Source organism: Flectobacillus major DSM 103 (assembly GCF_000427405.1).
GTDB lineage: Bacteria > Bacteroidota > Bacteroidia > Cytophagales > Spirosomataceae > Flectobacillus > Flectobacillus major.
Window position 1 is genome coordinate 57,672 of the sequence record NZ_ATXY01000004.1, and the last position, 57,671, is coordinate 115,342.

33 protein-coding genes (2 of these 33 cut by a window edge) are annotated in these 57,671 nt (G+C 38.5%); 11 read left to right on the forward strand and 22 right to left on the reverse strand.

All coding sequences use genetic code 11. The features are described from left to right. The 5 genes from FLEMA_RS0100960 to FLEMA_RS0100980 all read right to left on the reverse strand — a co-directional run. On the reverse strand, positions 1 to 1,123 hold the 5' end (the start) of the coding sequence (locus FLEMA_RS0100960; RefSeq protein ID WP_052353896.1) for a glycoside hydrolase family 127 protein. Its footprint begins 1,286 nt before the window's first position; the window shows 1,123 of its 2,409 coding nt (coding positions 1–1,123); it begins with the start codon at positions 1,121 to 1,123; its stop codon lies beyond the left edge, outside the window. A 63-nt stretch (positions 1,124 to 1,186) separates the two neighbouring features. After that, positions 1,187 to 2,608 (reverse strand): APC family permease, encoded by a 1,422-nt coding sequence (locus tag FLEMA_RS0100965; protein WP_044170382.1) that lies wholly within the window; start codon positions 2,606 to 2,608, stop codon positions 1,187 to 1,189. 410 nt (positions 2,609 to 3,018) lie between these two features. Further along, on the reverse strand, positions 3,019 to 4,020 hold the full coding sequence (locus FLEMA_RS0100970) for a 4-hydroxyproline epimerase (protein ID WP_026993839.1): 1,002 nt from the start codon (positions 4,018 to 4,020) through the stop codon (positions 3,019 to 3,021). A gap of 279 nt (positions 4,021 to 4,299) precedes the next feature. Then, entirely contained in the window at positions 4,300 to 5,766 is a 1,467-nt protein-coding gene (locus tag FLEMA_RS0100975) for an aldehyde dehydrogenase (NADP(+)) (protein ID WP_044170384.1), read from the reverse strand. A 52-nt stretch (positions 5,767 to 5,818) separates the two neighbouring features. Then, entirely contained in the window at positions 5,819 to 6,733 is a 915-nt protein-coding gene (locus FLEMA_RS0100980; protein ID WP_026993841.1) for a dihydrodipicolinate synthase family protein, read from the reverse strand. Positions 6,734 to 7,276: 543 nt separating this feature from the next. Between FLEMA_RS0100980 and FLEMA_RS0100985 the strand changes: the two genes are divergently transcribed. Beyond that, positions 7,277 to 8,170 carry an AraC family transcriptional regulator gene (locus FLEMA_RS0100985; protein ID WP_026993842.1) on the forward strand — a complete coding sequence of 298 codons (894 nt, stop codon included), beginning with the start codon at positions 7,277 to 7,279 and terminating at the stop codon, positions 8,168 to 8,170. Positions 8,171 to 8,524: 354 nt separating this feature from the next. Here the strand turns inward: FLEMA_RS0100985 and FLEMA_RS0100990 are convergent, their stop codons facing one another. The 4 genes from FLEMA_RS0100990 to FLEMA_RS0101005 form a co-directional block, all read right to left on the reverse strand. Next, positions 8,525 to 10,885 carry a glycoside hydrolase family 127 protein gene (locus FLEMA_RS0100990; protein ID WP_026993843.1) on the reverse strand — a complete coding sequence of 787 codons (2,361 nt, stop codon included), beginning with the start codon at positions 10,883 to 10,885 and terminating at the stop codon, positions 8,525 to 8,527. Positions 10,886 to 11,038: 153 nt separating this feature from the next. Continuing rightward, on the reverse strand, positions 11,039 to 12,289 hold the full coding sequence (locus FLEMA_RS0100995) for an NAD(P)/FAD-dependent oxidoreductase (RefSeq protein WP_026993844.1): 1,251 nt from the start codon (positions 12,287 to 12,289) through the stop codon (positions 11,039 to 11,041). Positions 12,290 to 12,295: 6 nt separating this feature from the next. Continuing rightward, positions 12,296 to 14,020 (reverse strand): DUF885 family protein, encoded by a 1,725-nt coding sequence (locus FLEMA_RS0101000; RefSeq protein WP_026993845.1) that lies wholly within the window; start codon positions 14,018 to 14,020, stop codon positions 12,296 to 12,298. Between the two features lie 418 nt (positions 14,021 to 14,438). Then, a complete protein-coding gene (locus tag FLEMA_RS0101005) occupies positions 14,439 to 16,082 on the reverse strand; it encodes a carboxylesterase/lipase family protein (protein ID WP_026993846.1) in 1,644 nt (547 codons plus the stop codon). Positions 16,083 to 16,192: 110 nt separating this feature from the next. Here FLEMA_RS0101005 and FLEMA_RS0101010 point away from each other — a divergent pair, with 110 nt between their 5' ends. Then, on the forward strand, positions 16,193 to 16,924 hold the full coding sequence (locus tag FLEMA_RS0101010) for an NUDIX hydrolase (RefSeq protein ID WP_044170386.1): 732 nt from the start codon (positions 16,193 to 16,195) through the stop codon (positions 16,922 to 16,924). A gap of 3 nt (positions 16,925 to 16,927) precedes the next feature. Here the strand turns inward: FLEMA_RS0101010 and FLEMA_RS67100 are convergent, their stop codons facing one another. Together FLEMA_RS67100 and FLEMA_RS0101020 are read right to left on the reverse strand one after the other, a co-directional pair. Next, complete coding sequence (locus FLEMA_RS67100) at positions 16,928 to 17,542, reverse strand: recombinase family protein (RefSeq protein WP_044170388.1); 615 nt, start codon at positions 17,540 to 17,542, stop codon at positions 16,928 to 16,930. Positions 17,543 to 17,723: 181 nt separating this feature from the next. Next, entirely contained in the window at positions 17,724 to 19,256 is a 1,533-nt protein-coding gene (locus tag FLEMA_RS0101020; protein WP_026993848.1) for a SulP family inorganic anion transporter, read from the reverse strand. A gap of 798 nt (positions 19,257 to 20,054) precedes the next feature. Here FLEMA_RS0101020 and FLEMA_RS0101025 point away from each other — a divergent pair. Further along, positions 20,055 to 22,730, forward strand: a complete 2,676-nt coding sequence (locus FLEMA_RS0101025) for a CHAT domain-containing protein (protein WP_026993849.1) — start codon at positions 20,055 to 20,057, stop codon at positions 22,728 to 22,730. On the opposite strand, the gene FLEMA_RS0101030 is transcribed toward FLEMA_RS0101025, so the two are convergent. From FLEMA_RS0101030 to FLEMA_RS0101040, 3 genes are read right to left on the reverse strand one after another with little or no spacing between them, the layout of a single operon-like run. Next, positions 22,681 to 23,364 carry an anti-sigma factor gene (locus FLEMA_RS0101030; protein ID WP_026993850.1) on the reverse strand — a complete coding sequence of 228 codons (684 nt, stop codon included), beginning with the start codon at positions 23,362 to 23,364 and terminating at the stop codon, positions 22,681 to 22,683. The genes FLEMA_RS0101025 and FLEMA_RS0101030 overlap by 50 nt on opposite strands. Positions 23,365 to 23,414: 50 nt before the next feature. Beyond that, a complete protein-coding gene (locus FLEMA_RS0101035) occupies positions 23,415 to 23,990 on the reverse strand; it encodes an RNA polymerase sigma factor (protein ID WP_026993851.1) in 576 nt (191 codons plus the stop codon). 56 nt (positions 23,991 to 24,046) lie between these two features. Beyond that, complete coding sequence (locus tag FLEMA_RS0101040; protein ID WP_026993852.1) at positions 24,047 to 24,400, reverse strand: LytR/AlgR family response regulator transcription factor; 354 nt, start codon at positions 24,398 to 24,400, stop codon at positions 24,047 to 24,049. Positions 24,401 to 26,025: 1,625 nt separating this feature from the next. On the opposite strand from FLEMA_RS0101040, the gene FLEMA_RS0101045 reads away from it, so the two are divergent. From FLEMA_RS0101045 to FLEMA_RS0101075, 7 genes are all read left to right on the forward strand, one after another. Further along, complete coding sequence (locus FLEMA_RS0101045) at positions 26,026 to 26,622, forward strand: RNA polymerase sigma factor (protein WP_026993853.1); 597 nt, start codon at positions 26,026 to 26,028, stop codon at positions 26,620 to 26,622. 147 nt (positions 26,623 to 26,769) lie between these two features. Further along, on the forward strand, positions 26,770 to 27,804 hold the full coding sequence (locus FLEMA_RS75835; RefSeq protein WP_052353897.1) for a FecR family protein: 1,035 nt from the start codon (positions 26,770 to 26,772) through the stop codon (positions 27,802 to 27,804). 52 nt (positions 27,805 to 27,856) lie between these two features. After that, positions 27,857 to 31,324: a SusC/RagA family TonB-linked outer membrane protein gene (locus tag FLEMA_RS0101055; protein ID WP_052353898.1), complete on the forward strand. Its 3,468-nt coding sequence runs from the start codon at positions 27,857 to 27,859 to the stop codon at positions 31,322 to 31,324. A gap of 26 nt (positions 31,325 to 31,350) precedes the next feature. After that, positions 31,351 to 32,799 (forward strand): RagB/SusD family nutrient uptake outer membrane protein, encoded by a 1,449-nt coding sequence (locus tag FLEMA_RS0101060; protein WP_026993855.1) that lies wholly within the window; start codon positions 31,351 to 31,353, stop codon positions 32,797 to 32,799. 121 nt (positions 32,800 to 32,920) lie between these two features. After that, positions 32,921 to 33,349 (forward strand): hypothetical protein, encoded by a 429-nt coding sequence (locus tag FLEMA_RS0101065; protein ID WP_026993856.1) that lies wholly within the window; start codon positions 32,921 to 32,923, stop codon positions 33,347 to 33,349. A 10-nt stretch (positions 33,350 to 33,359) separates the two neighbouring features. Beyond that, entirely contained in the window at positions 33,360 to 36,896 is a 3,537-nt protein-coding gene (locus tag FLEMA_RS0101070; RefSeq protein WP_044170390.1) for a CRTAC1 family protein, read from the forward strand. A 236-nt stretch (positions 36,897 to 37,132) separates the two neighbouring features. Continuing rightward, complete coding sequence (locus tag FLEMA_RS0101075; RefSeq protein ID WP_026993858.1) at positions 37,133 to 37,777, forward strand: NAD(P)-dependent oxidoreductase; 645 nt, start codon at positions 37,133 to 37,135, stop codon at positions 37,775 to 37,777. A 58-nt stretch (positions 37,778 to 37,835) separates the two neighbouring features. Here FLEMA_RS0101075 and FLEMA_RS0101080 read toward each other — a convergent pair whose 3' ends face one another. The 8 genes from FLEMA_RS0101080 to FLEMA_RS67115 all read right to left on the reverse strand — a co-directional run bounded on the left by FLEMA_RS0101080 (position 37,836) and on the right by FLEMA_RS67115 (position 57,261). After that, positions 37,836 to 38,471, reverse strand: a complete 636-nt coding sequence (locus FLEMA_RS0101080) for a nitroreductase family protein (protein WP_026993859.1) — start codon at positions 38,469 to 38,471, stop codon at positions 37,836 to 37,838. Positions 38,472 to 38,844: 373 nt separating this feature from the next. Continuing rightward, positions 38,845 to 40,395 carry a glycoside hydrolase gene (locus tag FLEMA_RS67110; protein WP_044170392.1) on the reverse strand — a complete coding sequence of 517 codons (1,551 nt, stop codon included), beginning with the start codon at positions 40,393 to 40,395 and terminating at the stop codon, positions 38,845 to 38,847. A 127-nt stretch (positions 40,396 to 40,522) separates the two neighbouring features. Continuing rightward, a complete protein-coding gene (locus FLEMA_RS0101090) occupies positions 40,523 to 42,205 on the reverse strand; it encodes a RagB/SusD family nutrient uptake outer membrane protein (protein WP_044170394.1) in 1,683 nt (560 codons plus the stop codon). A 17-nt stretch (positions 42,206 to 42,222) separates the two neighbouring features. Next, positions 42,223 to 45,366, reverse strand: a complete 3,144-nt coding sequence (locus tag FLEMA_RS0101095; RefSeq protein ID WP_026993861.1) for a SusC/RagA family TonB-linked outer membrane protein — start codon at positions 45,364 to 45,366, stop codon at positions 42,223 to 42,225. 181 nt (positions 45,367 to 45,547) lie between these two features. Beyond that, entirely contained in the window at positions 45,548 to 49,717 is a 4,170-nt protein-coding gene (locus tag FLEMA_RS0101100; protein ID WP_044170396.1) for a hybrid sensor histidine kinase/response regulator transcription factor, read from the reverse strand. 270 nt (positions 49,718 to 49,987) lie between these two features. Beyond that, positions 49,988 to 51,937, reverse strand: a complete 1,950-nt coding sequence (locus FLEMA_RS0101105) for a RagB/SusD family nutrient uptake outer membrane protein (protein ID WP_044170398.1) — start codon at positions 51,935 to 51,937, stop codon at positions 49,988 to 49,990. An 18-nt stretch (positions 51,938 to 51,955) separates the two neighbouring features. Continuing rightward, positions 51,956 to 55,081 carry a SusC/RagA family TonB-linked outer membrane protein gene (locus FLEMA_RS0101110; protein ID WP_218918512.1) on the reverse strand — a complete coding sequence of 1,042 codons (3,126 nt, stop codon included), beginning with the start codon at positions 55,079 to 55,081 and terminating at the stop codon, positions 51,956 to 51,958. 719 nt (positions 55,082 to 55,800) lie between these two features. Next, the gene (locus FLEMA_RS67115) at positions 55,801 to 57,261 is read right to left on the reverse strand and encodes an RICIN domain-containing protein (RefSeq protein WP_052353899.1); all 1,461 of its coding nucleotides are present in this window, start codon (positions 57,259 to 57,261) and stop codon (positions 55,801 to 55,803) included. Positions 57,262 to 57,656: 395 nt separating this feature from the next. Here FLEMA_RS67115 and FLEMA_RS0101120 point away from each other — a divergent pair, with 395 nt between their 5' ends. Beyond that, positions 57,657 to 57,671 carry the 5' end (the start) of a hypothetical protein gene (locus tag FLEMA_RS0101120; RefSeq protein ID WP_026993865.1) on the forward strand. 531 nt of this gene lie beyond the right edge of the window, so 15 of the gene's 546 nt are visible here — the first part of the coding sequence; its start codon is at positions 57,657 to 57,659; its stop codon lies beyond the right edge, outside the window.

The following is a 57,671-nucleotide window of genomic DNA, read 5'->3' on the forward strand; positions in this document are numbered from 1 at the left end:
AAAGTAACCCATTGTAAAGAGTTCTTTCCAAAACATCAATATATTTGGCATCGCCATGTAACAAAAACATTCTATTGTTCCAGTATACATTGGCAATAGCAGCACACGTTTCGGCATAAGCACTCATATTGGGCAAATCAAAATTATCCCCAAAAGCCTCGCCATTGCCAGTAGCCCCAATACCACCTGTGATATAGATTTTTTTGTCGACGACATCGTGCCAAATGTCATCAATAGCTGCTAAATATTGCTTATCGCCCGTCAACGCCGCTACATCGGCCATACTGGTGTACATGTAAGTCGCACGTACGGCATGGCCAACGGCGGTGTGTTGGTCAACAACCTTCTTGTGCGACTGACTGTACTCTTGGTTCATGTGCCCCTCTAGCCCACGTAAATCCAAGAAGAATTTAGCCAAATCGAGATACGCTTTTTTGCCTGTAACCCGATAAAGTTTGGTTAAGCCTGTTTCTACAATCTGATGTCCTGGAAAACGCTCTTCTTTGCCCCAGCCAAATGTTTTTACCAATAAATCAGCATTTTTAGTAGCAATATTCAAAAAATTCTTTTTACCTGTAGCCTGATAGTGGGCTACAGCAGCCTCAAACAAATGCCCCGAATTATAAAGCTCATGGCTCAAATCTTCTTCTTTTTCCCAGCGTTTTGTACCAATCCATTCGTGTGGCTTTTTTAACTTCATAGTTCTGAAAGTGTACAAATAACCGTCGGGTTCTTGTGCCGAGCCAATGGCTGTGATCAGGGTATCTAGGTATTTCTCAAGAGCAGGGTCTTTCTTGGTTTGTAAGCTATACGATGCCCCTTCTATAACTTTGTATAAATCGGTATCATCAAAGGTAAAAGACGTACTTTTATCGGCAGGCAATAGTCCTGCTGCCTTTTTAAAATTATCAATACGTCCTGTAATCTTACACTGATTCAGGGTGTAAGGGATTGTTACATTGGCATTTATCTGCATTTTGGGGGTCCAAAAATTATCATGAAAATGCACCTGTGTAAAAGCTACAGGCTGAATCGGGTAGTCTTTGTGCTGCCCTATTGCTACAAAAGCAAGTTGGGAAAAGCCATATACTAACGCAATTTTTTTACCTATCGAAAATAGCATATTTTAAAGAAGTTAAAAGGTAAATAAAAGTATGTTGTGGAGCCTTGAAGCTTTTTTTATTCACTAAAAATCTTGTTTTTTTCTAAGTAATAAATAATATACAGGAATTCCCAATAGTACAATTCCTAGGCCAGGCCATGTAAATGAGGGTTTGTAAATTAGCAATAAAATACAAATACTAGAAGCTGCCAAGATATATAACAATGGCAAAAATGGATAGGCAAAAGCCTTGTAAGGACGTGGCAAATGTGGTTTGGTGATACGCAAACGAATAATACCCACAATGGTAAGTATATAAAAAATTAATACCACAAATATCACATAATCAAGTAGTTGTCCGTATTTTCCACTTAGGCATAATACCGAAGCCCAAACGCATTGAATCCAAAGGGCTTTTTCTGGAACGGCATTTTTGTTGAGTTGTGCTACACTTTTGAAAAACAAACCATCCTTGGCCATTGTATAATACACCCTTGCCCCCGAAAGAATCAAGCCATTGTTACAGCCAAAGGTAGAAATCATCAGAAATAAGGCTACAATGTTAGTGCCTATATCTCCAAAAATATGCTGTGAAGCTAATACGCCTACACGGTCGTTTTCGGCAAAAGCTATTGCTGATAAATCCAATACCGATAGGTACATAATATTGGTAAAGAGGTAAATACTCGTAACAATCAAAGTGCCTAAAAATAAACTAAGACCGATATTGCGTTGAGGGTTTTGGATTTCGCCTGCAATAAAAGTAACGTTATTCCAAGAATCGCTACTAAACAAACTGCCTACCATACTAGCGGCTATTGCCCCAAAAATGGCCATGCCTGTATAAGGTACAATACCCGTAGGTGTAAGTTGTTGAATACTAAAGCCCGTAAGCCAGTTTTGTTGCCAAATTTGGTGTTTTGCTCCCATTATAAAACCAAAAATAACCAAGCCAAACAAGGCCAAAAGTTTGGTTACTGTAAAAATGGATTGTACAAACTTACCATGTTGAACGCCACGTGTATTTATATACGTTAGTAGAACAACTAGGCCTATCGACGTGATTTGAGCAGCCGATATTTGAAAGAAGGAGGTACTAAGAAGGATATTTTTTTCACTTAGTACAGGAAATAAATAGGCCGAAAATTTGCTAAAAGCTACACCCACGGCTGCAATTGAACCTGTTTGGATTACACCAAAGAAACTCCACCCATACAAAAAACCTACCAACGGATTGAACGCTTCTTTGAGATAAATATACTGCCCACCCGCTTTGGGAAACATGCCACTTAATTCACCATAGCTAAGGGCTGCGGCTACAGTTAGTAACCCCGTAATCAGCCATATAACTAATAAACCACCAGCCGAGCCTACATTTCGGACGATGTCGGCACTTACTAAAAAGATACCTGAGCCAATCATCGAGCCTGCTACAATCATAGTAGCATCAAATAGCTTGAACGACCTTTTGAAGGTATTTTGTGAATCAATATCTGTTTCTGACATAAGTGGGCTAGTTTGAGGGTTTGAATGTCTAGATAATCAAGAAGTAAATAGGCTATTAAAAGCAATACGTTGTTAATTTCCGACGCTAATTTTTTACCTAATGCCTTTATTTGCCTAAATACTCCTGCATTGTTTTTTATTAATAGTGCAAAAAATACGATGGTGGTTAGTTAAATACAGATACTAAAGTTGTTTTAAATGCTTCGGCTTCGAGTATATACTATTGTTTAGTAATTAAATGATAATCAGTGTTTTAATATCAAAGTCTTTTATATTTTTAATTTTATGCACTAATGTATATTGAATAAATAAAAAGGCGGTAGGTTGCCAGCAAATTAATCAAGCCAAAAATTAACCAAAATGGCCCTACTCACCTTTTCTATTAGTCAAAAAGAATGTTGTTTTTTTACTTATAATACCTGAAAGCCATAAGCATAGGGGTCGTCGTTGGGGTCGATATTGATGGTATTATAGCCATAAATTCTAGCCCACCCCTCAATACTCGGTCGAATAGCTGGCGTATCGCCCACTTTAGTTTCCTCTTCGATACGTCCTATAAATTTAGAGCCAATAATACTTTCATGGATAAACTCATCACCTTTCTTGAGTTTACCTTTGGCATACCATTGTGCCATTCTGGCCGAAGTACCTGTACCACAAGGCGAGCGGTCGATAGCCTTGTCGCCATAAAATACAGCATTGCGGGCTGTAGAAGTAGAGTCTAGGACATCGCCTGTCCACAAAATATGCGAACAGCCTTTGATAGTATCGTTTTCGGGATGAACAAAACTATATTGTTCGTTGATTCTGTTTCTTAATACTCTACTCCAACTAATTAGCTGGTCGGCGTTATAATGCTGTAACCCTTTGAAGTTTTCTTGTACATCAACAATAGCATAAAAATTACCTCCATACGAAACGTCTACCGTAAGCATACCCAAGTCAGGGCATTCAACGCTAAGGTTTTCGGCAGCCAAAAAAGAGGCTACATTGGTCAGCTTAACACTTTTCACCTTGGTTTGTTCTTGCACGTAATCAATTAATACCAAACCCGCAGGAGCTTCCATTCTGATTTTGCCAGCTGTTTTAGGAACAATCAAGCCTTCCTCTACTGCAATTGTAATTGTACCAATAGTACCGTGTCCGCACATAGGAAGGCAACCACTTGTTTCAATAAACAAAACTGCTACGTCGTTTTCGGGATTGTGTGGTGGGTACAAAATACTACCGCTCATCATATCATGACCACGAGGCTCAAACATCAACCCTTTTCTTATCCAATCGTAATTTTGTAAGAAATATTGACGTTTTTCGCTCATGGTATTACCTATTAAGTTAGGGCCACCACCCGCCACCAATCTGACAGGATTTCCGCAAGTATGGGCATCTATACAAAAAAAAGTCTTTTTCAAATGGATAGTATTTATGTGCCATGGCACGTGATTAACTATAACAAACTAGGGTGAATTAGTGATTAACAACTAGGGCTGTACAAAAGTTTTTATCTTGTTCAAAAGAGTTATTATTCATTGTTTTTTAACGTGTAGTGGTAACTCTTACGGTTGCCATTTTGAATGTGGTAACCGTAAGAGTTACCACTACAACAATTTTATTTTAATGATAATACGCAACTAATTAACAACTCACAATTCTTTTGCACACTCCTCATCAATTCACCCTAATACAGGGTTTTACTGTTGGAATACATTATCTACAATACGCCAAATTTTGAGCGGATTATCATTTTTTAGTTCATCTGGTAGCATCCAGTCTCTAAAACCTTGTAGACAAATCGGTTTTACCCAACGTTTAATAGCACTTGTACCTACAGAAGTATATTTGGCATCGAAAGTAGAAGGATATGCTCCTCCATGAACCATACTTGCGGTTACCTCGACACCTGTAGGAGGAGCATTCAATATGACACGTCCAGCCAATGAGGTTTGTAAGGCTACTATTTCTTGATAATTTTTAATATCATCGTCGGTTGCCATTAAAGTTGCTGTGAGTTGTCCTTTTAGATTTTTTAGGGTATTCGCCAAATCGTTTTTATCTTCACAAACAACAATCAAAGCATAAGGGCCAAAAGCCTCTTCGTGTAAAGTTGGGTTTGCAATAAAAGCTTTTGAACTCACCTTGGCAATAGTAGGGAAAGGCGTTTGTTCGTCGTCCGATGTACGAGTATTGGTAACAACCCCCACACCAGCCTGCTGTACCATTGTTTCTACTGCTGTATTATAGGCTTTTGCAATACCCAAATGCAACATTTTGTGCAATGGAGCTTGGCTGATTTCGGTCTGTAAATAAGCCATAAAAGAGCTAAGCCCTTCGCTTTCAATAGCAAATAACAACCCTGGTTTTGTACAAAACTGTCCCATACCCAAGGTAATAGAACCTGCAAAGGTTTTGGCCAAACTGGCAGCGTTAAGAGTCAAAGTTTCGGGAAATAGTACCACAGGATTAATGCTACTCATTTCGGCATATATAGGAATCGGTATTTCACGTTGTTGTGCATAGCTTTGTAAAGCCTTGCCACCCGCTTGCGAACCTGTAAAACCTACAGCTGTAGTATTGGGATGCAGGATTAATGCACGCCCCACTTCAGCACCTGCACCCAAAAGATGTTGTACCGTTTGAGGATGTAATCCACAACGCTTTATGGCTTTTTGAATAGCCGAAAATACCAATTCAGAAGTACGAGCATGAGCCGAATGGCCTTTGATAACCACCGACGACCCCGAAGCCAAAGCACTGGCGGTATCGCCACCAGCAGTTGAAAAAGCAAATGGAAAATTACTAGCTCCAAATACTACTACTGGCCCAATCGGAACAAGCATTTTGCGTGTATCGGGTTTTGGGGGAACACGTTCGGCATTGGGCGAATCAATAGTAGCTTCTACCCAAGAGCCTTCAGCTACTAGCTGAGCAAACATTTTTAGTTGGCCAGTTGTACGTCCTATCTCACCATTGAGGCGAGGAAAAGGCAAATTAGTTTCTTGATGAGCAGTAGCTACTAAAGCGTCACGCAAGGATTCTATTTCCTCGGCAATGGCTACCAAAAATTCAGCTCGCTTTTTACCCGAAACCTTTTGATATATCTCAAAAGCCTCTTGTGCTAGCGTCATTGCCTCCGATACTATTGATTGATATGATGACATGTAATTATCTATAAATTAATGAGTTGTTGAGAAATAGCCTCCCAATAACACCTTATATTTCGATTGAATGATAATCTGGCAAAGTTGGACGAACAGCAATTGCTCCATCAATAAGGGTCAATAATCTTTCTCTTTCTTCACCAACCAAAGTAAGTCTTGGGGCACGTACTGCCTCGCTACCAATACCAGCACGAGCTTCGGCAAGTTTAATATATTGTACTAATTTTGGATGAATATCTAACTCTAATAAAGGCATAAACCAACGGTATATTTTGATGGCTTCTTCATAACGCCCAGCCTTTACAAGTTTATAAATTGCTACTGTTTCGGCTGGAAAAGCACAAACCAAACCCGCAACCCAACCGTCGGCACCCATTACCAACTGCTCCATCGCAATAGTATCTACTCCACAAAGAATCTTGAACCTATCACCAAATAGATTTCTCATGCGTGTAACGTTGGTCAAATCACGAGTGGATTCTTTTACAGCTTGAATGTTTTCGCAAGCTGCCAATTCTTTGAACATATCTAGGGTAACCTCGATTTTATAATCAACAGGGTTGTTATAAATCATGATAGGCAAAGAAGTAGAATTGGCTACCGCCTTAAAATACTCAACGGTTTCACGGTGGTCAGATTTATAACGCATTGGCGGTAGCATCATCAAGCCCTTTGCTCCCCATTCTTCGGCCAAACGAGCTAATTCGATAGCATCGCGAGTAGCACCTTCTGCAATATTCAAGATTACAGGAACTCGGCCTGCTACTTTCTCTACGGTGAATTTTACTAAATCGCCTTTTTCTTCTAAACTTAGAACACTCGACTCACCTAAAGTACCACCAAGGATGATTCCATCTACACCTGCAGCTATTTGAAATTGTAAATTTTTGTCGAATAAGTCATAATCGAGTTGGTCGTCTTCACCAAACTTTGTCGTAACCGCGGGAAATACCCCTTTCCAATTGATTGCCATATTTTATTATTGTTTTTTTTCAAAATTACCTAAAACAAATGCCTATAAAATCTTAATTTTTAATCAATTATAGTCTAATATTAACCTATTTAAAAAATATTTAGGGGAATTTAGTGCCAAAACAAGCAAGTAAAAACACATATTGAGCATCTTAATCGTATATTCTATAGACTTACCAATATTATATTATCGTTATTTGACTGAAGTATAGCTTGATATTAGCAATATGCACAAGTACTAATCATAATTTGCTATACAATGTGCAGATATTAACCACTTTTTAAATTATCCTCTTATAAAGTTGTTTATATTATACTAACCCTATATTTTCATGTCATTAAAACACAGGCAAAAGCAAATAAGTAAGTGAGCGATTGATGGCGTTGATGTGTTCAAATACAGGTGCTTGGGTTTTGATGTTATTACTACTAAGTTGTCATTATTTACTACCGTTTTTGGTGGTCAGAAAGTAAGTAATTGTTTGATTAATAGCAACTTATTTTCTGGTTTTTAATCATCCAATTTGCTCTTTTACTTATGAAAGTATTACCATTTACCATTCCAGTACCTCATGATAAGACTATCATTGTTCAAAAAGATGTATTGCCGTATTTTTACCCGCATTTACACAGACATGAGGAAATACAACTAACATGGATTCAGCAAGGTGAAGGTACGCTGATTGCTGACAACAATATGCACGCTTTCAAATCCAATGAAATATTTTGGTTAGGAGCTAATCAGCCTCATATTTTTAAAAGTGACCCTGTTTATTTTTTGCCCAAAAGCAAGAAAAAAATTACAGCAACGGTTCTGTTTTTTAATCCCAATGGCCCATTAAGTTCGTTGTTGAATTTACCCGAAATCAATAATATCAAACGGTTTTTACAACAAAATGCCAATGGCTTTAAGATACCGTCTGACAAGGTGATGGAAATTGCTAACAAAATGATACTCATCAAAAAAAGTACTTCTATCGAGCAAATGATACATTTTATGGATTTGCTCAAGCTGGTAAGTAGCCTTTCTGGCCTTGAACCTCTTTCGGCGGGTTCTCGTCCAAAGCTCTACAGCGAAAACGAAGGACTTAGAATGAGTAATATTTATAATTTTATTATTCAAGAATACGAAAAGCCTATTACCTTGGAAGATGCCGCCAATAAGGCTCATATGACTCCTCATGCTTTTTGTCGGTATTTCAAAAAACATACACGACATACTTTTTTGTCATTTTTGAATGAGGTAAGAATCAATGAAGCTTGTAAAAAACTGACCAATGAGTCGCACGTGGGAATTGCCAATGTGGCTTACAGTTGTGGTTTTAATAGTATTACTAACTTCAATAGGATTTTTAAACGGGTAAAAGGAAAATCACCAAGCGAATATGTAGAAAGTTATTTTAGAAGTACCGAAGAATATCATTTTTCGTAGAAAGCTAAATGACTTTTGGTATTCATATCTTGCCGAATATCAGAAGTATATTCTCAAAGCCAACAACATCTGTTATCCCAAATTTAGTAACGAGTGTTTATTTTTGAATATGATTTTCACCAGTAAAGACGCAATGCTTTGGGGCTAAAGATGTGTCATGATATTTAATATAACAAAGGCGTTCGAACAACTAATTTCGAACGCCTTTGTTATGAATACTCACTCATTTTTTGTCATTTGAGCAATTGATAAGCTTCACCAATGTTCACTTGACGACCTTATCAACCACAACGAACACAAATAGGGGTCTCTTTTAATATTACCTAAAATTCGGGATGATTCATGTTTGTTGGTTTATTTTTTGATAATTCTTGCTCCAAAAACACGTCCAGCGGTTTTGCCTGTATGAGCCTTGATAGTTACATTGAGTTTCTCTTTGTCGGTTTGTAAATCGGAGGGTATACTATATTCAATATCAAAAAATTTCCCTGTTGTACCGCCCAGTAATTCTTGGGTAGCAATAGTTTTTCCGTCAACAATAATATCGAACCAACGCCCTTTGTCATCGCCTAAGTAGCTTAATAATAATGTATTATTGGTATTTTTGGCAATTTTCATATCAAAAGAAAAAGAACCCCCTTTACGTACTTCTCGGCCTGTTCTACCTAGGGCATCGCTTACATACGATTCGCCGTCTACAGTTAAATTGTGGTCGCGTTCGGGTTGCATTTCGCCAATTCTAAAATTATCTACAGTCATAGCTTCTATTTCCTGCTGGCGTTTTTTGTCGGCTTCATACTCAGCCTTGCGTTTTTCCCATTCGTCTTTGGTAAAGTAGTCCCAGTAAACGCTATAATGTTGTTGATTTGACTGATAGAAAGGAATCAAGGTAACATCGAAAGGTGTTCCTACCTTTTGCATCTGGAAAGTTAGTGGTTGATTAACTACAGGTTTTAGCCAATTACCAGCCTTTTTGTCGTCGGTCAACAATACAGGAATACCATAAACAGGGTCGGGATTTTGTGTGCCAAGCTGACCCGCCAATACCAATGGGCCATACAAAAGAGCAATACGATTGGCGTTGTCGGGCATACTTTCGGTGTATACCGACATCGGCATATCGATTTGTACTTTATCGTTATTTTGCCAAGTTCTATCAATTACCCAATAGCCTGCTTCGTCGGTTTGGGCAGCTATTTTTTGGCCATTTACGGTTATTTCAAAGCCATTGGTAGCCCACCAAGGTTTTCTGATACGCAAAGCCAAACGTTGAGCCTTGTGAGTTTGGAAAGTAAATTGGGTATTTCCTTGTGTTGGGTACTGGGTTGTTTGGGTAAAAGTAATCCCTTTTTCTTGCCAAGTCAGTTTTGAAGGAATAAATAAATTAACATAAAGGCTACCATCTGCCCCTTCAAAGTAAATGCTTTCGGTATATTTTGCATGGTTTTCCATACCACTACCAACACAGCAAGTAAAGGTATTGAAAGGGTCGCTAAACTCTTTTTTGGTACCCATTCTTAAAGGGACAAAATAGCACATCATGCCATCGGCGGGGTTTTGCGACGCTAAAATATGGTTGTACAAAGCCCTTTCGTAATAGTCGCCAAGTTCTTTGCTAGGTTGCCAGCAAAACAAGTGACGAGTTAATTTGAGCATATTGTAGGTATTACAAGTTTCGCAAGTATTGTCGCTGAGGTGGTCGTTTAGTTTATGAGGCTCGGTACAGTATTCATAATTGCTATTACCACCAATTACATAACTGTGGTTGTGTACCATAATATCCCAGAAAAAAGAAGCAATGGTTTTGTCTGATTCTTTTGCTGTAAGTTCATATTGTCGGGCACTAGCTATGGCTTTTGGTACATTGGTATTGGCGTGTTTACCTGCCATTGGGTCAATTTTTTGAGACAAAGGCACCATAACGAAGTCATCATAAAATTTGTATGACAAATCTAGGTATTTAGGGTTTCCAGTAATGGCATAAATATTGGCCAAAGCGTCGGCCATACCGCCATATTCACATTTTAGCATTTTTTGTAATAATTCAGGCGAAAGGTGATTGATAGTATTGCCTGTCCAGTCGGCCATTGCTGTTACTACTTTTAAAGCTGTTTTGTTGTTGCAATACAAATAGGCATCAATCAGCCCTCCCATTACTTTATGTACGGTGTACCACGGACTCCAGCCGCCGTTGAGGTCAAACCCACCCGACTTAATATCGCCACGGGCAACACGAGCAAACAGAGTATCTTCTTTTGGAATAGCCCCAACATAGCCAGTTTTGCGTGCTTTTTGACATTTGGCCAATTCTGTAACCATAAAATCTACCCGATTTTTGAATGCTGGATTATGGGTAGAAACGTACATCATAGCACAAGCCGAAAGATAATGCCCAAGAGTATGGCCAGACAAGCCCTCGCTTTCCCAACCGCCATATACAGCTCCTTGTGTTGGCAAGCCCGCATTGGCATAAAAACGGTGTAAAAGGCGTTTTGGCTCGACACTCAGCAAATAGGCCGCATCTTTGTCCATAGCATTTTTGAAAGGCGAATCACCAAGCAACTCTACCTGACCAAGGTTAAAGGAATATGCTTTAAGACCAACTTTGGGTTGAATTTTAAAACGTTTGTCGGCCTTTTCGGGCGTATAGTTTTGTGCCAAAGGCTTGAGGCAGCAACAAGTACATATTACTATAGCTAAAATATAATTTTTCATAGAAAATAAACGATTGGTAAAACGGTTGAAGCTGTTTTAAGCAAATTCACCACCTTTTTTGAGGTGGTGAATTAATACAAAAATGCAAGAAAATAACACGAATAAATGCCTAGTAATTGACAACATATAGGCAGATATTACCCCATATATTGATTAATCAAATCGTTGAGGGTTAAATGCCGATATATCAATACTTAGTTGTTTTTCGCTGATAATTTCCTCTACTAATTGGCCTGTGGCAGGTCCAAGGCTCAAGCCCATCATAGAGTGTCCTGTAGCAATAATGGCATTTTTATATTGTTTTGTTCTACCAATATACGGAAGCCCATCGGCCGAGCATGGGCGGTATCCATACCAAATATCCTGCTCTTGTGGCATGGCAATATCAAATGCAGGTAAGAAATCTTTAACCGATTTTAAAATACCTTTTACCCTAGCATAGTTGGGGGGTGTTGTGGTAGCTACCACTTCCATTGTGCCTCCCATGCGTATTTTGTTACCATCCATAGGTGTTAATGCTACACGTCCTTCGGCCAAAATAATAGGGTGGTTTATATGGTAAGGGCTATTTTCGAGGGTAATCGAATACCCCCTTCCAGGCATTAAAGGAAGGCTGATGTCAAGTAATTCAGCCAATTCACGACTCCAAGAACCCGCCGCAATTACAACGGTATCGGTTGGATATTGCCCTTTTAAGGATTTAATACTTGTGATTTGCCCATCTTTTTTGTCTAAAGCTATAATGATTTCATTCGCTTTAAAGACAACCCCTTTGGCTTGAAGGTATTCGTACAAAGCCTTCATCAATTTATTGGGATATACATGCGTATCGCAGTTAAACTGCAATGCCCCAATGGCATTGATAGGTGTTTGAGGTTCGAGTGCCTGTAACTGTTCTTTGTTTAAATAAGTTACATCAAGCCCCAATTCATGGGCTTTTTCGAGGGTATGATGAGCATGAGCAGCTACTGGCTCGGTCTTGAAAACCTCCAACATGCCTTTTTGCTCATAACTAAAATCAAATAATTGTTGGTTGTTCCATGTTTCAAAAGCTTTTTGGCTCAGCAACGAAATGTCTCTTAATGGAATAGCTCCATTTTCTACATTTTGGGTATTAGCACTTTGCATAAACTTCAAGCCCCAGTTAATCAAGGCTTTATTGACAGACGGCTTTACATAAAATGGACTCATTGGGTTAAACATCCATTTGATACCCTGCCACACAATACCCGGAGCCGCCAATGGAACAAAGTGGCTAGGACATACATAGCCTGCATTGCCAAAAGAACAGTTATCTGTAAAATCTCCTTTGTCAAAAACCGTTACTTGGTAGCCTGCTTCTTGTAAATAATAAGCCGAGCTAAGCCCCACAATACCCCCGCCTATTATTGATATATGTTTCATAAGTGATTATTTTAATGAATAAAAACGCCAGTTTGTTTGATAATCTTTAGGTAATTGTTGGTTAGTTAATATTGCACGAACCATCTCAATTGGCAACATATTTTCTTGCATAATTTGGTCGTGAAACTGTTTATAAGTCATTTTTTTGGTAAGTACCAATTCGTCTTTCAAAGCCCTGATTTGTAGCCCACCTATCATATAGGCGATTTGATAAAGTGGGTCATAACCACCTACAAACGAGCGCCTTACTTCTCCTTCTGCATTGGCGGGTTCGTGGCCAACACGGTCAATCAAGAAATCAATACATTCTTGTGGCGACCATTTCCCTGTATGATAATTGAGCGAAAAGATAATTCTTGCACAACGGTGCATTCTCCAAAAGAGCATTCCTACGCGGTCTTCGGCCGAACGAGGAAACTTCAAATCGTATAGTAACATTTCCCAGTACAAAGCCCAGCCTTCTATCCAAAATGGTGTTTCAAAATGGCGGTATGTTTTGTATCTATTGGTCATAAATTCCTGTAAGCCATGGCCCGGAATAAGTTCGTGATGTACCGTAGCCCTCGAAAAATGCGGGTTATTGCCTCGCATACTCATAAGTTTTTGGTCGTGAGTCATGGTATTGGTTGGATAAGATACGCTGAACTCTTCGCCACCCGTAAAAAAAGGATTAACAAGCTGTCTTTCAGGGGTCATCATTATCATTCTCCATGTTTCGTCGGCCAGAGGCGGTATTGTAATAAGGTCTTTTTCTTGTAAAAAAGCAATAGATTGGTCGTATAATTTAACCATTTCGATAGGCTGTTGCGATGGAGCAACGGCTGTATTTTTAAGTTTTTCTAAAGCCGCTTTCCAGTCATTTCCTAAGCCCATTTCTTTACTCGCCTTTAGCATTTCGGCATCGCACCACGCAAATTCTTTATTGGCTATTTCGATAAGTTCTTCGGGCGTGTAAGGAATCATTTCTAGGCGCAACCTTCTGTTGAGTTCATCACGGCCTATCGGATTGCCCACAATACCACTTTTGTCTTGTTTTTGTTGTGAAGTAGCATTGCCACTTTGCTGAAAGGTAGACGCATATTCCTTCAATAAACTGTCGAGCTGTATATAAGGTTTTGGAACCCACCACGTAAAAAGAGGGTCGTAGCCATTGTAAAAAGTATAAACCGATTTTAGGGCATTTTGAAGGCCACGAGCTATATATCGACCACGATTGGCTAATGGTTTGGTTAAGGTTTGGTCTTGGCTAAGTTTTTTTTGTAAATCTACTAGCTGTTTGTTACATTGGTTGAGTTGTGCTGCCAAGCGAGGTGCATCAGGAACAAGTCCTCTTCGTCTTTCTTTTTCAATCGTATAAATTACATCTGCAAAAGGAAACCACGGTTTTAGTTGGTTAAACTCGGTTTCTTCTAATTGTGCCTGATAAATATCTTCGTTCAAATCTCGCTTTATCAACAAGTAATCTACTTTTGTACCAGTATTCAAGGCATTATAATCTACTTGTTGTAACTGCTTTAGATACGACTGAGCAAGCGACTTTAAACGTTCTCTTCTTTCTGGAGAATTATACACGGTATAAAATCGTTCGATATTTCCTTTATCGGCTTGATAAAACTGAATAAGGCTTATAACCGACTCATTTACAGGTGTTTTCTGTGCAATAGCTGTATCAAAAAATAGTAAGCATCCAACCAGAAAAGCGATATTTTGGAGTTTTAGAAAATATTTCATAAAGTTATTTGTTATGGTGAATCGGTAAGAAAGCGAAGCGGGAAGAATACATTGTGAGCCAAATCTGCTGGAAACTGTTTTGGGCTATCCTCATGCTTGTTGATATTATATGTAAAATTAGATTTTTATCGGATTGAGGCATGTTTACAAATTATCAAAATGTAGCCGAAAATTAACCATATAGCCCTCAAATTTTATATTCAAGGTCAAAATATGCTTATTCATAAAAAAAGCTACCTCTTCTGAAAGAGATAGCTTGGTAAGTTAATAAAGCTCAATGGATTCGTAGAAGATAAAGCGAGCCTATATCGTTCGCGAGTTTATTATTTTGAGCTGACGTTAAATTTTAGTGTGTTAGGTAATAGGATAACTTGTTATATGATTGATTTTTAGCTATTCAATACAAAAAAAAGAGAACTTATTTTTTCAAATAGTCTTTATCCAAAAACCAATAACGGGCTTCATTTTCAGCTTTTTGGGCTTTAGAATCTACATCAATAATCATAATATCTGGTTTTTCTTCATTTTTGGCGGCTGGCCAATTAGGAAGTTTATCGCCATTGGGATTACCTGTTTTGATAAAATTGGCGAAGAAATTCATCATTGTATTTGATACTTTGAAGTCGTCTTCTGTCCAAGCATACGCTTTGTTGAGGGCTAAATTACCCATAGCATATTCGATTTCGGCCGAGTGTACTGCACCTTTTGCTTTGGGGGCTTTAGGAGCATTTTTATCTTTTTTAACAACCCCTCCAGCCAAAGCCGATTCATAGTCGCTATCACGCAAGTCGGGTCTTGGGCGTGAATAATAATAGCGATATACGGGCTGAGAGCTATTTTTACGATGTAAATCAAACCATTTCCAAGTACTATAAGCAATAAAACGATCACCAGCCAAATCTGTAGCCGATTGTTCGGTTACTTCTGGCGAGCCAGCAGGATATAACTTTAATACTTCTTCTGCTTTTTCGCCATAAATTTCTTTAATTTTTTGGGTATAATTGTCGTTGGTAAGCTCTTTACCTGCCATAAGGGCACGGTAGTTCATTTCCTCCGAGTTCCAGCCTAACAAAAGTGGTACCATAGCCTGCTGTTTTGCCTCAAAAATTTCGGGTAATGTTTTAGGAAGAAAATACCCATCAATCGTAGTTTTGAATATTCCTAGGCTTTTTCCTGCCGATTTTTGGTATAATTCGAGGGTTGATAAAGCTCGTAGTTCCTTCAAAGTTTTGGCTCCGATAGATTGCCCAAACTCTAGACCTATTTTTTCGCCCTCGGCCAAAGGCACAGGCGATAATGTAGGGTAAATAGAGCCACCACTTTCGCCAATAGCCCCTGCAATCAAACCCTTCGACAAAGGCGATGCCATTTGGGCACTTACAGCAATCGACCCTGCCGATTCCCCTGCAATAGTAACTCGTTTGGGGTCGCCACCAAATTTGGCAATATTGGCCTGTACCCATTTAAGAGCAGCGTGTTGGTCGAGCAAACCATAGTTGCCAGAGGCACGGTTAGGGGATTCTTTGGTAAGTTCTGGATGTGAGAAAAAGCCAAAAATATTAAGTCTGTAATTGACAGTAAGGGTTACAATACCTTTTTTGGCCATATTTTCGCCATCATAACGAGCTTCCGAGCCATCGCCAGCCGCAAAACCACCACCATAGAAATATACTAATACGGGCAGTTTGTCGTTGGCTGATTTGGCGGGTGTCCACACATTGAGGTATAGACAGTCTTCGCTCATACCGTCACTTCTAAAACCCATATCGCCAAAAATGGCAGGCTGAATGGCTCTTGGGCCAAACTTTTTGGTTTGTTTTACCCCTGTCCAATTAGCGACAGGCTGTGGAGCTTTCCAACGCAGATCGCCTACAGGTGGTTGTGCAAATGGAATACCTTTGAAGCTTTGAATGTTGGTTCTAACATCAAATTCTCCTTCGATTGTACCATTAACAGTCTGAACTTGCACAGGAAAAGCGTAAGAGTTTTCGGCATGTTGTGCATTGGCAAAAAATGAGGTTGACACAAGTAATAATCCAATAAAAGTTGTTCTGAGATTCATAATAATTGGAGTTAGTAGTAATGAGCTATACTATTGTCTCATTTGTTGACAATAGTATAGCTAAAAATTAAAAAATACAATTATTTCACAGTTTTTTTTTATATTCGGGCATGAATACAGCTTCTAATCCACATATTGCTACTGCTAAAGAGGCCGGTTTTTTGGCACATATTGCATACGATTCAGTTATTTTTGGCTTTGATGGTCAGCAACTTAAAATTCTTATTTCTGAATATCATAATACAAAATTATTTGCTTTACCTGGCGGATTTGTCAAGCGGAATGAAAGCCTCGACGATGCTGTAAGGCGTGGTTTATTTGAGCGAACAGGGTTGAATAATATTTATTTAGAGCAGTTTCATGTATTTGGAAGTGTCGAGAGGTATGTACCCGAAATCATGGAACAAATTATGGTAGGCAGTGGCAAAGCCCCCACGCCCGAACATTGGTTGCTAGATAGGTTTATTTCGGTAGGGTATTATGCTTTAATTAATTATAAAGATGTAAAACCACAACCCGACGAACTTTCGGATAGCTGTGAATGGTATGCCATTGACAAACTGCCCAGACTAATGCTCGATCATCGGCAAATTGTAACAAAAGCCCTGGAAACTTTGCGAGATAATTTGGACAAAAAATTGATTGGTGTAAACTTACTACCAGAGCGTTTTACGATGAAAGAACTCCAGATGGTATATGAGGCTATTTTGGGAGAAAAAATTAGAAGAACAACCTTTCAGCGGGCAATGTTGGCCAAGGGAATTTTGAAACGCCATGAAAAACAATTTACAGGAAAATCGCATAAAGCTCCTTTCCTGTATAGTTTTGAAACACCCCAATAAAGCCTAGGCTTCTTTTCTACGACCTCTTTTTTTGGTAAAACCTTGTACTTGTACACCCGCAAAGGCCAAGATTTTATAGAAAGTACGTCGGCTACCAATTTTAAAGAACTTCATAATCTGTGTAGTCGATTGTTTTTCAGAGTCATAAAGTTCTTTTACAGCAGGTGCTATAGCCTGATAAGCAGGTAAAAGCCCTTTGGGGCGACCACCCATTCGGCCTCTGGCACGTGCCGAGGCTAATCCAGCTTTGGTACGTTGTACAATAATATTTCGTTCGTGTTCGGCCAAAGCACAGAAAATCTGAAAAACAAGAATCCCACTTGGCGAAGTTGTATCAATAGGGTCGTTGAGCGACACAAGATTGATTTTTCGTTTTTCTAATTCAGCCACTAGGTCGATTAAATGTTTGGTAGAACGGCCGAGTCGGTCAAGTTTCCAAATAACGATAGTATCGCCTTCTCGAAGAAATTTCATCATTTCCTCGAATTCTGGTTTATGAGCTTTCAAGCCAGAAATTTTATCTGTGTAAATAGACTCACAACCATATTTTTTCAGAGCATCTACTTGTAGGTCTAATGTTTGTTCTTGTGTACTTACACGGGCATAGCCAATTTTCATAAAAGGATAGTTTTATACCGTTTACTTATGTTATTACAAATATATGGTATTTTGTATTTTGGTACAATAAATGGTACAACCAATTATTGGGTTTTGGGCAGTTAACCTCCCCATATTTATTGTACCAGAAATAGAGCGTTTATATACATTCGTAATTCTTTTGGCAAGTTGAAGCAGTAGCTTAGTCTTCTGCAACCCGATAAGTGGGGTCGTCAATAATATTTACTTCGATAATCTTATCGGCATTTTGTAATAACTTTCTACAATCGGCACTTAAATGATACAGCCGAACGGTTTTGTTGAGTTTGGCATAACGTTCAGTAATTTTATTGACAGCATCTATGGCACTCATATCGCTGATTCTACTTTCTTTAAAATCTATAATTATTTCGTTGGGGTCGTTCAAAATATCAAACTTTTCGACAAAAGCGGTAGTCGAGCCAAAAAACAGTGGCCCATGTATATCATAATGTTTTATGCCCTTGTCGTCGATATATTTCTTGGCTCTAATGCGTTTGGCACTTTCCCAAGCAAAAACCAATGCCGAAATAATTACACCCATAAGCACTGCCAAAGCCAGATTGTGCAACCAAACTGTAATAACAGCTACTAAAATTCCTACAAAAATATCGGATTGAGGCATTTTGTTAATTACCCTAAAACTCATCCATTCAAACGTTCCAATAGCCACCATCATCATCACTCCTGTTAAAGCAGCCATAGGCAAAGCCTCGATAATTGGTGACGCAAACAATATAATACATAGAATAGTTAAGGCTGCCACAATACCCGAAAGTCGGGCTCTTGCTCCTGCCGATAGGTTGACCAAGGTTTGTGCAATCATGGGGCATCCACCCATTCCAAAGAAAAAACCATTGAGAATATTGGCTGTTCCTTGTGCCAAGGCTTCACGATTACCATTGCCTTTGGTCTGGGTAATTTCGTCAACTACATTCAAGGTAAGCAAGCCTTCGGTAAGCCCAACGCCTGCCATAATAAGCCCATAAGGAAAAATGATTTGAAATGTATTCCAAGTAAGGGGTATCTGTGGAATATGAAAAGGCGGAAATCCACCGCTTACCAATGCTATATCTCGAACAGTTTTGGTATCAATATCAAAACCAAATACAATAAGCCCAACCACAATAATAGCAATTAACGATGCTGGTATGGCCTTGGTAATGCGTGGTGCAACCAAAATAATGGCTACCGTGAGGGCTACTAATCCCGCCATGATATAAAGGGGTGTTCCTGTAAGCCAGATTGTCTGCCCACCAATAGTTGTTTTGAACTGTTCTAATTGAGCCATGAAAATAATAATAGCCAAGCCATTCACAAAACCAAACATAACGGGCTGTGGTACAAGTCTGATAAATTTTCCTAGCTTAAAAAGTCCTACCATGATTTGACATATTCCTGCCAAAACAATAGCCGCAAATACATATTCCAAGCCATGTGTTTGCATCAAGGTAATTAGTACAACGACTGTTGCCCCTGCACCGCCCGACACCAAACCCGGACGACCACCGAGTATTGCAGTTACCAAACCCATGATAAAGGCTGCATACAAACCCATCAATGGAGGAAAGTTGGCCAAAATAGCAAACGATAGCGATTCGGGAATCATGGTCATGGCTACGGTGAGTCCTGCCAGTATTTCAATTCGGTAGTTTACTTTTTGCTTGAAGTCAAATAAATTTAAGACCTGTTTCATAAATATATAATGTATGCTAAATGAATAAGCAAATACGCAATTTAGTAAATAATAGATTGATAATCAGTTGTGTACTTCTGTTGCTTGTTTTTTCGATTTTCTGTACATATTCCAAAAGGACACATCACTGCAATATGTGTATGCAGCTTGATTGAAAAATAACAAAAAGTACTTTCCAAAAATTTGTAAGTAATTATGGGTATAACGCTGTATTGTAAAATGTCTAGCAGTTGGGCATGGTCTAGTTTTTACCAATCCATTAGAAGATTAAGGTTGGTAAAATAGCAATGTACCAATGCGTTTGAGCTTTCAGCAAATATAAAATAATCAGTTACTTCCTCTCAAAGCTTGGTACTCATACGTATTCCTAATGTTGTATCTTTCTGTTTTCGACCCCTCAGTATCGAGCCTAGGCAATAGTATACAGCCATAGAAATCTGTAGATAAAATACAGACAAACCAAAACGAATAGTAGAATAAATGTACTCAGGGTGGAGTAACAGATAAAAGAAAGGGTTTTTTTAATGCAGTCATGATACAAAGATAGGTAAAATTATATTTTACAGATATGCTACTTAAAAAGTTATAATTACTTGCCAATATAGTGATAGTGTCATAGTACCGAGAGGAGTCGGTATTAAGCTTTTCTCTATTCTTTTGAAATTGAGAAAACTCCTTTTATTTTCGGGTACGTAAACACACTAAATGCTTTTGATGAAAACAATACGATTAATCACTATTTTTAGTATATGTCTTTTCTTCGCTTCAATAGATTTATTAGGCAAATCTGCTTTTGGTATGTCCGAAAAAGATTCATTGGCGGTATCCCAAAAAATACTAGAATCGCTCGATAGGTACTATAATATCAGTATAGATGCTGTTAATACCAAAGCCAAAGAAGCCCTTCGATATATACCCCAAGCCAAACTTTCTAATGTTGCCACTCGGTTAAGGCTGTATCATTATATGGTTTATAACTATGAGGTACTCGGTAGGAGCGATTCGTTGCTTTATTTTTTTCAATACGGGAATCAACTTTTAGAAAAATACCCTGTTGTAATAGCCCAAGTACCCATTACTGCCATTAAATTTCTGAATCACGAACAACTTTTTTATTCGACCATACAATACAACCATACCAAGGCTATGTACTATTTGGAAAAAGCCATGTATATATGCCAAAAATACCAAATTAAAGATATAGAGATTATTCTGAAAAATAATTTGGCCAATATTTATGACAAACAAGGCCAATATCAAAAGGCTTTTGAGCTGTATCAACAAATAGACCTCCGTAAAATACCTCAACCTCAGTCCATTCAAGGAGTCAATATACTTACTTCTATTACATGGAATGCCATTCGTCGAAAGTCATTTAAAGAAGCCCTGCAAGCTAACCAACGCTCGATAGATTGGTATAAAACCTTACCCGAAAACAATCCACAAGTAATAGAAAATGAGGAAGCTATGCTTTTTTTTGACCGTGGTATTTGCTACTCAAATTTACACGACATTACCCAAAGCGAGGTGTATCTGAATAAGGTGATAGCCTATTTTCAAGAAAATCATATAACAAAAGGGAAATATCTAAGTTTGACATATTTACAAAAATCCGAGAACCTTACATGGCAAAATCAACCCTATCGGGCTTTACAACTATTGCAGCAAGGACTCAATGCTATTGTGTTGAACTTTAATCAAATCGATTTTGCTAAAAACCCTACCCTTTCCGATAAAATTTATGATAAAAAAGTATTATTTGACTTGTTAAGCCGTAAGGCTCAGCTACTAACCCAGCTATACCAACAACACGACAACAGGGTATCGCTAGAACAAGTGGTAAAAACCTTTGCTTTGGCGATTGCGTTGGCCGAAAAACACCGAAAATCGTTGGCATATTACACCGACAAAATTGATTTTAGTAGTCAAAATATAGCAGTTTTCAATCAAGCTATAGCCATGGGGTATCTTTGGTACAAGCAAGCTCCTAGCATAGTACGAGCCAATGTAGTAATTAGGATACTAGAAAGCATAAAGGCAATTGCACTGATCGATAAAATAGGAAATGATAACCTCGATATGAGTCCTCAATCGCTCAAAATCAATGATAAATTGATAGTCGAAAATCAAAAAGCAGCTTCTTTTAGACAAAAACTTTCCAACAATATTATTCAATCCAAAACCCGTGATAGTCTGGAAAACCTCCTGAATGATAGTGAGTTAAAGGCTATTCAACTAACATCGCAACTTTATCAACATATCAAGCCTTATCCAATGGCCAATAGTGCTGGTATTTCGGTCAGAGAGCTTTCGGCAAACCTTCCCTCCAATATGGCCTTCTTAAACTATACGGTAGTGGCCAATCATGGTATTTATGTTTGGCTATTGGCCAATGGAAAATTTAGTTTGAAATACCTACCACAAAATAATATTCAGCTTGGCAAAATGGTGTCAGCATTATTAATAGATACCAGAAAAAACCCAACCATATTTTCTTATAAAAGTTCTTCTCAAGCACAACTGCTATACCAGCTCTTGCTTAAACCTTTTGAAAAAATACTAAATCATACAACTCGTATTACTATTAGCCGAGATGGGCTACTCAATTATATTCCTTTTGAGTTATTAGAAACAGGACAAAAAAGCGATGACTATCTGCTAAAACATTATGCCATCAGTTATCAATATTCTGTAGCAAGTTATTTGATGGGGTTTCAAAAGAGCCCTCAAACGCCCGAAAAGTCATTACTAAATGTTTCGCCATTTACTCAAACAACGATTACTCAACAAGGCGATACCCTACAAGCTTTGGCCAGTTCAGCATTATTGCAATATGCCAAACACGATGACTTATTGGGCAAAAAAGCTACCAAATCGGCTTTTTTAGCTCATTATCGTCAATATGCTCTTATTCATTTGCAATGCCATTCAGTAGCTGATACCAACAATTTTGGTAACTCATACTTATATTTTCACCCTAGCGAAACAGAATACAGACTTGGTTTTCACGAAATTGGCTCAATGCCATTCAATCACTGCCAATTAATGATGATTCCGACTTGTAATAGTGCCAACGGAAAAGTACAACGCTTTGAGGGAGTGTTATCTTTAGGATACGCTTTTTATAAAGCGGGTTGTCAATCGGTATTGGCGGCTCAGTGGCAAGCCCAAGATGCCTCAAGCGATTTTATCACCTCTCGATTTTTTCAATATTTACAAAAAGGGCAGCCCAAAGACGTGGCCTTACAACAAGCCAAATTAGACTTTTTGTCCGACAGCAATCTAGGAAATAGACTGAATCATCCTTTTTTTTGGGCCAATGTATGTTTGATTGGTAATACCCAAGCACTTGTTACCAGTCGGTTTTCATCGCTAGGTTGGTATTTGCTGGTTTTGATATTGCTGGGTTTGCTTGTATATGGTTTTAGAAAATGGAACGCCAAAAAATTTGCCAGCGAATCTTTATTTTATTGACAGTACCAATAGGATAGCTATCGTTTTCGTCGTCTAGTTCGCTTAATAATTTTTGTGCTTTAGTAGGCGAGTTGTCGTGCAAATATGCCAATATAAGATGCCACTTGGCCGCTTGACTAAAATAAGGTCGTAATTCTTTATTTTTCAAGAATTCCTGAAAATTGACAATAGCACCCTGAAAGTCCCCCGCTGTTAAGGCTTTTTTTCCAGTATAAAAATAACCAAATGTCTTTTTTTCGTCTACTGAAAGTGCCGTTATATCTATATCTCTTACAATCGAAAAATCGTTTTTTACATCTGGTAACTGAATAGAATCGAAGGAAATATACAGTACAAACAACAAGCAGGCTGCCAGAGCTGTTCCAACAACCCTATACCACAGATTTTGCTTTCCGATAGTTTTTGAAACAGCCGTTTCTTGGCGTTCTAATTGTTGAAGTGTAGACATAACCCGATTTTCAATTTTCAATTTTCGAAACATAGCCACCACTTGAATATACTCATCAAAGTCTTTTTGTAAAGTACTATCGCTTTGTAGACGTTGTTCAAATACACCCTTTTCATGTATATCTAGCTGGCCTTCAACGTATCTCTCAATTGTTTCGAGGCGTTTTGTTGATTCGGAATGGTTCATAGTAATAATGATTTTGATAAATGGTTGAATCTTTTTGCAATAATAAAGCCTTATAATCTGTACTTCAGTACAAGCTCTTTCAGCTTTTCTAAGCACCTCAGTTTTCTCACTTTTAGGGTTTCGGGCGATGCAATTTTGAGCTTTTCCGACAACTCTTTTAGGGATAATTGTTCAGAATAATAGCCCTCTAAAATACTATTGCAAGGATACCCCAATTGTGTTAAAAGATGCCTAAAGTGTTCGGCAAAGTCTCGTTGTTCAAGCAAAGCCATGAGGTTTACTTGAAGGTCTTTTGTAGTCAGAGAGTTACTTTCGTGATACGAGCGGCGAATAGCCGCTTTGCGGTAATTCATCCATTTGTTTTTTGTGATTGAAAGGAAATAGGATTGTAGCTCAGTCATGGATTGTGCTTCAAACTTTAGGACAAGCACTAGGTCTATAAATGTCAAAATTACCTCTTGGAATAAGTCGCTAGCATCATCCTTTGAGCCCCCATGTTTAAAAACGTAAGTATTTACAATAGGTTTAAATTTTTTGTACAAAAAAGTTATCACATATTCTACAGAGTTGGGGTTTCCACTTCTAATAATCGTTACAATTTGTTGAGGAGTAAATGTTAGATTCATACATCGATAGAATTGGCTCAGAGTTCTATTTTAAAGGTTGGGCTCTAGCCATCTGGCTAGCAAATCGTATTTTGGCGTAACAATAGAAAATAATGTACTTCACTTTTGCGTCGTCGTGAAATATTAGCTTTCAAATTATAACTTAATTCCACATAATTATTGGTAGGCGAGTAGCTCAGGAAATAATTTCCATTGATGATAAAAGCCCTGTGGCATCGTAAAAAGCCATATTCAGTACATAAGGCATCAAATGTTTTGATAGTCTTGGAGAAAAGTACTTTTTGCCCATTATTAAAATACATATACGTATAGTTTTTCCAAGCTTGTAACATAACGATTTCGGTAATAGGCAACCAACGATGGTTTACTCGAATGTAACCTTTTTTAGATTTAGTGAAAAATGGTTTCATAATATAGCGTATTAGAGTTATAAATAATAAACAACCTGTTATTTACACTCACTACCAAAAGGTTACATAAATCTGTGATTTTTATGATATTTTTTTAGGAGAAGGAGAATTGGATGTTGAAGGTGCTGCAATCAATGGTGATTTATGATATACAAGACAAGTTTGTTTTATAAGTAATTTGCTGATAATCAGGTATTAGGATTGTGTACTCTATTTGTTTATAATCATAAAAAATAGACACTTTGGTAAACTATGTTCTGGTGTTTTTTGCTTTAGGAGTAAAATTCTTGACCGAATAATAATTTTTTTATTATGGATTGGGCTAAAGAAGCTAATCTTGGGCTATTGTCTTGATATAAAAGCGTTCCTGATAGTGTAAATTAATAGTTCTTGATAATTTCTATACCTTTATATCAAAAGCAAAGGCAAAGTACTTTTAAAGTGCTTTGCCTTTGTTTTTTTTAGGAATGCAGAGGTTTTGAAAGAAAATAAAAATAACTACATCCAAACAGTTTTTTTTTTCGTAGATGCTAAAACAATTAACTTAAGTTAATTGTTTGATATAAAAGAGCCTTTAAAATAGCTGAAAAGCTGATCGTCGATAAGTATTTTATGATAAATTTTTTGGAGGTCTAAATATAGAGGGTTTCTTTTAGTAGTTGGTCATAGTAGTTATCATTACTATTGATGTCCAATAATAGAATAACATGAGCTTTAATAAACCAATAATACTAGCTAAACAAATAACCCTCTACTTGATATAGGCATTGTATTCTTCGATACGATATTTCTTCTTGGTAGTTTGGGTTGAGGATGACAATATTTTGCCACAATTTATACACCGCCTAAAGTATAAAATTGGGTTAATATGTCGTGAGCAATGTAAACATAGATTAAACTATCCAAGCAAGTAAAAAATTTTCTCAAAGAGGAAAAAGACATGTACTAGGTGTTTGTACGTATTATGGTAATACAACCGCCAAAATTGTACATATAATAGACGTAAACAGAACACTAAATGCACCTGAATTTTTACAACAACCTATACATACATACGTAATATAGTTATTTTTAGTTTTAGGAAAATACTTTTTTTTTGAAAAAACTCAGTAAATACAATTACGTATATTGACTTTAGCAGTTTTGGACTCAAAGTTGATATGCGTAATATATTGGTATTCAAAACTATATATTATAGTTATTTTCTATAAAAAAAGATTTTCATCATTGGTGTAATTATATAGCCCAATCCCCACAAAAATTATTTTTATGATAAAAAATAGAGGAAAAAGGCCCGTACTAGTCAAAATGGATGCTGTTTGATTATAGCATTGATGATTGACAAACCCTTCCAAACAACCATTTATATCGCTTTAAGTATGATTCTTCAAGATACGATTTTCTGTTCAATCAATTTCTTAATACTCTGTTCCGAATAATATCAAAACGATAAATTTAGAATATAGATAAAATCATTTTTTTTATACTATATTTGAAAATTTAGTCGTCATCATCTTCTTCTTTTTTGGCAAAAGCTCCTCTCAAATAAGTATAAAAACCCTTTATGAGGGTTAATAAGAGTAGATATACTAAATTATAATGAACTTTAAATATATAATGGAATAATGGCCGAACTTAATGAAGTACAACTATGGGGGCGATTTAAGGCAGGTGATAAAGAGGCTTTTAGTAAAATTTACACAACATATTTTAATATTTTGTATCACTACGGTTTTCATATCGTTCATGATGAAGGTATGGTGAAAGATGCTATCCAAAATATTTTTGTAGAATTATGGAAAAGTAAGGACAATCTATCGGACACCGATTCTATCAAATTTTATTTGCTGAAAGTAATGAGGCGAAAACTCTATAGAAGTATCCAGTTGGAAGGCCAATATGTTAGTTATATGGCAGATTTAGACGATAAACAAACCCTATTTTCGCCTGAGCTAGAGTTTATTACCCAACAAACTAATCAACAACGAGAAGTAACATTACAAGCGGCAATTAGCCGGTTGTCTAACCGCCAAAAAGAAGCCATTACCCTTTTATATATCGAAGGGCTGTCGTATAGCGAAGTAGCCGACCTGATGTCGCTCAAAGTACGTACCGTTTATAATCTTATTCATACCGCTTTAGAATCGCTTCGCAAGCAACTCGACCATGATAATTTTTGGTACGTTTTGGCATTGTATTATTTGAATGGAAAAATATTTTAACTTGTAATATATTGTATATTAGTAGTTTATAGGATATTTTAAAAAATATTTCTTTTTCGATAGGTAAAAAATAGAGAATCCTTCCATTGCTCTTTCAAATTTAATAAATGGCTTATCGAGCCACTTTATCCCTACAACTGAAACAGCATGAAAGATTATTCATCATATACCGCCATTGAGTTTGCGGCCGACACCTATTTTATTGAATGGGTTAAAATTCCCAGTGCCTCAAATACCCTTTTTTGGGAAAAATATCAGCTAGACAACCCTCTCCAAAAAGAAGAAATAGCAATAGCCAAGCAATTGATAATAGGCTGGCAGGTAGCTCCTTCGGGCGTTGTTTTATCGGCTATGGACGAAGTTTGGCAGAAAATACAAGACGAAATTACCCCAGTAGAGCAGTCGCCTGTATGGGCGTTTCGGCCTTGGTACAAAAATGTGGTTGTCAAATATGCCGCTATGCTAGCCATTATAGGGATTTCGGTAGTGGCGTATTTCTTGATAAGCAAGCAATGGCAAACAACGCAAATAGTTACGGGCGATACCGAAACCAAAAATATTACCTTGCCCGATGGCTCGAAAGTGGTACTCAATGCCAACTCATCTATTACATTTTCTCAAGATTGGCAACCCAATACACCTCGTGAAATAATACTTTCGGGAGAAGCATTTTTCTCGATTACTCATCAAAAAAATCACCAACAATTTATTGTAAATACTCCTAATCACCTTCAAGTAGAAGTATTAGGAACAGAATTTACCGTTTCAGAACAAGCCCAAAAAACACGTATAGTCTTGAACAAAGGCAAAATCAAACTCCACGTTGATAATGTAGATACCCGCTCACTGGTAATGAAACCAGGCGAATTGGTAGAAGTTTCTAAGAATCCACAAGAAAAAATCATTAGAAGAACCGTTACGCCTGAAGTGTATAGCACCTGGAAAGATAACCTTTTTATGTTTGAGGATACGTCGCTCGAAGAAGTGGCTTCTATTATAGAAAGAAATTTTTCGTACAAGGTAAAATTCAAAGCAGATTCCCTCAAAGAGTTGAGAATTACGATTAGGCTACCCAAACGAGATTTGGATTTGCTGCTTATGGCTATTAGCGAAATACATGATTTGAAAATAGACAAAGGCAAAAAACAAATCATATTAGCACAAAATACTACTCATAAATAATGACTACCTCAATTTTCTAACCAAGCACAAACATAAGTAACCCCAAAAGCCGATGAAGAAAACGCTACTCAATCGCTGGGCTTTCAGTCCTATTTGCTTCCTGATTCTATTTTGTCTTATTGCCAGAAACTCTATTTCTGCACAAATTTTTGCAGCAAATAAAGTAAAACAAGTACAAAAGAGAGAAAGAGCTTTACTCGTAAAAGAAGCCCTACACGAGCTAGAAGTAAAGCACAAAGTTACATTTGGCTATTCTTCTACTGCTTTAGACAACCTGTATGTTAGTTCATACCAATGGTCACAAATCGAAGACTTGAGCCTTGCTTTAAAAACACTATTAGCTCCATTCAAACTTACTTTTAGGCAAACTGCTGAGGATGTGTTTATTATAAAACCCGCAAAAGCCAAAGAATTACAGGAATTATCGCTAGAGGTAAATGATCCGAAAGATTCGCCATTTGATAATATGGCTTCAAAAATTGCTCATGAAAGTAAGTTGTTGAAAAATGTAGCCTTTACCATAAAGGGGAAGGTCATCGACGACAAAGGCGAGGCTATTCCTGGGCTAAGTGTTTTGCTAAAAGGTACTAATACGGGTACAGCCACCAATGTCAACGGCGAATATACCCTGAATATCTCTAATGGCAACGGAACGTTGATATTTTCACATATTGGATTTATCAGACAAGAGGTAGCCATTAATGGTCGTACATTAATTGACATAACCATGGAAAGCGACATGAAGCTTTTGGGCGAGGTAGTAGTAGTAGGCTATGGTACACAAGAAAAGAAGGATGTTACGGGGGCGGTATCGGCAGTAAAAGGAAGCGATATTCAAAATTTGCCTTCGGGTGGGGCTCAGCAAGCTTTGCAAGGAAGAATGTCGGGGGTGAATGTGGTACGGAATGGTGGAGCCCCTGGCAATGCAGGCTCTATTCGTATCAGAGGGCTTGGTACGGTCAACAACGCCGACCCGCTTATTGTCATAGATGGTGTACCAGCTGGAAGTATGAACGACGTAAACCCCAACGATATTGAGTCGATGGATGTACTAAAAGATGCTTCTGCTTCAGCAATTTACGGAACAAGAGCCGCCAATGGGGTTATTTTGATTACAACCAAGCGAGGCAAATTTGACGATAAGCTCAAATTGACCGTTAATAGCTATTATGGTGTTTCGGACCAGCTCAAAACTATTTCGGTACTTGATGCTAGCTCGCTAGCCAAACTCAAACAAGAAGCCTATGCCAACGATGGGTTAGATATTCCTTCTATTTGGACAGATACCCAATACCAAACGCAAAAAACCAATTGGCAAAACGAAATTTTACGACAAGGAACTACCCGTAACCTTGATGTATCGCTAAGAGGTGGTGGCAAATACTCTTCTTTCGTTATTTCGGCAGGAAATTATAAAGAAGAAGGCGTAATCAAAAAATCGGCCTATGAACGCTATACTTTTAGAATCAACTCTGACCATAAGATTACAGATAAACTAAAGATTGGTCAAAATTTGCAGTTTACCAATACCCACGACAACGCCCCCAATACCTTATCGGCTCAGGATGGCTTGTTGTGGAGTGCTATTCGTTTTCATCCGGGTTTACCTGTTACCAATGCCGATGGCTCGTATAGTACTACCAAAGATAAAGGAGCTTTTGGCGATATCAACAACCCTGCCTATACAATTGCTAATCAAGACAAAGACAATACTCGAAATCGCTTTTTAGGGAGTGTCACGGGCGAATACGAAATTGTATCGGGCTTAAAACTCAGAGCTAATTTGGCACTAGATGCCACTTTTACCAATACATCCAATTTTGAAGTAAAAATAGAAGACCAATTTAGGTCAACTCAATGGAATCAATTAACCCTTACCAATAGAAAGAACTGGGCTTTTTTACAAGAATATTTTCTTTCTTTCGACAAAAAAATCAAAGAACATTCTATTGGTTTTGTAGGAGGCTATACCTCTCAAACCTTCAATGAAGTATATGCTGCTTCGGCTGGGCGAGATTTTTCGAGCGAAGCCCCCGAATTACGCTATATGCGATATGCCAACACCATAGTTTCGCTGGGCGATGACAACGGCGGGCGTAGCTACGATGCCTTACAATCGTATTTTGTACGAGGTAATTATTCATTCAAAGACCGTTATTTACTTACGGCCACCTTCCGTGCTGATGGTTCGTCAAAATTTGCTCCAGGTAACAAATGGGGTTATTTCCCAGCCTTTTCGTTGGGCTGGAGGGTTTCGGAAGAACCTTTCTTCAAAGAGCTAAGCAATGTCATTAGCAATATGAAAGTAACAGGAGGCTGGGGGCAATTGGGTAATCAAAACGTAAATTCACTCCAATATTTGGCCTTGATTAATTCTACGTATCGTTATTCTTTTGGCGACCAAAATACATCTGCATCGGCACAAGGACGTTTGCCAAATCCTAATATTGGTTGGGAAACGGCCGAAATGAGCAATTTTGGCTTGGATTTGGCTTTTCTTCAAAACCGTTTTCAAACAACTATCAACTATTTTGTAAAAGATACCAAGAAAATGTTGTTGGCTCCGCCTGCGGTAGGTACTTTAGGCAAAGCCTCTATTCCAGACCAAAACGTTGGACAGCTACGAAATCAAGGACTTGAAATAGAGCTTGCCTATCAGCAAAAATTAGGCGAATTGTCATTGTCGGTAAGTGGTAATGCTACTTTTATTGAAAACAAAATCGTTCAATTACAAACCCCTGGTAGTTTCTTGGGTGGGCAAACCTACGGCCGAACCGACCAAGAGGTAACTCGTACCTATGAAGGAAGTGCTTATGGTACATTCTATGGCTGGAAAACCAATGGGCTGTATCAAACACAAGCAGAAATTGATGCCGACCCTAACTTGGCCAACGACCCTCGCCGCTCGCAAGGCTTGATTCATCCTGGTGATGTACGTTTTGTAGATTTGAACAAAGATGGTACGATAGACAACAAAGATAGGACTATCTTGGGAAGCCCTCAACCCAAGGTTACTTATGGCTTCAATACAAGTTTAGGGTATAAAGGGTTCGACCTCAACTTGTTCTTTTTGGGTGTAGGTGGTGTCGATATTTATAACGCCGACAGAATGCAGGGTTTAGACGCAAGTTATTCATTTAATATGTATGCCGAAAACTTGGGTAGATGGCACGGTGAAGGTACAAGTAATACAATTCCAAGAGTAAGTGCTTCTAACCCCAACAAAAACTATCGTACTTCAGACCTATTTATCGAAAAGGGAGATTTCCTTCGTTTGAAAAATATTACTCTTGGCTATACGTTACCAAAATCGCTTACCGAAAAGCTTAAAATCTCTACAGTAAGGGTTTATGTAACAGGACAAAACGTATTTACCCTAACGAGTTATTCGGGGCTGAATCCCGAATTGGGTTTTGCAGAAGGTAATCGCTCGGCTGGACAATATCCTCAACAAAACGTGGATTATGCCCAGTACCCTCAGGCTCGCACATTTACGGCTGGAGCTACGATTTCTTTCTAATTCGTTTACTAAAAATATAGAGACCAATGAAAAAACATACATGCTTAGTTATACTTACATTATTCGTGTCGGCTACGGCTTGTCAGAATAATTTGCTTGAATCTACTCCTTATGGGCAAACTGCTTCCGATAAGTTTTGGCGAAATGCCGATGATGTGGTAGCGGCAACCAATGCCATTTACTCGCCATTATTGGATGAAGATGGATTTGCTCATACCGAGTTTACGTTCGATAACTGTTCAGACGACATGAACCGTGCTGGTGACCACCCCGATGAAACGGCTCTCGAAATGTTTACTTTCGATGCCAATAATTCGCACATAGGGGCTACTTGGTCAACCAAATACGAGGTGATTTCTCGTGCCAATGCAGTATTAATCAACGCACCTAAAGTAAATATGGACGAGGCTCTTCGCCGTCGAGTAATGGGTGAAGCGTATTTCTTACGTGCTTATGTATATTGGAGACTGTCGTTGATTTTTGGTGAAGTACCGCTTATTCTGGAAGCCGATGCCTTAACGGGGGATTTCAACAAAGCCAAATCAGATTTGGCTACAATTCAAAAACAGATTGAATCTGATTTGCTCAATGCTGTAGACAACCGTCTGCCCGAATCTTATGATGCTGAAAATGCAGGTCGTGTAACCGCAGGGGCGGCTTATGGTCTTTTAACCAAATTGTATGTATATCAGCAAAACTGGGACAAGGCTATCGCATCGGGCACAAAAATTACAGGTAATAGCAAATATAAATTGGTAAGCGACTTTAGCCAAAATTTCCAATCAGCTTATGAAAATAACTCTGAAGCTTTATTCGCTTTGCAGTACAAATCTGGCTGGACTACCGACAACTCGCCTGCCTATTATCATACACCTGGGGCATGGGGTGGCTGGGGGTTTCATGAACCCATAGAAGATTTGGTGAATGAGTTTGAAAAAAATGACCCAAGAAGGGCATATTCAATCTTTAGCGAAGGCGACAAAGTAGACCGTAGAGGCAACGGTATTACCGAATATACTGCCGATTTGAGCCGTATTACAGGCCATGCTTTCCGAAAATATACCGACTTTACTACCAGTGGCGATATGGATCAAGGGCTTAATACTCCTTTGTTGAGGTCGTCGGATATATATTTGTTGGTGGCCGAAGCAAAGATTCGTTCAGGGAAAAATGGCGATACCGAACTCAATGCCGTTCGTACACGTGTAGGTTTAGCTCCAAAAACCAATGCCACCATGAAAGATATTATGCACGAACGTCGTGTAGAATTGGCAGGCGAAAACGAGCGTCATCAAGACTTAATGCGTTGGGATAAAGCGGGTTTGATAGATATTGTTGCCCATTACAAAATTGACCGTGGGCCTTTTAAACCAAGTAGAACATTTATCAAACCTAAGCATTATTATTTCCCATTGCCACAACGTGAAATAGACTTGAGTAACGGCGTATTAAAGCAAAATCCTAATTATAACTAACTATAAAATAGCAGGTTATTTATACTACGGCGTTATATAAAGTGAAAGCTTTATATAACGCCGTAGTATAAATAAGAAAACACAGCTTTTATCATTAATCCGCTTAATAGCGTATTTTCTAATGGTTCGTTCCTTTATAAAAATATTGTTTCCTTTGTGGCTAATATGCTCGTGGGCATGTCAGCCGAAGAAAACCATAAAAAAAGAGTATATCTTGGGGGCATGGAAAGCCGATTCGGTATATCATTTCACCAATGGATTTGTACAGGCTATCAAAATCGAAGATTCTGAAGAGAATATTGTGTACGATTATGATACCACAGGTACAGTATTCATGCGGAAAGATGGTGAACAAAGAAGTATGAAATATCAAATCATAGAAAATGATTCATTGGTTTACTTTGACAATGGCGGGCGTTATTTGGCAGGATTTACTATCGTATTGTTAGAGCCTGAAAAGTTGGTTCTGAAAAAAATACAAAAACCTTTGTTTGCGGGCAAAAATCAAGAAATCTACGATATCCGCTGTTTTTCACATATAAATCGTTAAAAAACCTTATATGATTGCTCGTTTGTTGCTTTTTATGCTTGTCTTTGTAACTGTAATAGCCTGCCAAAATAAGTTCGGAGAAACGGTTTCTCCCGAAAATACCTTATTTGAGCTATTACCTTCTTCCCAAACTGGAGTTAGTTTTGTGAATCAACTGAAAGAAGATGAAAAATTAAATATCGTCAATTACGAATATTTTTACAATGGCGGTGGTGTAGGTATTGGCGACATCAATAACGATGGCTACGAAGACCTTTTTTTGGGAGGAAATATGACCAATAGTAGGTTATATCTCAACAAAAGTGCAGAGAACAGCAATACCATTCAATTTGAAGATATAACCCAACAAGCGGGTATTCAAACAGCCGACGGCTGGACAACAGGCATTGCCATGGTAGATATTAATACCGACGGGCTACTAGATATTTACGTTTGTCGAGCTGGCCCTAAACCTGCTTCACAGCGTGCCAATCAACTGTATATTAATCAAGGCAATACTCGTTTTGTTGAGCAAGCCCAAGTATATGGCCTAGCCGACACAACGCATACCACTCAAGCTGTATTTGTAGATTATGACCTTGATGGCGACCTCGATGTGTACCTTGTTACCAACGTTATGGAAAAAATAGGCCCCAATATTATCCATGAAAAAATAACGGATGGTTCGGCACAAAGTACCGATAGGTTATATCGAAACAATGGCCCCAATGCTCAGAAGCAAATTACCTTCACCAATGTTTCAAAAGAGGCTGGGATTATGCTAGAAGGCTATGGGTTAGGCGTTTCTGTGGTTGATATAAATCAGGATAATTGGCCTGATATTTATGTGTCAAATGATTATTTATCAAACGACCACCTATATATCAATCAAAAAAATGGGCGATTTGTAGACGAAATAACGCATTATTTTCGGCATCAAAGCTATTCGGCTATGGGCAACGATGCCGCCGACATTGACAATGATGGTTTAGTAGATTTTATAACTTTAGACATGCTCCCCGAAAGTGAGGCTCGTCGCAAAAATATGATTGGACTTATGAACTACGATAGGCATTTGTCCGAACTACGTCATGGCTATTTTCCACAGTTTATGCGAAATACACTACAGCATAACAACGGGATAAATCCCGAAAATGGGCAGCCTAGTTTTAGTGAAATCGGACGAATGGCGGGTGTGCATAGTACCGATTGGAGCTGGAGTGCTTTTTTTGCCGATTATGATAACGACGGTTACAAAGATTTACTTATTACCAATGGTTTTCCAAAAGATATTACCGACCGTGATTTTGTAGCCTATCGAATGGCCGAATATCAGAAGGGCAATACCAACAACAATGCACTCATGAAAGCCCTAAATAGTATTAAAGGGCCAGAACTAACCAATTATCTTTTCAAAAACAATCAAGGAAATCTTACTTTTACGAATCAATCGGCGGCCTGGGGATTTAATAAAGCGTCTTTTTCTAATGGTGCAGCTTATGCCGATTTTGATAACGACGGCGATTTGGATTTGGCTATCAACAATATCGACCAAGAGGCTTTTATCTATAAAAATCGAGCCAATAGTCTACACAAAAATCATTTTCTCAGAATTAAATTACAAGGTACAGCTCAAAACCGTTTTGGTTTTGGAGCTAAAGTAGATATTTACTACAAAAACCAACATCAAACTACCGAGCATTCGCCGTACCGAGGCTACGAGTCGACCGTTGAAAATACACTTCACTTTGGCTTAGGCAATATTACCAAGCTAGATTCTGTCAAAATTACTTGGCCAAATCAAAAGGTAGAAATCCGAAAAAACATAGTAAGTAACCAAACTATCACCCTCAATATTGGGGATGCTCATACACCTCACGTTGCTCCACCTATTACGGCAAAGCCGCTTTTCATAGAAGCCTCCCAGCAACAACATATTCACTATAAGCATATCGATGAGCTTTATATCGACTTTAAAATACAACCATTATTGCCTCATTTATTGTCACAGCAAGGCACAGGATTGGCCGTTGGTGATGTCAATGGCGATGGCAAAGACGACTTTTTTGTTGGTGGGGGCTATAACCACTCAGGGGTATTCTTTATGCAGCAAGTCCATGGCTTTCAGCAACAAAAGCTTTCTGAAGTAACCAAATATGAGGAAGATATGGGTACATTATTATTCGATGCCGATAATGATAGCGACCTCGACTTGTACATAGCCACTGGCAGCAACGAGTTTGATACCGATTCGCCTTATTATTTCGACAAGCTTTATCTAAACGACGGAAAAGGTCATTTTACTCATCATCCACAGGCAATACCTCGTATTTCGTCGAGTGGGTCGGGTGTAAAAGCTTGTGATTTTGACCGTGATGGCGACCTCGACTTATTTGTTGGGGGGTATTTAAGCCCCGCTCGATACCCCTTGCCTACCGCTAGTTTTATCTTGGAAAATCAAGGAGGAAAGTTTGTGATGGTCAATAATAAAGTTGCTCCTATTCTCAACCAAATCGGTATGGTTACTGATGCCCTTTGGACAGACTTTGATGCTGATGGCTGGGTAGACTTGATGGTTGTTGGCGAATGGATGCCTATTACTTTTTTGAGAAATATACATGGAAAGTTACAAAAAATCGAAACCAATCTTCAACCTACCAATGGCTGGTGGAATAGTATTAATCAAGGGGACTTTGACCAAGATGGCGATATTGACTATGTATTAGGCAACCTTGGGAATAATCACGAATGGAAAGCTTCGGCCGAAAAACCCTTGACTATTTTGGCAAGTGATTTTGACCAAAATGGAACAACCGACCCTATTATTTGTCACTATGTCGAAAACCAGCTAGTGCCAGTACATACAAGAGATGAGATGACGAATCAAATGAATTTTCTGCGAAAAAAATTTCCTCAGTATGCTGATTATGCCCAAGCAACACTAACGTCTATTTTCTCTGAAAAAGAACTTAAAGGAGCATATCAGGCCAAAGCTTCTTTTTTTGAAAGTGTTTATCTCGAAAACTTAGGGGCTGGTAAATTCAAAATAAAAGCTTTACCCAAAGTAGCACAAACTGCTCCTATTTTTGGCATACTAGTGAATGACTATAATGCTGATGGGTATTTAGATATTCTTCTGTCGGGCAATTCGTGGAGTACAGAGTCTACTACTGGACGCTACGATGCTTTTAGTGGTTTACTTTTATTGGGTAATGGAAAAGGTGATTTTTGCCCAACAAGTACTGCTACGAGTGGTTATTATGTACAAGGCGATGCTAAAGGGATGGCACAGTTATACTCAAATACCAACCAACCGATAGTAGTTACCGTTCAAAATAATAATAAACTGGCTGTGCATCAGCTCCAAGGAACTTCAGCCAAGGTTGTACAAGCTCAGGCACTAGACAGTTATTGGATAGTTACAACTACATCGGGGCGTACCTATCGTTATGAGTTAAACTATGGAAGCTCATATTTATCGCAGTCGTCTCGCAAAATTACATTACCCAAAACAACACTAAAGGTTGTAGCTTTTGATACCAGGGGCAATCGGAGGATAGTTTTTTAATGTATCGTAAAATAGCCTGCAATCACAATTGTCACAGTACATCAATGTGTTTGGCTAATAGCCTATTATGTAAAATTAGAAATACTTGTGTAATCATCCTCAATCATATAATTTTGTGGTATTAGACTCTCTTTATAACATACCGATGACGTTTCAGCAATAGCTGTGTATCCGATTTACTGATTAAAGTAAATACGGATTACTATTTCGTTTTCAAAATTTTATAAAGAAATCCAATGCAAAATCATATAAAAGTAGCCGTTATTGGCGGTACAGGTAAATCGGGCAAGTATCTTGTTCAACAGCTCATCAATGAGGGTATTTCTATCAAAATGCTCGTCAGAAATCCCAACCATCTTTCTATCAATCACCCTCTTATCGAAATTGTTTACGGCAATGTACAAGACTATCATACTGTTTATCAGCTCCTTGAAGGCTGTCGGGCGGTAATTAGTACATTAGGGTTGGGTATTCCTGCCAGTGAGCCTACGCTATTTAGTGAGGCAACTCGACATATTTTGCAGGGTATGGAAGCATGGCATATTCGGCGGTATATTGTAACTACAGGGCTTAATGTAGATACGCCTTTCGACAAAAAAAGCCCCAAAACGATGTTTGGTACTGAATGGATGAAAAATAATTACCCTGTTTCTACCCAAAACAAACAGGACGAATATCAAATATTGGTCGATAGCCATGTAGATTGGACTTTGGTAAGACTGCCTCTAATTGAGCAAACAGCCGAAAGGTATTTGGTAAAAATCAGTACAGAAGATTGCCTTGGCGACAAAATTAGTGCAACCGATTTGGCCTATTTTCTTGTAGAACAATTATCAACTACCACTTTTATTCAAAAAGCTCCATTTGTTGCTAATAGCTAAAAAAACGCCCCTTCATGGATTTAACGCATGAAGGGGTATTTTTTGTGATTCGGGTATCTTAGCGATATTCAATAACAAATTCTTCTTGGGGATTTCTTACTTTTTTCATGCCACTCAGCCAATCATTTTCGGCATCACGATAGCCAATCGGTAATAAAGTTACACTGCGTAGCCCTTTACTTCCTAAGTCCAAAAGCTCGTCCAAAGCACTGTTATTGAAACCCTCAACAGGAGTTGCATCAATCTTCAATTCGGCTGCTTGTGCAATTGAAAGAGCAAAACCGATATACGATTGTCGGGCGGTATGGGCAAAATTTTCTTCAGCTGTTTGAGTAAGGTAAATAGCCTTTAAGCGGTCGGTATATGAAGAAAATCGCCCTTTGGGCAAACCACGCTCTTCGGTAGTACGGTCAAAGATGGAATCTATACGCTCTTCGGTGTATTTGTCCCATGCTGCAAATACCAATAAATGCGAGCAATCAGCAACGATTTGTTGGTCAAAAGCAATAGGAACAATTTTCTCTTTTAATTCCTGATTGCTGATTACTAATACTCTGAATTGTTGAAGCCCCGACGATGTTGGTGCTAAACGTGCTGCTTCAATAATTTTGTTTACATTTTCTTCCGCAACTTTGCGAGTAGAGTCGTACTTTTTAGTAGCGTATCGCCACTGTAAATCTTCTAATAGTGCCATTTTTTTGTATTGTTAATGGTGTAAAAACACGAGGCTTTATTGAATCGTTCACGATTCAATTGTAAACAATACACTTTCGTGAAAACTTACAATTTTTTCGAGTATAAACATAATTCTATTGTAAATATTTGCTAGAAACTACCAATGGTGAGCTTGTAAATGGTGAGGTATTAATGGAGGGATTATTGGGTAAATAGATACTTATCAGAGTGTGCCGAATTATAAATGCTTGTTTTTTATTTAATCCGTTTTTGTGGTAAAAAGAGCTTAAATTGTTCGCTGTATAGTAGGTGCAACCACAACGATTGCACCCTATTATGCTATATTAAGAATAATGGTCTATCTTTATAGAATACTGCTAGCATCTACAACCCTATCCAATTTTACCCACTAATGTTACGATAGAGCGGGCAGGAATATTGATCGACTGATTAATACCAATGGGCGAATTGGGTGCTAAATCCGAGCTTGACGATGTAATAAATGGTCTGAGTGTTTTGATACGTAGATTTTTTACGGCTATTTTTACTGTTATAGGAGTGTCGCCAGTATTAATCATAACGGTCGTAAACTGTTTTTGAGCAAGGTCTTTATAAGCAGAAACCAATAGGCTATTGGTGGTATCAGATGCTTTGATAGACGATGCGATACGTTCGGCTCCTGGCCTGATAAAACGGCTAAAATTGCCCATTCCCCACAACAACTTACTGGCAGAAAAATTACCATCCGTTTTGGCTTTGTCGATATATACCAAGCCGTCTTTATAGTCGTAAGCCGAAATAGATGTCCACCAGTGCCATGCCGAGGCATTGCCATTGACCAAATCGTTATGAATGGTTTTTGCAACATATAAAGCCGAGGTAATACCCAAATCTTTTTTTTCACCAACAATTTCACCAGCATTATCGCCAAGGATACAATATTCCGACATCCAATAGCTGAGTGAAGGTACAGAGGCGATTTGTTCGGCTAGTTGTTTTCTTTTTGACGACGCTTCGCTGAAAGGCGAGCTTGTAAAATAACTATGTCCCGAAATAGCATTGGTAACATTGGGCAGATTGCCAATATAGCTAGGCGAATCGGCTTTGAAAAATGCGTCAATTTGATTGCCCCTAGAAGCCTTTTGATGAGCAGAATATAAAAAATCGAGCTGCCCAGCTTCAGCAATATTGATTTTGGTAGGAAGTTTTGCTTGTATTAGCTTAGTACTGAGGGTTTTGGTGATTTGGGCAATTTCATGATTATGAAAGGGAGTTCCTTCTTGTCCGCCATCGCTCCAGTCCCACTGAGGCTCGTTGGCGGGGCTGATATAATCGAAAATAATTCCAGTTTTGTGTTGTATTCCTTTGGTGACATCAACCAAAAAAGTAGCAAAATTATCAAATTGGTCTGCTCCAAGGTTTGACTGTCCTGCTGTGGCAAATGCTTTTTTATTGATAGTAAATTGTACAGGAGGCGAATTGGTGAAAGCCAAAAACTTATCAACGTTTCGTTTTTTGGCAGCTTCCAAAAACCACACTTGCCCTGCTTGCCGCCCCCAGTTGTATGTACCGTCGTTGGTCAAAAATGACTCAGCTCTTCGCCATTCGTCTTTGATACCACTTTGGTCGCCTTGTTCGGTACTTCCTGCCCCAATATTGAACCGCCATAGCGACAACCCTATCCCCTTGGGCTGTCCGTTGGTAAGGGTATCTTGACTAAATAACAAGTCGGCAATGGCATTTTTTTTGGCATCGGGCCAATTGCCCACAAACTGACACGACCAAGCATCAGATGCTCCAAAATGTTCTATTTTCTGGAAAACCTTAGTTGCCTCAATCGTAACTTCAAGGGGCTTTTTGGACGTTTTTGTGTGATTCTGAGCAATGACACTGCCCACTAAAAAAGTAAAATAAAAAGTTAATAGATATTTATTTTTTAACATAGAGAGTGAATTTATAGAATGTTTACCATTAAAAATAGTGAAGTTTTCGTGCTAAAATACTGTTGTTGAGTTGTTTAGCAAAACACCTTCCACTCTGAAGGAATGAAAGGTGCTTTTACTACTCAACTTAATATCCGTTTGTTTGGGTTAACTTTCCGTTAGAAGCCTGAATTTCGGCTCTTGGAATAGGAAGAAAATAATGTTTTTCTTCAAAATGGCGGCCAGAAAGAGCCTCCTTTCGGTTGTACACCAAGGTATTGCCGCTTTTTACTACTTCCATACCATACGCTGGAACGTTTTCGGTAACATTGGCAATTTTCCAACGACGAACATCATAAAAACGGTGTTCTTCAAAGGCTAATTCTACCTGACGCTCACGACGAATTGCTTCACGCATTTGTGCCTGAGAAAGGCCGCTTGGCAAAGCTGGCATATTTACTCCTGCTCTACTTCTTACAGTATTGATGGCATTGTAAACGGTTTGGTCTGGCCCAACGGCCTCGTTTTGTGCTTCGGCATAATTGAGTAATATTTCGGCATATCTAAAATAAATCCAAGGTTGTGTCCCTGCTATGTCCCAAGGGTTATCAATAGGTAAGTTATCGTTCATGAATTTCTTCAGATAATACCCTGTTTTAGATGTGTTCCAGTTAGATGGCCCATCTTTACTATCTTTTCCACCTGGAAGAAAACTTTGTATCGTGTTGGTTCTATAACTAGCATTGTTATAAAGTACAGTCATATAAAATCTAGGGTCACGGTTTTTGTAAGGGTCTTGTGGATTATAGCCAGAAGCAGGGTCAGTAATAGGTTTACCATTGGCCATTTCATAAGAATCTACAAAGTTTTGCAAAGGAACATTACCGCCCCAGCCACCATAACTATTGGGGCCGTTTGAAATTTCTAAACATACATGACGAGCTCCTTGTGTGTATAATCTTTCAAAAATAATTTCAGGGTTGTTTTCGGCAGTCAAGAATAGTTTGTCATAACCACTGGTAAAAAGGCTATATTTTCCCATATCGATTACCTCTTTGGCTGCACTTGCTGCTGCCTGCCAAGTACCTGCACTGTACAATGGACTTGCTGCATACAGAAGCAATCTTGATTTTAGTGCCAAAGCGGCTCCTTTGGTAGCTCTGCCCAATCGCCAAGTATTGTTATTGTCGGTAGGTAATAGCTTACTAGCTTCGTCGAGCTGAGCAATCGTATAGTCGATACATTCTTTGATACTCGATTTGGTATAAATAGAGGCATCCGAGAAATCGTCGCCTAGCTCATATACTTTGTCGTTGAGGAGTACCACACCGCCGTAGTTTCTAATCAAATCGTGGTAACGGAATGCCCGAAGGAATTTTAATTCGCCCGATAACGCATTTTTACGGCCTACACTCATAGGTACTTTCGAGATATTGGCCAATGCGTAATTGATTTCTCGAATACTGCGGTAGCTTCTTCCCCAAAGTGTACCTGCAATACCTGTATTTTCGGGAGCTAATTGTCCTCTTTGTACAAGCCAAGTATTGTCATCGTTGTTATAAATAGATTCATCGGTCAACGACGACCACATTGCATACTCAAAGCCTCTACCAAAGCCAGGAGGTGTGCCTTCGGCTTCTTTGTCGGTAAGGCGAACGCCCATGTAACGATTGATAATGTAAGATTCAAACAACGTAGAATCGGTAATAATCGAATTATCGGAAACCCTGTCGGTTGGTACAACATCAAGGAAATCGGATTTGCAGGCAAAAAGGGAAAGTGCTATGCCAGCAAAAAGCGAAGATATAGTAATAAATTTCTTAGTATTCATTTTGATATTTTTTAGTATTAAAACTTAACATTTACACCTAAGTTGATGATTCTTTGTTGTGGGTAAAACTGCCCACTGCTGCTGTTACCTTCTGGGTCATAATCTTTTACACCCGTAAAAGTGAGCAAGTTGAAGGCATTGGCATACACACGAAGTTGTTTTATTTTCAAAGAATTCAATAGGGTATTTGGTAGAGTATAACCTAATTCGAGGTTTTTGAGGCGAACAAACGACGCGTCATTTAACCAAAAAGTATTGTTATAAAGACCGCCATTGATTGACGAAGACGCTCGGGTGTCTACACGTGGGTATGTACCGTCTGGATTGCTTGGACTCCATCTGTTGTCGGCCCAACTGCTATAGAAATTTCCTACCTGCCCCGACTCTGGCAATACATATTGGCTTACGTTGGTTTGTCCTGATAATACCATTGATGCGTCGAAGTTTTTGTATCCAGCACTGAATACTAAACCAAACGTAATTTGAGGAATATTGCCATATTGCGTTCTGATTTGGTCATTGGCTGTGATTTTTCCATCTTTATTATAATCCTCAAGGATTAAATCGCCTAGTCTTGCTCCGTTAACGTGCGGGTATTTATCAAGTTCGTCTTGCGTTCTGAAAATACCAATCGCTTTATATAACAAATAGGTATTGAGTGGTCGGCCTGTTTGACGCTGATAATCTAAAGCACCTGCTGCTTCGTCGATAAACTCGATATTGCTTTTGGCATAAGTAAAGTTGGCCGAAACATTGTACCTGAAAGCCCCTGTATGGCGATAGCTTACACTTGTTTCAATGCCTTGGTTGCTTACTTTACCAATGTTTTGGTCTGGTACCAACGATGCCGACCCATAAGGGTTTACAATACCCGATACATTTGGAATAGAAGCATTTCTGGCAGCCAAAATGTTTGAGCGTTGTTGTTTAAAATAGATAAACTCCCATGAGATATTTTTGAGAACAGTTGTATTAAATCCAATATCTGTTTTCTTGGCTACTTCCCAAGTAATATTGGGGTTGGCTAATTTGGTTAAATCAATACCGGGGTTGATGGTGTTAGCTCCGATAACATAGGTATTGTTGAACGAGTAGTTGTTATAATACTGAAACTGACCAACATTATCGTTCCCTAACGAACCATAAGAAGCTCTTAGCTTGAGGTCGTCGATGAAGGTGACACTGTTTTTAAACCAAGCTTCTTCCGAAACTCTCCATCCTGCCGAAAACGACGGGAAGAAACCATATTGCTTACCATCTGGAAAAATCGAAGAGCCATCTACACGCATTTGGATTTCGGCCAAATATTTTTCGTCAAAATTATAGGCAATTCTACTGATATAACTTTTTCTTGTAAAATTAGAGCTACTTCCGTAGTTGTTTTTATCGGTTGCGGCTGCACCACCTTGCGACAATTCGGGGGTGGATACCGTTGGATAATTGATTCTTGAAGCACCAAATTTCTCTTGTCTATTTTGGCTTTGTTCGTATGCTACAAACATATTCAAATCGTGCTTTTGAGCTTTAATAGCATAATTCAATTTGATATTTTGTACCGTAGATGAAATATTGGTTTGTTCTTCCGACAAGGTTGCTGCTCCAGCCGAACCACCTGTAATTACACGATTGTACGTTCCTGTATTTTTATCGAACGAGTAAAGGGGATAAGGCGTACTAAAGTTTTTGGTAAAACTATATGATCTGTCGGCCGAATAAAATCCGTCGAGTGATAAGCCTTTTACGGCAGCAATATTGTAGCTAGCTCTCAAAATTCCATTGAATACCGTAGTTGGGTTTTTGTTGATACCTCCTGCGGCAGTACCCAAGATAACAGGGTTGTTGTTTTCAACACCTGTAGATGGCAAACCATTGGGATAAATAGATACTACTGTTGGGTATGCTCGGTAAATAGAACGGAAAACATTGCCTGCACTTGATGTTGGATATTGGCGGTCTTCTTGGCGACCTGCCAATGAAAGGCTTACTTTAAAGTTTTCGGTAATATTAGCATCTACATTCGACCTAAAATTGTACTGATTGTACTGCGTAGCTCCGTTGCGATAAAGTCCATCTTGATAAATCGTACCAACAGATAGGTAGTATTTGGTGTTATCAGAACCACCACTTACCGTAAGGCTGTGTTGATTTTGTAAAGCAACATTTTTCAAAGCTTCTTTTTGCCAATTGGTATTTGGGTAATTGATAGGGTCAGAACCATTCGCAAACTTTGTGATTTCATCGGCCGAATAATATTGATTCATTCCTCCAGCAGGGTTATTATAATAGTCTATTTCATTCAAAATAGTAGCATAAGTAGCAGAATTGGCCAATTTTGGTAATCTGGTTGGCGAGCTAAATCCTTGATTGAAGCTATACGAAATAGTAGGTTTGCCTTTGTCGCCTCTTTTGGTAGTTACCAAAATAACACCGTTGGCTGCTCTACTACCATATACTGCGGCCGAGGCATCTTTCAAAATAGAAATACTTTCGATATCGTTGGGGTCGAGGCGTTCTAATCCACCCACTTGCCCAGGCACGCCATCTACAACAATCAGAACGTCGTTGTTGCCAGTAGAAGCAAATCCACGAATCGTATAACTTGAACCGTCATAACCAGGCTCGCCACCTCTGTTGTTGGCCACAAATCCAGAAAAACGACCTGCCAGTGAATTGGATAGGTTGGGCTGTGGACTTTTTACAATTTCGCTACCTTTTACATCCGACACCGAACCCGTCAATGTAGTTTTTTTCTGTGTACCATACCCCACTACCACTACTTCGCCTAAAGCCATATTTTCTAATACCAACTTGACATCTATAGTAGATTTATTGGCAATAGGCACTTCTTGCGAAGCATATCCAATAAAAGAAAAAATCAATGAGCTTGCTGTATTGGGCACACTCAGCGAATACTTTCCGTTTGCATCTGCCGAAACGCCGATACTCGAACCTTTTAGCTGAACATTAGCTCCAGCAAGTGGTTGGCCTTGTTCGTCTAATACTGTCCCAGCAATCTTTTTGTCAGATTGCGAAAATGCAGCCACCGTTGTAAAAAGTACTACGCTAAGGCAAAAAAGAACATAAAATCCTAGTTGAATAAGACTTACTTTCCCCATTTCATTACAGCGTAAACTCTGTTGATATGATAGATTTTTTTTCATCTTTGAATGAAACTGTTTTAGTGAATAGAAATGATGATTCTTAGAAATAGAAATTTCTGAAGCAAAACTAGGATTTTGCAAATATTTAGAAGAGGGGGAAATCCTTATAAAAGAGGGGGTAATCAATTAAAAAGCCCTAAATAGCGGTTATTTAGGGCTTTTTTTACACAAAATTGAATTTTTAGGAGGTTTTCTTTCCGAGTATATCTTTATCAATCTGATGGTTGTTGTGGAATGTTTTTCGGTATTTTTTGATATATGCCGATGGGTTCATCCCAAATAATTTGAAGAATTGTTCCCTAAAATATTTGGGGTCGTTTACTCCAACTTGAAAGGCTGTTTCCGACACGGTATTGTCGGTACTAATAAGCATTTCGGCAGCTTTTCGGAGGCGTATAAATCGGATAAAATTGTTTGGCGATTGCCCACAAATTGATTTAATACGGTTGTATAGCCCCGATGGGCTCATGCCTATTTCGGTAGCTAGTACCCCAACTCCAAAGTCAGGATCGGTGAGGTGCTTTTCAACAATAGCAATACACTGATGTAAAAAATCTTTGTACTCCGACGAAATTTTGAGATTGTTAGATTGCAGTGTTATTTCATTGAAAAAGTATTTCTGTAAATCATTTCTTGATTTTAGTATCCCTGTAACCCTTGCCAACAAAATGTCTTTTTCAAAAGGCTTACTGATATAGTCGTCGGCACCTACTTCTATACCCTTTAGTTTGATTTCGGACGAAGTACTTGCTGTCAATAATATAACAGGAATATGGTTGAGGCTTGTATTCTTTTTCATTAAGGTACACAGTTCAATACCACTCATACCCTGCATCATTACATCGCTGATGACAATATCGGGCAACAATTCTTCTATAAGCTTTAGGCCATCTGTGCCGTTGTCAGATTCATGTAATTTAAAGTAGGGTTTAAATATTTGTTTAAGGTATTGTCTAATCTGCGGGTTATCGTCGATCATCACCATGGTTTTTATTTCGGCATAAATTTCATCTGTCAATTCGCTATCTTCATTATCAGACAATTCAGCTTGTTGACTGATTGATAAATCGTGGTCGTCGGCCAATTCTTCCAAAATAACCGAATTGAGTTCATCATCATTTAGAATTGTATCGGGGTTTAGGTGTTCGTAGCCCCTTAAAAGCCGAATCGTAAATATAGTACCCTGCCCAAGGGTACTATGATAGGTAATATCGCCTTTGTGGTTATTGATAAATGTTTTGGTTAGGTACAAACCAATGCCAAAGCCACCCGCCGATTTGGTTTGGGTGTTTTTGACCTGATAAAACATTTTGAATAGCTTATCGCCTGTTTCGGGGGCAATACCCGCTCCGCTGTCTTCTACTTTAATAATAATGCTGTCGGCTATTTCTGTGATAGATAAAGCCACTTTGCCCTCTTTTGGGGTAAATTTTAGGGCATTTGAAATCAAATTAAAGAGGGCTATTTCTAGTTTTTCTCGGTCGCCATATACTTCTATATGGTCTTGTTGGCAGATAAAATCGTATTGAATCTGTTTTTCTTTGGCCTGATGAGTGAAACATAAAAAAACTTCTTCACAAAGATTTTTCAGGTTTAGTCTAGCTACCTTTAGGGAATCCCGTTCGGTATCGGCTTTTCTAAAAAGCAATAGCTGGTCTACCAAGCTCAACAAACGACGGGCATTGCGGTATACAATATGTAAGCTACTAATATCTTTTTCTTGCGAGTCGGTATAAAGTAACTCTTTAATTGGGTTGATTATGAGGGTTAGAGGTGTACGGAATTCATGGGAAATATGGGTAAAAAATGAAATTTTCTTTTCATTGAGTTCTTTTTCTTTTTCGGCTTCAATTTTAGCAATTTGTATTTGATATTTTAGTTCGTTTTGGCGGTCTTTGTAGAGTTGATAATAAAAAATCAATAGGCCAATCAGTGCCGAATAAAACAGGTATGCCCACCAAGTTTTGTACCAAGGCGGTAGCACTATTACCTTAATACTTGCGTAGTTGTCATACCAGATGTGGTCTTTGTTGGCGGCTTTTACCTTAAAAGTATATTCGCCAGGTTCTAAATACCGATATGTGGCCGACTTTTGTTTGTTAACAAAGTTCCATTCTTTGTCTAAACCTTCGAGTTTGTAGGCAAATTGATTTTCGTCGGGATATGAATAATTAATAGCTCCGTATTGAATAGAAAATACCGATTGGTTAGGTTGCAAAATAATTTGTTGTGATGGCAAAGCGGTATTTTTCTCGCTTTCGGTATCGGGCATCAATGATTTTCCGAAAAGCAGCACGCCAGTAATTAGTACTTTGGGCTGATAAGTGAGGGGCTTTATTTGGTCGGGGTAAAACAAATTCCAGCCTTCTGTACCCCCAAAACACATAAATCCACCAGCTCGATGATAAACCGCCGCACCACCATTGAATTGCCCACTTTGTAGGCCGTCGGTATGGTCAAAATTATAGATTTTATGAGTCAATAAGTCGACTTTAGCAATACCCTTGTTGGTACTTACCCATATTTGGTGTCCATTGTCTTCTTGAATGGCAAGAATAGTATTATTGGCAAGACCATTTTTTTCACTAAACTTTTTGGCTATTTTTTGTTGAGTATCGTACAAAATAAGGCCGTTTTCTTGTGTGCCAATCCACAGTTTATTGTTGGAGGAGTCAAAATGCAGTGCAAAAACTACACCTGAAGATAAATCTTGAATATCGCCTTTTTGGGCATTGTAGGCCGTATAAATACCATTTTGAGGATTGAACAAATACAGGCCTGCACCATAAGTACCTATCCACAAATGCCCATTATGGTCTTTTTCAATAGCTCGGACATCGCTAGACGGAAAGTTTTTAGCGGCTGTATTATAGTTGGTAAAATTTTGTTTGTCGGGATTAAATACACTTAGTCCACCGCCATTTGTACCAATCCAAATACGCTGTTGGTTATCTTCATAAATTACCCTTACGTCGTTGGCTCCAAGGCTATTTTTATCGTTAGAATTATGCTTGAAATTAATAAACGAATCATTTTTTCGGTTATACAAAAATAGCCCTCCCGAATATGAACCAAACCAAAGGTTGTTGTGGCTATCTTTGAAGGCCGACAAAATAGCATTATCGGTTAGGCTACCCTTTTTCCCGTCGGCTTTATAATGTTTTTTTACTTCACCATTACTGGTTGTTTGAAAAATACCATCTCCGTCTGTTCCGAGCCACAACAATCCAGTGTTATCGATGGTCATACCATAATATCGAACATCGCTTTCGGTGTTATAGGCCATGATTTTTTGTTGAAACTTAAAAAAACGCTCTTGGCTGTTGTCGAGCATATATACCCCTTCGCCATAAGTACCTACCCATACATTTTTGTCTTTGTCGGCATACAATGCCTGTACCGACCTTTGGGTAAAAGATTGGCCATTATTCCCTTTTACAGCACGAAAAGGTACTTTTGGTGTATCGTTGTAACGAGACTGAATATCTATCTGATAGAGGCCTCCGTCTTGAATACCTACCAAAAGCTGCTGGTTTTTATTTTCGAGCAACGACAGAAATACACGGCTTTTGAGCTGAGTTGTAGCCGAAGGATGAATCAGGATAAGTTTGTTTTCGGTTCTTTGATAAAAATATAGGCCGTTTGATGTAGCGAGCCAAATATTATGAAAATGGTCTTCGTAAATACAGTTAATACGATTATTGGACAACTTTTCAGCACCAATGGGTTGAGTCAAAACCAGCTTATTATTTTTTGTGCTAAATACATTAATCCCTTTGCTGTGTGTGCCTACCCAAAGTAAACCTGACGAATCTTCGTAGGTAGTCAAAAGGGTATTACTTGATAGTCCTTGGAGGCTAGACTGCCGATAATTGACGACAGCATTTGTTTTTTTATGATATTTAAACAAACCTTTTGTAGAAGACGTAAGCCACAAGTAGCCATTTTTACCTTCGTAGATACCACTAATATCGTTGTCCGATTGTTCTTCTTTACTCAGTTTTGACGTAATAAAACGTTCATGGCTGGCATCGAAGCGGACTAATCCTTTTCGGGAAGTAATCCACAAAATACCATCGGTGTCTTTGTAGATACTCTGAATATAATTGCCTTGAATACTAAATGGGTTTTCGGAGTCGAACTTAAAGATTTTGAATGTAATACCATCAAAACGATTGAGGCCGTCGTCGGTAGCAAACCACATAAAGCCCTGATTATCTTGTACAATACTGTTGACAACACCAAACGATAAGCCTTCTTTGAGATTGTAGTGCAGTACACGGTGGCTCTCGGAGAGTTGAGCTATCGTGCTATATGAAACTAATAATATTATTACTAAAAAAATTCTCATAGCCAAAAGTACACATAAATGAGCTTTTTCTTAGCTATCAGCTATAGTGAACAGGTATAAAAAATAAATAGGAGAACACTAAAAAGATGAAAATAGAACGTAAATACTCAATGGGGGGGCGATGAGTATTTATATGTATTGTTATATTTAAGTGTCTTATAATCAATGGTATATTGTGGTTTGGTGTATAATTGAAACGACAAAACGAGGCTACCTAGAAAGATAACCTCGTTTTATGGTTGTGATAGCTTATGCTAAACTATAACCTAATTAATAACCAGGGTTTTGTATGGCTGTTTTTTGTTCTATTGTCAAAGGTTTTCCTCCGTTATAAATACCATCCAAGAACGTTTGTGGGATAGGTCTCAATAAATGGAAATCTTTGATATAGTTAGCAGCACCAGGATTATAGGCTTTGGCTCTTGTAATCAAAGTTTTGGTTCTACTCAAATCTTCCCAACGGTGAAATTCTCCGCAAAGTTCTCTTGTTCTTTCATTCAGTACCAAGCACAACATTTTGTCGTAGGTAGAAGTATAGCCCAGTTTGTTAATTACCGCTACATCTTGAGCTGGCAAGTTAGTAATACTAGGTATTTCAAGAACCGTTGTAGTAGTTGTAGCAGGAATATTGTTTGACTCATAGTAAGAGTTTTCGGTCATAAATGAGTTAATATTCACGTTTTGTCCTGATTGAGACACCACATAAGCGGCAGCACCGTCGGTATAAGCCGCTCTGTCTTCGCCAGCTTTATAAGCCGCTCTTTTTCTGACAGCATTGATATACGATAGTGCTGCATCGTACGAACCTTGACCAAGGTTGGCCAAACGGATTTTTGCTTCGGCGGCCATCAAATACGTTTCTGCCGACCTAGCAAGAATAACATCTCGGTATCCTCTAACTTCGTTAATAGCCAAACGAGCTCCATCATAATGTTTGCTAAGAGATGGGAATCGAACGTCGGTCAACAAGCTTTTTCCATCAGAAGCATGTGCTACATAAACAGAAGGGATTGTTTTATTGGTTTTGGCATAGACGATCTCATCAACATATTTAGTTTTGGTAAAGCGGGTGTCTGATGGACTATTGATAATAAACATCAATCCAAGGTCGCCATTAGAATATTTGCCACTGCCATTATTGCATCTACTTTTTGTTCTAAAGCTTTTCCAGAACCTTGAGTCGTTTATTTGGTCAAATACATCGTATGCAAAATACGTAGGAGCTAAGCGGCTAAAAGGTCTCATTCCTGTCAAATCACGTTGCATATATGGAAGGTCGTCGTAACGAGCTGTAAAATACAAGTGGCTGTTGTTGAAGGTTGTAGCCAACAAATTGTCTGAAAACTGAGCCGACAGAATTAGTTCAGGCAAAGTTTCGTTTGTTCCATTGGGTTTGCTATAAGCCCAAATATCGCCAAAATTATTGGCTAATGGGTGTCGAGCAATCACCTCGTCAGAAAGCGAAACTACCTTTGCCAAGTCAGCCGCTTTGGTAGACGTATTCCACGAGTCATTGATTTCACTGGCTCTTGACAGATACGCTTTGGCCAAATAATGAGCTGCTGCATCTTTGGTAATTTTGGCAGGAGCTGAGGTATTGTCTAATAAATCGTAGGCTTTAGACAGATCGTCGATGATTTGCGTATAAATTTTTTCTGGAGCTTCACGGGTAAACTCTAGCTCGACGGTAGTACTCACATTCAATTTGAGCGGTACAGCACCATATTGGCGAACCAGTCGGAGGTAGTTATATGCACGCAAAAAGTACCCTTCGCCCAATGCTGTTTTCTTGATTGCATTGTTGGTAGAAGTAATTTCACTGGCCGATTTAATCACTTGGTTTGCCATTCCAATAGCAATATAGTACATATCCCAAGCCCGTTCGGCGGCTACGGTGTTGGAGTTTACGGTAGTTACAATAGATTTGAAACCCCCATCGTAGTTGTTCCAAGAACTGTTTGAGCCATCGCCACCAACATGAAATTCGTCGGTACCATAGTTAGTTGTAGCAAATTGAACTTCACCACTCAATGGTACGTCAAATGTTTGGTTGTAAGCACCTGTTACAGCAGCCTGAATACCTTCTTCAGTACTGTAGTAAGCATTACTTCTTTGTGTGGTCAACTCCTCTTTTAGGAAGTCCGATTGGCAAGACACACTGGCAAAAAGAGCAAAAGCACAAATACCTGTTTTTATATATTTCAACTGTATTTTATTCATCGTAAAAATCATTAGAAGTTAAAAATCAACATTGATACCCATTGTGAAGCCTCTATTCCAAGCTGAACTTTGCAAATCCATATCAATCCAGTTGATATTGTTGTAAATCATACCTAAATTTTGTGCTTGGAAATAAATTCTTGAACTGCTTACACCAATACTTTTCGAGAATTTTTCGGGTAAGTTGTAGCCCAATGAAATATTTCTAATTTTAATAAATGAACCATCTTTATAGCCCAATGCCGTGTAGTATGGGTCACCAGCTGCTGCTGTGTAATATGGGTGTTGATAATCTGCATTGGTGTTGTTTGGTGTATAGTAGCTCAACTGGCGCTGGTTAAAACGCCCGCCTAGCACCTCGCCACCAGTGTTATACAAGTATTTCAAACGACCATACAACATGATAGACAGCGAGAAGCCTTTGTAGTCGAAGGTGTTGGTGAAGCCCACAATAAATTTGGGAATGGTACTTCCCAATACTTTACGGTCGTTAGAGGCATCTATCTTATAATCGCCATTCAAATCGGCTGGACGTACAGAACCCAATGTAAATGCTTGTCCGTTAGCATTGAATTTTGCCATTTCGGCTGCATCGGCCTCTTTCCACAAACCAACGGCCTGATAATCGTAAATTACACCTTGGCTTTGTCCGATAAACCATTTGTTGTTAATATCATCAATTTTGCCATTGGCCAATGAAATAATATGGTTGTCTTGCCACGAGCCATTGAATGTGGTACTCCATTCAAAACCACCTCTACTGAGGTTGACTGTTGTTACTGTCAAATCAATCCCTTGGCTGCCTGTTTCACCGATATTGGCATACGTATTCACAAAACCTGTTACCGATGGAATCGTTTTTAACATCAACAAGTCGGTGGTATGTGACGTATAATAATCGAGAGTACCTGTAACTTTTCTTTTGAAAAACGAGAAATCAATACCATAGTTAAATTGTGTTGTTTTTTCCCAAGTTAAATCTTGGTTTGCCAAAGTCGAGTTGTTGGCTTGGCCTGTAGTAAGTGTACCGCCAAAAGGATAATAGATTTGAGAAAGCCCTCCTTGTGTAGCATAAGGGTCGATAGCCGAGTTACCTGTAACACCTACGCCTGCTCGTACTTTTAGGTCATCGATCCAAGGCTGATTAGCCAAGAATGGTTCGTTGGTTAGCCTCCAACCTATAGCAGTACTTGGAAAAAACGCCCATTTATTGCCTTCTGCCAATTGTGAAGCACCATCGTAACGTCCTGAAACAGTTACTAAAATTTTGTTATTGAAGTCATAATTGATACGTCCAAGGTATGAACGAAGTTGTCTTTCTGATAACGAAGAACTCCAAGCAGACAATGGAATATTGAGGGCATTCCATTTTTGGCTCGACATTGGTACGTTATCGGCGGCCATACTGTTTTTATCATAACTCCATTCTGTTTGGGTTTGGAGTGCCATCACACTAATTTGGTGCTTATTGATGGTTTTGGTATAAGTAAGTATATTATCAAGAGTATATGAAGTGGCTTGGTCTTTGGTTAAAGAAGCATAGCTCGACCCTGTTCTGATAACAGAGTTAGCATTTAAGAATACCCCCGCTTTATTGAATGATACATCTGGCCCAAAGTTCATACGGAACTTTAGCCCATCTAAAGCTTTTGAAAAACCAGCGAAATTAATTTCAGAATAAAGACTACCAAAAACACGTAAATTGGTGCGTTGGTCTTGTGAATATTCTTCTTCTTTTATTACTGTCTTGATAGCGTCATCGCCTCCTGGGTACAAAGACCTCACTCCGTTGGCATCGTAAGGCATAGCATAAGCAAACAGGTTTCTAGCACTTTCATACAAGCCCGATGCTCCTACGTTGGTGTTTTTACCAGCGTCCGACTGCCCATATTCGTTGACAGCGTAAGCGGTGTTCAATACTCCACCCATAGAAAACCAGCTATTAGGTTTAATATCAACACTTAATTTTGCCGAATAGCGTTTGTAGCTTTGCCCCTTTACTGTACCTTGGTTGTCGATAAAACCAAATGAAGCATAAGCTTTCATTTTTTCTGTACCACCGCTTACACTAAGGGTATGTTGACCCGTCAATGACGGACGAGTTACCATACTAATCCAATCGGTATTGGCTACCTGCGAGCCATCCCAATTACCGTTTGACCACCCCTTCAGAATATTATTCCATGTTGGTAAATCTCCAGAGCCTTTAAAAATCAAAAAGTCGTTGGCTTGAGTAGGTTTATCGCCACGAGGGTACAAATTTGGATTCAGATAATAATAGGCCCATCTTCGATAGTCGATATACTCGGCAGCGTCCATCAGTGGAGAGCTATTTTGCAAGGTTTCAGACGTAAAAGTTGAGTTTAGGCTCAGGGTATATTTACCATTTTTCCCTCTCTTAGTTGTAATAATAACTACACCATTGGCACCACGAGAGCCATAAATAGCAGTTGCTGAGGCATCTTTCAAAATATCAACCGACTCAATATCGTTAGGGTTGATGTTGTCGATACCTCCAGAGGTTAAAGGAATATTGTCGACAACATACAAAGGTGAGTTAGAAGCTTTTAAAGAACGAACCCCACGAATCGTAATATTTCCTACTTGGCCGGGTCTTTCGTTCGATGTAATGTCAACCCCTGCTGCTCTTCCTTGCATACCTTGTAAAGCATTGGCTACGGGTCTTTGAGTAAGGTCTTTTGCACTTACACTTATTACCGACCCCGTAACGTCCGACTTCCTGCGTTCGCCATACCCAATTACAACAACTTCTTCCAAAGATTTTGTATCGGTTTGTAAAACTACATCAATCACGGTTTGATTGCCAACTACTACTTCTTTGGTTTCGTAGCCAGTTGAAGAAATTACTAACACCGCATTTCCATCGGGTACGTTGAGCTTAAAAGAACCATCTACTCCTGTAGTAGTACCTTGGTTTGTACCTTTGATTTTGATACTTGCCCCTGGAAGAATTTCTCCGTCACTTCCAGTAACCTTTCCAGTTATCGATAAAGCCAAACTTGCTCTTACAGAATGTAGCAAACTAGCCTCTTTTGCAAGTACCAAATTGCCTTTACCTTCAACTTGAGTATAACTTCCAGCTAAGGCTACAAGCATACCCACATTTAGTAATTTTTTTAGCATTGATATTAGGTTTTTTATGAAATAATTGACAGAAAAGACACTTAGTGAATGTGATTAATTTTATATTATTTTGTCTTTTTTATCAAAGGTATTATCATGCCTAGCCTAAACCATCATGCTCCGTCCTGAATACACAGGCTTAAATTTATTTAATTGATTCTTTAATTGTTTCTATTTTATAGTATTGAAAATATAATTTTTCCTATAAATACTTTTTTAAGTACTATTTTTTAGAAAAGGCTGAAATGTTCAATAAAATTGCCAAAACCTCTTTAAATGCTTTATGCAATCGCTTGCGGAATTTACACGTATTTCGATATACGTATTCAAAGAAAAACCTTTTTCCACTTAAATCACCTTTTTCAAATAGTACAATTGTAATAGGTTGTAGGGGTATATCTTCAGGTATTTTTCCTGATTTTGGAAGATAAAATAGTTGTTTTTTTTCGTCAATACAGCGGTTTTTTTTTCAAAAACAGGATAAACTAGGATATTACTCTTGATAAATATTCGTTACCAAGATACAATTGTTTGCTTTTAGATAAGGGAATTAGGAAGATTAAGGCTCTTTTGGATAGGCTAATTCTGAGAGTATCAAAACCATGATTTAGACAAGGTTGCCAAGTTTTTTTGCAGAGAAAATAAAAAAATCCCTATTAGTAAACCAATACATCTGCCTGCTAATAGGGAAACCGAGTGTTTTATGGGTAAGCGATTGGCTATTGTGTAACCTTCCAGAGTTGATTACTTTCTCCCGAATATTGCCATTGAATAATGTCAGCACCATTGGCAGTACTAGCTCCGCTAACATCCAATACTTTTCCGCTGTGTTTGGCTATTATGGCAAAATTGCCATTGCCAAGATGAGCAAATGCAAATTTTTGGTTTGCTCCGCCATAGTAATCCCACTGGTTGAGGTAAGGCCCGTTTTGTGTGGCTGTTTCTCCACCATTTACATCCAACGCTTTGCCACTATGTACAGGTGTAATTCTATAAATACCAGCCTCAACACTTTGGAGTAACCATTTCTGATTGTCGGTGTTTGACCACGTCCATTGTTGTAGTTTGGCACCGTTGTTAGTAGCAGAAACACCACCGTTTATATCCAGTACTTTATTGCTATTGGCCGATGTGATTTTGTAGGTAGCATTGTTAGCAATAGCAATACTGTTCCAAGCAAACTGAATTTTGGCTAGTGCTGTAACATTATTGATATTCATTGTACTGCCATTGTAGTTATAAAGGCTATAGCTATCGCCATTGCGTAATCCAGGCCAGTAAACCCCGCCCATTTGGTTAGCTTGTATTTTGTTGGTAATGCCTTGCAAATAAGCTATCTCAACATCGCCATTGGGACTTGCCAAGTAGTTTTTTCCATTCGTTAAGCTTGTGCCAAATTCAGTTACTACTGTTCGGCTGGCATAACTCCCAACTCTATTCTGTATATGTTGTTCTCGATTAGCGGTGGTAGCCACGTTACTCCCAAACCATGAATAGTCATGGAAGGAAAATAAACAACCTGCAAATTGATTATCGCTTGCTATTTCGGTCACAAATTCGCAGTATCCTCGGCCTCCTAGCAAAATTCTGTCTTTGGGAATAGTAGAATACTGTGTCAAAAAACTGGCATATAATTGTTTTAATTCGGTAGCAGTATAGCCGTGCGGCTCATTGAATACCTCAAATAAGACCTGTTCGTTTGTGCCATATTTATTAATAACGGTTTGCCACATATTCCAAAACAAAGTAAGGTTGTCGACCTTACCATCTTTCGATGAATTTCCTTCCCACGGACATAAAATAACTTTCATTCCTTTACTAATTGCCAAGTCTATAGCACCAGTGTAGCTATTCCACCAAGGGTCGAGTACTGTCGGTGGGTTGAGAGGTATTCTGATGGTATTGACACCAATTTTCAAAAAGGCATCTACAATAGGTGTTCCCTTGGTTTGTATGGTAGTATAGCTGTCGTTGAGGGCTGTTCCCGAAAGTAATAGCTTATCATCTACAAAGTTATCTCGACTGTCGGCCCAGTTAACTCCCTGAATAGATGAGGGTATAATGGCAACTCTTGTACTTTCAGGGCTAATACTAGATTTTTCGTCGGTAACTAAGGTACTTTTGCAAGCCCAATGTAGGCCAACACACAGCCCTAATAATAATACAGATTTTTTGTTCATAGTTATCGGTTTGTTTAGAATAGTGAAAAGCTCATAAAGAAGAGCGGTTGATCAATGTCAAAATAATATTTTTGAAATTTTCTTTGTAAAAATAGGACAAAACTAATAATGTATTGAGGGGTATTTTTACAGAACTTGAGGGGTAATTCCATAAAGACTATAATTGGACATAAAAAAGTAATCCAGCCAAAGAAGTTTGAGCTTTTTGTTGCAAAAGGGGTATGATAATGAATTTTTTAAGCTCGGAATCCTACAATTGTTATTCAGCAGGCTTATTTGATACGACTATTTTGGCAAATTCTAGCCTTTCCAATGGAATGGAAGGATAGAATTTGTTGACTGAAAATAAATTATGTGATATTATTTATATAAATTTGTCTATATCTTATAAACCTGTGAAGCAAATCATT

What these genes read in the sequence shown, in the direction of transcription:
- FLEMA_RS0100965 (WP_044170382.1), bottom strand. Translation starts at nt 2,608, where the DNA reads ATGTCAGAAACAGATATTGATTCACAAAATACCTTCAAAAGGTCGTTC.
- FLEMA_RS0100975 (WP_044170384.1), bottom strand. Translation starts at nt 5,766, where the DNA reads ATGTCATCATATCAATCAATAGTATCGGAGGCAATGACGCTAGCACAA.
- FLEMA_RS0100985 (WP_026993842.1), top strand. Translation starts at nt 7,277, where the DNA reads ATGAAAGTATTACCATTTACCATTCCAGTACCTCATGATAAGACTATC.
- FLEMA_RS0100990 (WP_026993843.1), bottom strand. Translation starts at nt 10,885, where the DNA reads ATGAAAAATTATATTTTAGCTATAGTAATATGTACTTGTTGCTGCCTC.
- FLEMA_RS0100995 (WP_026993844.1), bottom strand. Translation starts at nt 12,289, where the DNA reads ATGAAACATATATCAATAATAGGCGGGGGTATTGTGGGGCTTAGCTCG.
- FLEMA_RS0101000 (WP_026993845.1), bottom strand. Translation starts at nt 14,020, where the DNA reads ATGAAATATTTTCTAAAACTCCAAAATATCGCTTTTCTGGTTGGATGC.
- FLEMA_RS0101005 (WP_026993846.1), bottom strand. Translation starts at nt 16,082, where the DNA reads ATGAATCTCAGAACAACTTTTATTGGATTATTACTTGTGTCAACCTCA.
- FLEMA_RS0101010 (WP_044170386.1), top strand. Translation starts at nt 16,193, where the DNA reads ATGAATACAGCTTCTAATCCACATATTGCTACTGCTAAAGAGGCCGGT.
- FLEMA_RS67100 (WP_044170388.1), bottom strand. Translation starts at nt 17,542, where the DNA reads ATGAAAATTGGCTATGCCCGTGTAAGTACACAAGAACAAACATTAGAC.
- FLEMA_RS0101020 (WP_026993848.1), bottom strand. Translation starts at nt 19,256, where the DNA reads ATGAAACAGGTCTTAAATTTATTTGACTTCAAGCAAAAAGTAAACTAC.
- FLEMA_RS0101025 (WP_026993849.1), top strand. Translation starts at nt 20,055, where the DNA reads ATGTCCGAAAAAGATTCATTGGCGGTATCCCAAAAAATACTAGAATCG.
- FLEMA_RS0101030 (WP_026993850.1), bottom strand. Translation starts at nt 23,364, where the DNA reads ATGAACCATTCCGAATCAACAAAACGCCTCGAAACAATTGAGAGATAC.
- FLEMA_RS0101035 (WP_026993851.1), bottom strand. Translation starts at nt 23,990, where the DNA reads ATGAATCTAACATTTACTCCTCAACAAATTGTAACGATTATTAGAAGT.
- FLEMA_RS0101040 (WP_026993852.1), bottom strand. Translation starts at nt 24,400, where the DNA reads ATGAAACCATTTTTCACTAAATCTAAAAAAGGTTACATTCGAGTAAAC.
- FLEMA_RS0101045 (WP_026993853.1), top strand. Translation starts at nt 26,026, where the DNA reads ATGGCCGAACTTAATGAAGTACAACTATGGGGGCGATTTAAGGCAGGT.
- FLEMA_RS75835 (WP_052353897.1), top strand. Translation starts at nt 26,770, where the DNA reads ATGAAAGATTATTCATCATATACCGCCATTGAGTTTGCGGCCGACACC.
- FLEMA_RS0101055 (WP_052353898.1), top strand. Translation starts at nt 27,857, where the DNA reads ATGAAGAAAACGCTACTCAATCGCTGGGCTTTCAGTCCTATTTGCTTC.
- FLEMA_RS0101060 (WP_026993855.1), top strand. Translation starts at nt 31,351, where the DNA reads ATGAAAAAACATACATGCTTAGTTATACTTACATTATTCGTGTCGGCT.
- FLEMA_RS0101065 (WP_026993856.1), top strand. Translation starts at nt 32,921, where the DNA reads ATGGTTCGTTCCTTTATAAAAATATTGTTTCCTTTGTGGCTAATATGC.
- FLEMA_RS0101070 (WP_044170390.1), top strand. Translation starts at nt 33,360, where the DNA reads ATGATTGCTCGTTTGTTGCTTTTTATGCTTGTCTTTGTAACTGTAATA.
- FLEMA_RS0101075 (WP_026993858.1), top strand. Translation starts at nt 37,133, where the DNA reads ATGCAAAATCATATAAAAGTAGCCGTTATTGGCGGTACAGGTAAATCG.
- FLEMA_RS0101080 (WP_026993859.1), bottom strand. Translation starts at nt 38,471, where the DNA reads ATGGCACTATTAGAAGATTTACAGTGGCGATACGCTACTAAAAAGTAC.
- FLEMA_RS67110 (WP_044170392.1), bottom strand. Translation starts at nt 40,395, where the DNA reads ATGTTAAAAAATAAATATCTATTAACTTTTTATTTTACTTTTTTAGTG.
- FLEMA_RS0101090 (WP_044170394.1), bottom strand. Translation starts at nt 42,205, where the DNA reads ATGAATACTAAGAAATTTATTACTATATCTTCGCTTTTTGCTGGCATA.
- FLEMA_RS0101095 (WP_026993861.1), bottom strand. Translation starts at nt 45,366, where the DNA reads ATGAAAAAAAATCTATCATATCAACAGAGTTTACGCTGTAATGAAATG.
- FLEMA_RS0101100 (WP_044170396.1), bottom strand. Translation starts at nt 49,717, where the DNA reads ATGAGAATTTTTTTAGTAATAATATTATTAGTTTCATATAGCACGATA.
- FLEMA_RS0101105 (WP_044170398.1), bottom strand. Translation starts at nt 51,937, where the DNA reads ATGAATAAAATACAGTTGAAATATATAAAAACAGGTATTTGTGCTTTT.
- FLEMA_RS0101110 (WP_218918512.1), bottom strand. Translation starts at nt 55,081, where the DNA reads ATGCTAAAAAAATTACTAAATGTGGGTATGCTTGTAGCCTTAGCTGGA.
- FLEMA_RS67115 (WP_052353899.1), bottom strand. Translation starts at nt 57,261, where the DNA reads ATGAACAAAAAATCTGTATTATTATTAGGGCTGTGTGTTGGCCTACAT.